This window comes from Nocardia jiangxiensis NBRC 101359, from assembly GCF_000308615.1.
In the GTDB taxonomy this organism is placed as follows: Bacteria; Actinomycetota; Actinomycetes; order Mycobacteriales; family Mycobacteriaceae; genus Nocardia; species Nocardia jiangxiensis.
On sequence record NZ_BAGB01000169.1, the window covers coordinates 1 to 56505 of the forward strand.

General features: G+C 65.9%; 57 protein-coding genes and 1 pseudogene (1 of these 58 only partly in view). 27 read left to right on the plus strand and 31 right to left on the minus strand.

Features of this window, described 5'->3' with window-relative positions; translation table 11 throughout:
• The 9 genes from ON40_RS52855 to ON40_RS42290 all read left to right on the plus strand — a co-directional run.
• On the plus strand, positions 1–122 hold a 122-nt coding region (locus ON40_RS52855; RefSeq protein ID WP_245568246.1), incomplete at its 5' end, for an enoyl-CoA hydratase-related protein.
• Between the two features lie 449 nt (positions 123–571).
• Positions 572–1309 (plus strand): tyrosine-protein phosphatase, encoded by a 738-nt coding sequence (locus tag ON40_RS42255; protein WP_040831351.1) that lies wholly within the window; start codon positions 572–574, stop codon positions 1307–1309.
• Between the two features lie 14 nt (positions 1310–1323).
• Positions 1324–2163: a metallophosphoesterase family protein gene (locus tag ON40_RS42260; protein ID WP_040831354.1), complete on the plus strand. Its 840-nt coding sequence runs from the start codon at positions 1324–1326 to the stop codon at positions 2161–2163.
• The gene (locus tag ON40_RS42265) at positions 2163–3281 is read left to right on the plus strand and encodes an ABC transporter ATP-binding protein (RefSeq protein ID WP_040831355.1); all 1119 of its coding nucleotides are present in this window, start codon (positions 2163–2165) and stop codon (positions 3279–3281) included. Before ON40_RS42260 ends, ON40_RS42265 begins: the two co-directional genes overlap by 1 nt.
• A gap of 11 nt (positions 3282–3292) precedes the next feature.
• A complete protein-coding gene (locus ON40_RS42270; RefSeq protein ID WP_040831356.1) occupies positions 3293–4669 on the plus strand; it encodes an ABC transporter substrate-binding protein in 1377 nt (458 codons plus the stop codon).
• Complete coding sequence (locus tag ON40_RS42275; RefSeq protein WP_040831357.1) at positions 4666–5652, plus strand: carbohydrate ABC transporter permease; 987 nt, start codon at positions 4666–4668, stop codon at positions 5650–5652. The genes ON40_RS42270 and ON40_RS42275 overlap by 4 nt, the downstream gene beginning before the upstream one ends.
• Positions 5642–6490, plus strand: coding sequence for a carbohydrate ABC transporter permease (locus ON40_RS42280; protein ID WP_040831358.1), 849 nt, complete (start codon positions 5642–5644; stop codon positions 6488–6490). The genes ON40_RS42275 and ON40_RS42280 overlap by 11 nt, the downstream gene beginning before the upstream one ends.
• Positions 6487–7248: a GntR family transcriptional regulator gene (locus ON40_RS42285; protein WP_051194454.1), complete on the plus strand. Its 762-nt coding sequence runs from the start codon at positions 6487–6489 to the stop codon at positions 7246–7248. Before ON40_RS42280 ends, ON40_RS42285 begins: the two co-directional genes overlap by 4 nt.
• Before the next feature lie 300 nt (positions 7249–7548).
• A complete protein-coding gene (locus ON40_RS42290) occupies positions 7549–8268 on the plus strand; it encodes a DUF8020 domain-containing protein (RefSeq protein ID WP_040831359.1) in 720 nt (239 codons plus the stop codon).
• A gap of 259 nt (positions 8269–8527) precedes the next feature.
• On the opposite strand, the gene ON40_RS42295 is transcribed toward ON40_RS42290, so the two are convergent.
• Positions 8528–9499 carry an alpha/beta fold hydrolase gene (locus tag ON40_RS42295; protein WP_040831360.1) on the minus strand — a complete coding sequence of 324 codons (972 nt, stop codon included), beginning with the start codon at positions 9497–9499 and terminating at the stop codon, positions 8528–8530.
• 34 nt (positions 9500–9533) lie between these two features.
• Positions 9534–10544, minus strand: coding sequence for an amidohydrolase family protein (locus ON40_RS42300; protein WP_040831361.1), 1011 nt, complete (start codon positions 10542–10544; stop codon positions 9534–9536).
• Positions 10545–10759: 215 nt separating this feature from the next.
• On the opposite strand from ON40_RS42300, the gene ON40_RS42305 reads away from it, so the two are divergent.
• The gene (locus ON40_RS42305) at positions 10760–11560 is read left to right on the plus strand and encodes an IclR family transcriptional regulator (RefSeq protein WP_040831364.1); all 801 of its coding nucleotides are present in this window, start codon (positions 10760–10762) and stop codon (positions 11558–11560) included.
• Positions 11561–11609: 49 nt separating this feature from the next.
• On the opposite strand, the gene ON40_RS42310 is transcribed toward ON40_RS42305, so the two are convergent.
• On the minus strand, positions 11610–12674 hold the full coding sequence (locus ON40_RS42310; RefSeq protein ID WP_085997888.1) for a DODA-type extradiol aromatic ring-opening family dioxygenase: 1065 nt from the start codon (positions 12672–12674) through the stop codon (positions 11610–11612).
• The gene (locus ON40_RS42315; RefSeq protein WP_040831365.1) at positions 12671–12925 is read right to left on the minus strand and encodes a hypothetical protein; all 255 of its coding nucleotides are present in this window, start codon (positions 12923–12925) and stop codon (positions 12671–12673) included. The genes ON40_RS42310 and ON40_RS42315 overlap by 4 nt, the downstream gene beginning before the upstream one ends.
• 308 nt (positions 12926–13233) lie before the next feature.
• Here ON40_RS42315 and ON40_RS42320 point away from each other — a divergent pair, with 308 nt between their 5' ends.
• Genes ON40_RS42320 through ON40_RS42340 form a run of 5 tightly spaced genes read left to right on the plus strand, consistent with a single transcriptional unit; the run spans position 13234 to position 17453 of the window.
• Complete coding sequence (locus tag ON40_RS42320) at positions 13234–14550, plus strand: aromatic ring-hydroxylating oxygenase subunit alpha (RefSeq protein ID WP_040831367.1); 1317 nt, start codon at positions 13234–13236, stop codon at positions 14548–14550.
• Positions 14547–15068: an aromatic-ring-hydroxylating dioxygenase subunit beta gene (locus ON40_RS42325; protein WP_051194455.1), complete on the plus strand. Its 522-nt coding sequence runs from the start codon at positions 14547–14549 to the stop codon at positions 15066–15068. The genes ON40_RS42320 and ON40_RS42325 overlap by 4 nt, the downstream gene beginning before the upstream one ends.
• 35 nt (positions 15069–15103) lie before the next feature.
• Positions 15104–15448: a non-heme iron oxygenase ferredoxin subunit gene (locus ON40_RS42330; protein ID WP_040831368.1), complete on the plus strand. Its 345-nt coding sequence runs from the start codon at positions 15104–15106 to the stop codon at positions 15446–15448.
• Complete coding sequence (locus ON40_RS42335; protein ID WP_040831370.1) at positions 15445–16233, plus strand: SDR family oxidoreductase; 789 nt, start codon at positions 15445–15447, stop codon at positions 16231–16233. The genes ON40_RS42330 and ON40_RS42335 overlap by 4 nt, the downstream gene beginning before the upstream one ends.
• Positions 16230–17453 carry an NAD(P)/FAD-dependent oxidoreductase gene (locus ON40_RS42340; RefSeq protein ID WP_083896359.1) on the plus strand — a complete coding sequence of 408 codons (1224 nt, stop codon included), beginning with the start codon at positions 16230–16232 and terminating at the stop codon, positions 17451–17453. The genes ON40_RS42335 and ON40_RS42340 overlap by 4 nt, the downstream gene beginning before the upstream one ends.
• 57 nt (positions 17454–17510) lie before the next feature.
• On the opposite strand, the gene ON40_RS42345 is transcribed toward ON40_RS42340, so the two are convergent.
• Positions 17511–18767, minus strand: a complete 1257-nt coding sequence (locus tag ON40_RS42345; RefSeq protein ID WP_040831371.1) for an NAD(P)/FAD-dependent oxidoreductase — start codon at positions 18765–18767, stop codon at positions 17511–17513.
• Positions 18764–19180, minus strand: a complete 417-nt coding sequence (locus tag ON40_RS42350; protein WP_040831372.1) for a DUF2834 domain-containing protein — start codon at positions 19178–19180, stop codon at positions 18764–18766. Before ON40_RS42350 ends, ON40_RS42345 begins: the two co-directional genes overlap by 4 nt.
• Positions 19181–19637: 457 nt before the next feature.
• On the opposite strand from ON40_RS42350, the gene ON40_RS48965 reads away from it, so the two are divergent.
• From ON40_RS48965 to ON40_RS42380, 4 genes and pseudogenes are all read left to right on the plus strand, one after another.
• Positions 19638–20009 (plus strand): response regulator transcription factor, encoded by a 372-nt coding sequence (locus ON40_RS48965; RefSeq protein WP_051194456.1) that lies wholly within the window; start codon positions 19638–19640, stop codon positions 20007–20009.
• Positions 20010–20110: 101 nt separating this feature from the next.
• A complete protein-coding gene (locus ON40_RS42365; protein ID WP_157186786.1) occupies positions 20111–21097 on the plus strand; it encodes a helix-turn-helix transcriptional regulator in 987 nt (328 codons plus the stop codon).
• Between the two features lie 90 nt (positions 21098–21187).
• Positions 21188–21892 (plus strand): annotated as a pseudogene (locus ON40_RS42370) (SDR family NAD(P)-dependent oxidoreductase); the annotation flags it as partial.
• 827 nt (positions 21893–22719) lie between these two features.
• Positions 22720–23961, plus strand: coding sequence for a C40 family peptidase (locus ON40_RS42380; RefSeq protein WP_245568240.1), 1242 nt, complete (start codon positions 22720–22722; stop codon positions 23959–23961).
• 377 nt (positions 23962–24338) lie between these two features.
• Here the strand turns inward: ON40_RS42380 and ON40_RS55845 are convergent, their stop codons facing one another.
• The gene (locus tag ON40_RS55845; protein ID WP_083896362.1) at positions 24339–24935 is read right to left on the minus strand and encodes an esterase/lipase family protein; all 597 of its coding nucleotides are present in this window, start codon (positions 24933–24935) and stop codon (positions 24339–24341) included.
• Positions 24936–25059: 124 nt separating this feature from the next.
• Here ON40_RS55845 and ON40_RS54135 point away from each other — a divergent pair, with 124 nt between their 5' ends.
• The 4 genes from ON40_RS54135 to ON40_RS42410 are packed head-to-tail and all read left to right on the plus strand — an operon-like array spanning position 25060 to position 28135.
• Positions 25060–25266, plus strand: a complete 207-nt coding sequence (locus ON40_RS54135; protein WP_040831380.1) for a hypothetical protein — start codon at positions 25060–25062, stop codon at positions 25264–25266.
• Entirely contained in the window at positions 25266–26060 is a 795-nt protein-coding gene (locus tag ON40_RS42400) for an enoyl-CoA hydratase-related protein (RefSeq protein ID WP_040831382.1), read from the plus strand. Before ON40_RS54135 ends, ON40_RS42400 begins: the two co-directional genes overlap by 1 nt.
• A gap of 1 nt (position 26061) precedes the next feature.
• A complete protein-coding gene (locus ON40_RS42405; protein WP_040831384.1) occupies positions 26062–27198 on the plus strand; it encodes an acyl-CoA dehydrogenase family protein in 1137 nt (378 codons plus the stop codon).
• A 37-nt stretch (positions 27199–27235) separates the two neighbouring features.
• Positions 27236–28135: an SDR family oxidoreductase gene (locus ON40_RS42410; protein WP_040831385.1), complete on the plus strand. Its 900-nt coding sequence runs from the start codon at positions 27236–27238 to the stop codon at positions 28133–28135.
• A gap of 121 nt (positions 28136–28256) precedes the next feature.
• On the opposite strand, the gene ON40_RS42415 is transcribed toward ON40_RS42410, so the two are convergent.
• From ON40_RS42415 to ON40_RS42435, 5 genes are read right to left on the minus strand one after another with little or no spacing between them, the layout of a single operon-like run.
• A complete protein-coding gene (locus ON40_RS42415) occupies positions 28257–29279 on the minus strand; it encodes an Rv3169 family protein (protein ID WP_040831387.1) in 1023 nt (340 codons plus the stop codon).
• A 43-nt stretch (positions 29280–29322) separates the two neighbouring features.
• On the minus strand, positions 29323–30369 hold the full coding sequence (locus ON40_RS42420) for a phosphotransferase family protein (protein WP_040831389.1): 1047 nt from the start codon (positions 30367–30369) through the stop codon (positions 29323–29325).
• 7 nt (positions 30370–30376) lie between these two features.
• Positions 30377–31186: an enoyl-CoA hydratase/isomerase family protein gene (locus ON40_RS42425; protein ID WP_040831390.1), complete on the minus strand. Its 810-nt coding sequence runs from the start codon at positions 31184–31186 to the stop codon at positions 30377–30379.
• 33 nt (positions 31187–31219) lie between these two features.
• Positions 31220–32029: an enoyl-CoA hydratase/isomerase family protein gene (locus ON40_RS42430; protein WP_040831392.1), complete on the minus strand. Its 810-nt coding sequence runs from the start codon at positions 32027–32029 to the stop codon at positions 31220–31222.
• Positions 32030–32075: 46 nt separating this feature from the next.
• Entirely contained in the window at positions 32076–32858 is a 783-nt protein-coding gene (locus ON40_RS42435; protein WP_040831394.1) for an enoyl-CoA hydratase/isomerase family protein, read from the minus strand.
• A gap of 258 nt (positions 32859–33116) precedes the next feature.
• On the opposite strand from ON40_RS42435, the gene ON40_RS42440 reads away from it, so the two are divergent.
• The gene (locus tag ON40_RS42440; RefSeq protein ID WP_040831495.1) at positions 33117–33833 is read left to right on the plus strand and encodes a FadR/GntR family transcriptional regulator; all 717 of its coding nucleotides are present in this window, start codon (positions 33117–33119) and stop codon (positions 33831–33833) included.
• Positions 33834–33843: 10 nt separating this feature from the next.
• On the opposite strand, the gene ON40_RS42445 is transcribed toward ON40_RS42440, so the two are convergent.
• The 10 genes from ON40_RS42445 to ON40_RS42490 form a co-directional block, all read right to left on the minus strand.
• Positions 33844–34893, minus strand: a complete 1050-nt coding sequence (locus ON40_RS42445; RefSeq protein ID WP_040831396.1) for an LLM class flavin-dependent oxidoreductase — start codon at positions 34891–34893, stop codon at positions 33844–33846.
• Positions 34894–34913: 20 nt separating this feature from the next.
• The gene (menB, locus tag ON40_RS42450; RefSeq protein ID WP_040831398.1) at positions 34914–35756 is read right to left on the minus strand and encodes a 1,4-dihydroxy-2-naphthoyl-CoA synthase; all 843 of its coding nucleotides are present in this window, start codon (positions 35754–35756) and stop codon (positions 34914–34916) included.
• A 7-nt stretch (positions 35757–35763) separates the two neighbouring features.
• Positions 35764–36522, minus strand: coding sequence for an SDR family NAD(P)-dependent oxidoreductase (locus ON40_RS42455; RefSeq protein ID WP_040831399.1), 759 nt, complete (start codon positions 36520–36522; stop codon positions 35764–35766).
• Positions 36523–36561: 39 nt separating this feature from the next.
• On the minus strand, positions 36562–37791 hold the full coding sequence (locus ON40_RS42460) for an acetyl-CoA hydrolase/transferase family protein (RefSeq protein WP_040831401.1): 1230 nt from the start codon (positions 37789–37791) through the stop codon (positions 36562–36564).
• Positions 37791–38990, minus strand: a complete 1200-nt coding sequence (locus ON40_RS42465; RefSeq protein ID WP_040831403.1) for a thiolase family protein — start codon at positions 38988–38990, stop codon at positions 37791–37793. The genes ON40_RS42460 and ON40_RS42465 overlap by 1 nt, the downstream gene beginning before the upstream one ends.
• Position 38991: 1 nt before the next feature.
• On the minus strand, positions 38992–39783 hold the full coding sequence (locus ON40_RS42470) for an SDR family NAD(P)-dependent oxidoreductase (RefSeq protein WP_040831405.1): 792 nt from the start codon (positions 39781–39783) through the stop codon (positions 38992–38994).
• Positions 39783–40949 (minus strand): acyl-CoA dehydrogenase family protein, encoded by a 1167-nt coding sequence (locus tag ON40_RS42475; RefSeq protein ID WP_040831406.1) that lies wholly within the window; start codon positions 40947–40949, stop codon positions 39783–39785. The genes ON40_RS42470 and ON40_RS42475 overlap by 1 nt, the downstream gene beginning before the upstream one ends.
• A gap of 64 nt (positions 40950–41013) precedes the next feature.
• Positions 41014–42081, minus strand: a complete 1068-nt coding sequence (locus ON40_RS42480; protein ID WP_040831407.1) for an acyl-CoA dehydrogenase family protein — start codon at positions 42079–42081, stop codon at positions 41014–41016.
• Between the two features lie 9 nt (positions 42082–42090).
• Positions 42091–44037 carry an AMP-binding protein gene (locus ON40_RS42485; RefSeq protein WP_040831408.1) on the minus strand — a complete coding sequence of 649 codons (1947 nt, stop codon included), beginning with the start codon at positions 44035–44037 and terminating at the stop codon, positions 42091–42093.
• A gap of 13 nt (positions 44038–44050) precedes the next feature.
• A complete protein-coding gene (locus ON40_RS42490; RefSeq protein ID WP_040831496.1) occupies positions 44051–45238 on the minus strand; it encodes an acyl-CoA dehydrogenase family protein in 1188 nt (395 codons plus the stop codon).
• A gap of 67 nt (positions 45239–45305) precedes the next feature.
• Between ON40_RS42490 and ON40_RS42495 the strand changes: the two genes are divergently transcribed.
• Positions 45306–45767: an FAS1-like dehydratase domain-containing protein gene (locus tag ON40_RS42495; protein ID WP_040831497.1), complete on the plus strand. Its 462-nt coding sequence runs from the start codon at positions 45306–45308 to the stop codon at positions 45765–45767.
• Complete coding sequence (locus ON40_RS42500) at positions 45767–46183, plus strand: MaoC/PaaZ C-terminal domain-containing protein (protein ID WP_040831409.1); 417 nt, start codon at positions 45767–45769, stop codon at positions 46181–46183. Before ON40_RS42495 ends, ON40_RS42500 begins: the two co-directional genes overlap by 1 nt.
• A gap of 92 nt (positions 46184–46275) precedes the next feature.
• On the opposite strand, the gene ON40_RS42505 is transcribed toward ON40_RS42500, so the two are convergent.
• Genes ON40_RS42505 through ON40_RS42515 form a run of 3 tightly spaced genes read right to left on the minus strand, consistent with a single transcriptional unit; the run spans position 46276 to position 49744 of the window.
• Positions 46276–47238 carry a zinc-binding dehydrogenase gene (locus ON40_RS42505; RefSeq protein WP_373282075.1) on the minus strand — a complete coding sequence of 321 codons (963 nt, stop codon included), beginning with the start codon at positions 47236–47238 and terminating at the stop codon, positions 46276–46278.
• Positions 47239–47249: 11 nt separating this feature from the next.
• Positions 47250–48053: a PaaI family thioesterase gene (locus tag ON40_RS42510; RefSeq protein WP_040831411.1), complete on the minus strand. Its 804-nt coding sequence runs from the start codon at positions 48051–48053 to the stop codon at positions 47250–47252.
• Positions 48050–49744: an AMP-binding protein gene (locus ON40_RS42515; protein WP_040831412.1), complete on the minus strand. Its 1695-nt coding sequence runs from the start codon at positions 49742–49744 to the stop codon at positions 48050–48052. Before ON40_RS42515 ends, ON40_RS42510 begins: the two co-directional genes overlap by 4 nt.
• 280 nt (positions 49745–50024) lie before the next feature.
• On the opposite strand from ON40_RS42515, the gene ON40_RS42520 reads away from it, so the two are divergent.
• A complete protein-coding gene (locus ON40_RS42520; RefSeq protein WP_040831414.1) occupies positions 50025–51479 on the plus strand; it encodes an aldehyde dehydrogenase in 1455 nt (484 codons plus the stop codon).
• A 150-nt stretch (positions 51480–51629) separates the two neighbouring features.
• Here ON40_RS42520 and ON40_RS42525 read toward each other — a convergent pair whose 3' ends face one another.
• The 6 genes from ON40_RS42525 to ON40_RS42550 form a co-directional block, all read right to left on the minus strand.
• A complete protein-coding gene (locus tag ON40_RS42525; protein ID WP_040831415.1) occupies positions 51630–52508 on the minus strand; it encodes an HpcH/HpaI aldolase/citrate lyase family protein in 879 nt (292 codons plus the stop codon).
• Positions 52505–52957: a MaoC family dehydratase gene (locus ON40_RS42530; RefSeq protein ID WP_040831416.1), complete on the minus strand. Its 453-nt coding sequence runs from the start codon at positions 52955–52957 to the stop codon at positions 52505–52507. The genes ON40_RS42525 and ON40_RS42530 overlap by 4 nt, the downstream gene beginning before the upstream one ends.
• A 110-nt stretch (positions 52958–53067) precedes the next feature.
• The gene (locus tag ON40_RS42535) at positions 53068–53784 is read right to left on the minus strand and encodes a tyrosine-protein phosphatase (protein WP_051194458.1); all 717 of its coding nucleotides are present in this window, start codon (positions 53782–53784) and stop codon (positions 53068–53070) included.
• 226 nt (positions 53785–54010) lie between these two features.
• On the minus strand, positions 54011–54553 hold the full coding sequence (locus tag ON40_RS42540; protein ID WP_040831418.1) for a hypothetical protein: 543 nt from the start codon (positions 54551–54553) through the stop codon (positions 54011–54013).
• 9 nt (positions 54554–54562) lie between these two features.
• On the minus strand, positions 54563–55717 hold the full coding sequence (locus ON40_RS42545; protein ID WP_157186788.1) for a phosphotransferase family protein: 1155 nt from the start codon (positions 55715–55717) through the stop codon (positions 54563–54565).
• A 28-nt stretch (positions 55718–55745) separates the two neighbouring features.
• Positions 55746–56505, minus strand: the 3' portion of a protein-coding gene (locus tag ON40_RS42550; protein WP_051194473.1) for an NAD(P)-dependent alcohol dehydrogenase. 383 nt of this gene lie beyond the right edge of the window; only the last 760 of its 1143 coding nucleotides appear in the window; the start codon falls outside the window, past its right edge — the gene reads right to left on this strand; the stop codon is at positions 55746–55748.

Genomic DNA, 56505 nt, shown 5'->3' on the forward strand with positions numbered 1-56505 from the left:
CCCTCGGTGAGGGCCTGCGATTCGAGCGGCGGGTGTTCCACTCGCTGTTCGCGACCGAAGATCAGACCGAAGGTATGACCGCCTTCGTCGAGAAGCGGGCCCCGGACTTCACCAACCGCTGACCCGGGTCTGGCACACAATGCCAATAGCCCTCCGCCGGGCTGAAAGCCAGTGCTGAGCATCCGCTACCCCTCTCCAAGGCTGCGGAGCTCGCACTGGCCTGCCCTGTTCAGCACCGCTCGCCCCCTCGGCTTTGCCAATCGAGACGACCGCGGTGACGCCGACGGGCAGGCACCGAGACCGATCACCGCAGCAAACCATCGACCGAGTGTGAAGCTTGCCGACCGTGCCTTCGCCCTTCGAGCGGGCCAGACCGGATTACCGAGAGCCTTCTGCGCCGTCAGCCCGCATCGGCCGGGCGGTCCACCTTCCCCCCTCGGTAATAAGACCAGTTCAGATCGGGTTTCCAGCTCTCAGGACGCCTCCCCATCGCGCCGCGGCCGAGTCTTTCGACATCTCGATGTCGGTGATCATTCACTCATTCAGCTCCCATTCCGACACTTTCATCTAGATGAATAGGGGCGTGACGCAATCAGCTCCGTGTCGTCGGCTATCCGTCGGCAACACATATAACCTTCGTGATATCGGCGACTACCAGGTGGCGGATGGTGCCCGGACCGGTTGGGGCCGCCTCTTCCGCTCCGACGCCGCCTGGTTCACCTCAGGTGCCGAACTCGCCGATCTGAGCCTGCGAACAGTGATCGATTTGCGCGACGACGCGGAGGCGGCGGCGCTGCCCACCGGTCTCGACGCGTTCGTCCCGAATGTCCTGCGCCGACCACTGGACCCTCGACCGCTGATGTCTACGGTGTCCGCGAACTCACCGGACCCGCTCGGTGAGCTCTACACAGCACTCATCCACGAGCGGGGCGCCGAACTCGCGACGATCGTCGCCGACCTGGCTCGCCCGGGTGCGCTGCCCGCTCTCGTGCACTGCGCTGCGGGTAAGGACCGCACAGGTGTGGTGATCGCACTGGTGCTCTCCGCCATCGGCGTGCCGGACGATGTCGTCACCACCGACTACGCGCTCACCGCCGACTATCTCACCGCCGAATTCTTTGCCGCGCTGCCCACCGAGTCCGGTGCCGCGGACCCTGCCGACGAGGCATTCCGTGGTGCCCGGCCCGAGTCCATGGCAGCGATGCTGCGCGTGCTCTCCGCCGAGTACGGCAGTGCCCGCGGCTTCCTCACCGGCTACGGCCTGCCGAACGAGGCCATTGACCATCTCCACTCCGCTCTCACCCACTGAACCGAGGATTCGCCATGAAGATCGTGCAGATTTCCGATACCCACCTGACCGCGTCGGGCGGTCCCACCACCGATGCATTCCGCCTTCTGGCGCAGCATCTCAACGAGGAGGTCCGACCCGACCTGGTGGTGCACTCCGGCGATATTCAGGTCCTGCATCCGGACGACGCCGCCGACCGCGCCCACGCGCGGGAGCTGCTCGACCTGATCAGCGCCCCACTCCTGGTGGTCCCGGGCAACCACGACATCGGCATGCCCGGTCTCAATGCGTGGGCCGGTCTCAGCGTGACCGATGACCGCGTTGCCGCGCACGAGACCGCGTTCGGCCCCGGCCACTGGCGCCACGACACCGAGGAGGCGATCCTGCTCGGCATAAACAGCGAGTTGCTGAGTTCCGGTCTGCAGCTCGAGGCCGACCAGTGGCGTTGGTGCGAGCGCACCCTGGAAAGCCTTCCCGCGGGTCGCCCGGTGCTGCTGTTCCTGCACAAGCCGCTGTGGTCGGTGACCGACGAGCCGGTCGATCATCAGGTCGACGTCGGGCCCGTCGCACGCGACCGGCTCCTCGGTCTGCTGCAGCGGATCGATCTGCGAGCGGTCGGATGCGGGCATCTGCACCGCTACCGAAAGGTGCAGCGGGGCAACACGATCGAAGTATGGGCACCCGCCACCGCATTCCTCGCTCCCGGCGAGGACAACCTTCCGGAAGCCCGTGAGGAGCTGGGCTACGTCGAGTACACCGTCGCCGGCAGCGAGGTCGGCGCCGAGTTCCGACTGGTTCCGGGGATGCCGCAGATCACCACCGATGACGTTCCCGCGATCGCCCAGGCGATCGAGGCCATGACGGCAGCGGTCTGATGGCCACCCTCGAACTCGACGGGATCGTCCGCCGTTTCGGCGACACCACCGCGGTCGCCGACGTCTCGCTGGCCACCGAGCGCAACGAGTTCCTCGTGCTGCTCGGCCCCAGTGGCTGCGGCAAGACCACCCTGCTGCGCATGATCGCCGGACTCCTCCCACCCAGCGAGGGCCGCATCCTGGTCGACGGGCGCGATGTCACCGCGCTGCCACCGCGGGAGCGCGATCTGGCGATGGTCTTCCAGAACTACGCCCTCTACCCGCACCTGACAGTCGAGCGGAACCTCGGCTTCGGGCTGAGCGTGCGAAAGACCGGCAAACAGGAGATCCGCCGGCGCGTCGACGAGGTCGCCGAGCTGCTCGACCTCGGCCATCTGCTGCGGCGGCGCCCGAAGGAACTGTCCGGCGGGCAGCGACAGCGGGTGGCGCTGGGGCGCGCAATGGTGCGCGAGCCGATGGCATTCCTGATGGACGAGCCGCTTTCCAACCTGGACGCGAAACTGCGGTCGAGCACCCGGACCCGGCTCATCTCGCTGCACCGCAGGCTGGACACCACCTTCGTCTACGTCACCCACGACCAGGTCGACGCGATGACCATGGCCACCAAAGTCGCCGTGCTGCACCAGGGGCGAGTCGAACAGGTCGGCACCCCTGTGGAGATCTACGACGAACCCGCGTCGTCGTTCGTGGCCGGGTTCATGGGTGCGCCGCCCATGAATCTGCTGCCCGCAGAACTCGGTACAGGGCCCGACCACCGGATCGTCCTGCGCGCCTCCGGGATCGAAGTCGAGTTGCCGTATCGCGCCGCGGCCGAACCTGGCGTGCGCGAGGTGCTACTGGGTGTGCGCCCCGAGCACCTGGTGCCCGTACCCGACGACCACGTCGGCCCTGTCCTGCGCGGGCGAGTCGATATCGTCGAGAACCTCGGCAACGAGGAGATCGCCCAGGTCGAGATCGGGGACCTGCGGGTGAGCGTCCGTGGCGCCAGACCGATTCATCTCGCGCCCGGAGAACTCACCGCCCTGACGATGCGTCCCGAGCACATCCACCTCTTCGCGCGGCAGAGCGGCCTGCGCCTGACTTGGGAGCCCGAACCGGCCCCCGCCCTCGCCTCCTGAAAGGGATCTCCATGAAGTTCCTTCGCGTCCTTCCCGTACTGACGGCCGCACTCGCTGTCACACTCTCCGGCTGTGCCGCAGTCCCCACCACCTCCGGCCAGGGGCCCGGCGCGGCAACCGCGGTCATCCCCGAATTGGCTCCCGGACAGAAGGTTTCGATCCGCTGGGAGAGTTACAACCTCTCGAGCGCCGGTATCTTCGGCGATACCACACGCAATCTGGTTGCCGAATTCGAGCGCCTGCACCCGAATATCCACGTCGACGCCGTGCCACCGCAGGGCGGGACGAACGAGATCGCGCAGAGTGTGCAGCGACAGGTCGTCGCCGGTCATCCGCCGGATGTCGCGCAGCTGACCTTCGCCGACCTCCGGTACACCGCCAGCGACCTCGGCGCGCAGCCGATCGACAAGCTCGTGGGTCGCGACGAGGTCCGGAAACTGTTCAACGACGGGCCGCACCCCTATGCGCCCCGGACCGCGGTGCTCGGCGACGTCAACGGCACCACGTACGGAATCCCGTACGTCTTCTCCACCCCCATGCTGTTCATCAACGACGACCTGTTCCGCAAGGCCGGCCTCGATCCGGCCAACCCGCCCAAGACCTGGGACGAGGTCGCCACGGACGCTGCCGCCATCGCGAAGGTCCCGGGCACCAGCGGCGGGTCCTACCTGGCCTGTCTCGACGGCCCCTCCGGTGGCGACTGGTGCCTGACCGGTATCGTCCGCTCCGCGGGCGGTCGGTTGCTCTCGCAGGACGGCAAGACCCTCCCTTGGACCGACCCCGAGACCGTGCAGGCGTTCGCCGGCGTGCAGAAGATCGCCCAAGCCGCGCCGAACGCACTGCCGAATCTGTCCGGCAACGACGCGCAAGACGCCTTCCTGCGCGGCAACCTCGGCATGCTGCTCACCTCAGCGGCCCTGCAGAACGCGATCCTCAAATCCTCCGCTGGCAAATGGCAGGCGTCGGCCGCACCCATGCCGGGCTTCGGCGCCACACCGGCCGTGCCTACCAACTCCGGATCGGCCCTGTTCATCATGACCGGGGACCCCGCCAAGCAACGCGCCGCCTGGGAGCTGATCAAGTTCCTGACCAGCGCCGAGAGCGAGACGACGATCACCTCGAACATCGGCTACGTTCCCTTGCGCGCCTCGCTGATCAACGACCCCGCCTACCTCCAAGGCTTCGCCGACGAGCACCCCGGCTTCGTCCGGCCCAACGTCGCGCAACTCGACCGGCTCGAGCCCTGGGTGTCCTATCCCGGACCGAACTATCAGCAGATCCGTACCCTGTTGAACAAGGCCACCGAGGAGATCGTGTTCCGCGGCGCGGACCCGAAGACGACCCTGTCCGCAGCGCAGACCAGCGCCCAAGCCCTCATGCCGAAATGACCGCCCTTCTCGACCGGCCGGCCCCTGGGCGCTTTGTGGAACCGGTTCCGGCGCCGCCGCGAGACAGCCCGCGTCCAGTTGCCCGCAGGCCGCTGCTGCGCCGGCTCACCAGCGGCGCGACGCCCTACCTGTACCTGGTGCCGGCCCTGGCCGGGTTGGTGGTATGGGTGTACTCGCCGCTCGTCCAGACCATCGAATTGTCGTTCTACGACTGGAATCTCGTGCCCACCTCGCCGGCCCGCCCGGCAGGCTGGTCGAACTACACCGAGGCATTCAACCTCCCGCAGCTGGGCCGCGCGACGGTGAACACGCTGGTGTACCTACTTGCGTTGCTGCCCTTCACCATCGTGATCCCGGTGGTGGTCGTACTCCTCTCACAACGCGTGCACGGCCGGGCCCGCGCCTTCTACCGGACGGCGATCTTCGCGCCGTATCTCATCGCGCCGGTGGTCACCGCCATCGTGTGGCGCTGGCTGCTCGACCCGAACGGCGGACTCGTCAACCAGATACTCGGACTGTTCGGGATCACACCGATCTCGTTCCTGCGCGACCCGAAATGGGCGATGTGGTCGATCGTGGTGATCGTCGGCTGGCAGCTGCTCGGCTTCGCCGTACTCGTCGTCTCCGCGGGCTTGTCCGGTATCTCCGACGACTACGCCGCCGCGGCCCGCACCGACGGAGCGACCGAACGCCAGATCACCCGGCGGATCACGCTACCGCTGCTGTCGCCGACGCTGCTGTTCATGGCCACCCTGACCGTCCTGGCCGCCGCGCAACTGATGTTCCCGATGATCCAAACCCTCACCCAGGGCGGGCCCGGCGACTCCACCACCAACCTCTACTACCTCCTCTACGACACCGCATTCGGCTCGTTCGACGTCGGCCTCGCCTCCGCCGCCAGCGTGCTGTTCTTCCTCGGCTTCGGGCTCATCGCCTGGGGCGCGGTGTGGCTGATGGACCGCTGGAGCTTCCATGACGACTGATCCGACCACCCAGCCCGCCACCGGGTTCCGCACCCGCCGATTCGAAGCGTTCGGCGGTCACCTGGTCCTGGCCGCGATCGCGGTGTTCGGTCTCGTGCCGATCATCTGGATGTACCTGACCGCACTGCGCCCGCGCGACGATGTGCTGGGGCAGACTGTGCTGCCCACCGGGATCAGCCTGGACAATCTGCGGGCCGCCGCCCATCTGCTGCCACTCGGCAGCCTGATCGGCAACACCGCACTCATGGCAGCCGGAGTCGCAGCCTGCCAGCTGTTCACCGCACTACTCGCCTCATACGCGTTCGGGCGCTGGCACTTTCGCGGCCAACGGGTACTGTTCCTGATCTTCGTGGCGACCTGGCTGGTCCCGTTCCAGGTCACCATGCTGCCCAACTACGTGCTGTTGTCGGACCTGGGCTGGCTGAACACCCTTACCGGTGTGATCGTTCCGCAGATCACCGCGCCGTTCGCGGTACTGCTGCTGCGTCAGCACATGCGCTCCTTCCCACGCGAGCTGCTCGACGCCGCCCGCATGGACGGTCGCTCCCACTGGAACACGCTCTGGACCGTGGTCGTGCCCTCGCTGCGCGGACCGCTTGCCGCACTGGCGATCCTGTTGTTCGTCACAGCGTGGAACGAGTATTTCTGGCCGTTGCTCGTGCTCTCCAAGCCGGACTCTGTCGTCCAGATCGGGCTCCGCAGTCTGATCACCGAAACCGGAACCGACTATGGTGCAATGATGGCCGCCGCCGGGGCTCTGTGCCTGCCCATCCTCGCCGTCTACATCCTGCTGCAGCGTCAAGTGGTCAACGCCTTCGTCCGGTCCGGGCTGAAATGACCGGCACGCGCAACGGCCGAGGGGGCCGTATCCCGGTCTACCGCCAGGTCGAAACCGAACTGCTCCGCCGAATCCGCGACCGCGAACTCCTGCCCGGCGAGCGGCTCCCGACCGAACCCGAACTCGCCGCGGAATGGGGAGTCAACCGCCTCACCATTCGACAGGCCGTCGCCGAGCTCGCTCGCGCCGGATACGTCACCGTGCGGCAAGGATCGGGCACCTATGTGGCCGAGCCGCCGATGGTGATCGACCTCGCCCTGCCCTCGATGCCGTCCACAGACGCCGACGCCGGCAGTACCGCAGCGATCGCCGAGACGGTCCAGCAGAACCAGACCGAGACCCTGATCGATCTCACTGACCGGGATACCGCGGGTGACGCCGCCGAAGCACTCGACGCAGACGGACCCTTCACCCGGATCGACACTCTGATCCACAACGGCAATCAGCCGTTCATGGTGGCCAGTTACTGGATCGAGACACGCCGGGTCCCGGGCTTCACCGCACAGGTCGCCGAGCGGGTTCCGATGTTCCAGATTCTGCAGCAGCGCTACGACCTCCGACTCCGGCACTCCTGGCGTTCACTCACCGCGACCGTCGCGAGCACCGAGGACGCGGCATTGCTGCAAGTACCTCCGGGTAGTCCGGTGATGCTCCGCTGCGGTGTGAATGTCGATGCTGATCGCGTGCCCACCATGTACCTGCGTCGCAGGCTTCGCGGCGACCGAATCCGATTCATGATGCGTTACAACACCGACTGACCCGCGAAGCGGCCAGCCCTTCACTTTCCCGCAGCACTCCCATCGGTCGGCGTACCGACCCTTATGGGTTCGGACCGGGGACCGCGGTGCATCCCGTAGCGCAGCGCCTGAATAGTCCGCTCGTATACCGGCGCTCCGATTGGTGCGCGCGAACGCACAGCCGGAACGAAGCCAGGAAACGGTTCGGCAGGAAGTTCTTCTGGCTCTGGTCTTCTCGCCCAAAAATGGCCGAGAAAGTTAAGAAAAGCAAGGTGAGGAACCATGAAATCAGCATCAGTGATCGCGAGTAGCAGCGACCGGATGTCCAAGTCGACGAAAGGAGCCCGAATTGCGGCGACCACGGTCCTGATATCGGCCGCTCTCGGCGTCACCGCCGCGACCGCCGGCGCCACGCCAGCGCCCAGCGGTACGGTCGACTACCGCGCCACGACGAATGCTCGATCCACGATCATCTCGACCGACGCGGGCTCCATGACGGCGGACAACGGGGTTTTCAAGATCAAAGCGGCGAACGGAACAGTTCTGGCCGGTACCGACCTGTCGTTCCGGGTGGATGACTTCGTGTTCCCGATTGCCGCACAGATCCACGACCACACTGCCACGCTGACACCCCAGTTCGACCTGGCACACGCAACATACAAACCCGTGGATCTGCCATACCAGGACTCCGCGCCTTGGAAAACTCTGTACGACCGTGAACAAGCCGCCTGGAATCGTATGGCCTCGACAGTGACAACGGGGGCTACAGTCGGCACCCTGGTCGGCGGGCTCACCGGTGGCGCGGTCGGATGCCTGCTCGGCGGGATCGCCGGCGCGACCGTCGCTGCCGCGACAATCGTCGGAATGTTCGGCCCGTTCATTCCGGCCGCCGCTGTCGGATGCCTGGGTGGAATCATCGCCGTGGGAGCGCTGGGCACTCTCGCGGGACAGCTTTTGGTGACCGCCCCGTTGGCGATCATGGGCGCAATCCAGTACTTCACGACCATCAACGCACCAATGCCCACCTCACCAGCGAAGTAACCCGCACACACCGGTCAACAGAGGCTGACGAACAACGGTCTCGCCCAAGCCGGTCGGTGAGGCCCGACGGGAGTGCGGACACACTCACCTCAGGCCACCGACCGGCCCCGGGGCAGTCGACAACCACCATAACCCAACTGTGCAGCATGCATACCGCTGTGACCTGAAAGGAACTGGGTGCAGGCCGCATCGAGCACCCGCCGCGCCGCCCGTTCGATCCTGTTGCCGCGCGAGGCCATTCCTCTTCGATATGCCGCGGCTAACCGCGCTTGACCAACGGCAGTTCGGGGCGCCGAGCGGACACTCCGGCCGCGTCGGCAAGCTCTCCGGAGATCGCCCCCGTGCCGAAGAATTCCGCGAAGATCGGGTTGAAGATGTCCGGCCGATCCGTTTGGCCTTGATGCCCGCAGTCATCGGGGTAGAAGAACTGCACATTCGGCAGGTGATCTTCCTGCAGATATCCCCATTCGACAGGCGTGAGAATGTCCTGACGCCCGTAGAGATAGATACCGGGTATATCGATCCGGTCCAGACGTCCCTTGGTGGCCAGGCGCGCCGCCCGATTCTGGTCCGACCATGGAACGATGTGACGGTACTGCAGCAGGGTCGGCCAGAACTGCGCATGCGCCTCCAGGCGCTCACTCGCCGACAGATAACGCATCTCGACCAGATCCGCGCTGACGGCGGTCTTGCGGTGGATGATGGCCTCCATCATCGAACGCATACCTTCGCGAGTCCCGTCGTAGGCGGTCATGTGGAACTGCCCCTTCGGCGGCGCGATGTCCTCCGGCACGACATCGCCCACGTCCCCGGCGATCAGCGCGAAGCTGATCACCCGGTCGGGCCGCGAGACCATGTAGTTGACGGTATTCATGCAACCCATGGAATTGCCCGCCAGATGGAATCGGTCCAGGCACAGGGCGTCGACGAACTGGCCGATGAAGTCGACGAAACTCTCCATTCCCTTCGGCCAGTACTCCTTTCGCACATCGGAGAGGCCGAACGCGGGCATGTCGGGGCAGTAGACCCGGAAGCCCAGCTCGGCGAGGTACGGCGCCATGAAGCGCCACCCGGCCAACCCGGATGATCCGGGTAGTCCACCGTGCAGCAGAACCACCGCGGGGCCGGTATCGCCGGATGTCATGTAGTGGGCGCGAGATCCGTCGGCCAGCCGAACCCAGCGACTCGCCATTCCGGGCACGTCGATCAAGTTCTCGTCGGTTAGAGGCACAAGACTCTCCTTCGGGTCGTGTTGTGTTGACATTTCAGAAATCACCGGCAATACCCAGGAACTCCAGGGCGTTGCGGACGAGGACGTCGGAGGCGACATCGCCTGGGAGAATTCCGGATTCGGTCGCGTTGTCGATGCTGCGCATCGACTTGTGCATCTGGTCCCGGAAGAAGGGGGCGTCACTTCCGAGCAGCAACCGATCCGGCCCGAATCGATGCAGCAGAAGCCGCAGATGCTCGTCATCGAAGACCAGTGTGTCGGCATAGAGCCGCCGCACGAGCGTGTCCGACACCGCCGGATCACCGGAGCCGAAAATGCTTGCGGCAGAACGCAAACGCGGATACACCCACGGGAATGCCCCGCATCCGTGCGCGAATGCCACGCGGATCCGTGGATACCGTTCCAGCACACCCCCGAACACGAGCGCTCCCGCGGCGATGGCGGTGTCGGTGAGCATCCCCAACCCGAGGTCGAAGGGCTGGCCGGCACGGCGAACAACGCCCTTTCCGCCGTGTACCGGATGCACGAATACCGCCGCCCCGGTGGTATCGCAGGCTTCCCACAGAGCGTCGAGTTCGGGTGCGTCCAGGTCACGATCCCCCACTCGCGTCCCGATCTCGATCCCGCGCAGCCCCAGGTCCAGGCATCGGCCGAGTTCCTCGACCGCGACGGACACATCGGCCAATGGCAGACACCCCAGCCCGATCAGCCGCCCGTCGGACCGGCCGCACACCGCCGCGATCGACTCGTTCACCCGGCCTGCATAGCGTGGATCCGCTCCCTCGGCGCATGCGTACTCCATCATGACGGGGACCGGTGAGATCACCTGGTGTGACAGGCCGGCGTCGTCCATCGCCCGCAGTCGCTCCGCAACGTCCCAGAGTTCGCTCGTGACTTCGCGAAACACAGTGTTACCGAGCATTATTCGGCCATGTTCGGCACTGTCGACAACCAGCGCCGGAGCGAGCGCATCAGGTCCGGAGCTCTGCGGCAGATCGACTCCGAAGTAGTGCGCATGGACGTCGATGGCCGTGGCGGGGCACATAGATTTTCCTCCGATCGGAGAGACGTCGGGCGAGGTCGCCGCTTCGGTGATGGACGCTAATTGCGGCTCGTTCTCGATGTGCGGACGGTTTCAGTGGCCGGAACTGGCACACTGGAGGTCCCACACCGCCCTGTGCGGTGCATCACAGCTCGATTGCTGATGTGACGTGTTTAGCTGTTCGTGCACGAGCAGCCCGGAGATGCTGGTGAATCGCGATGTATGAACAACTTTCCGATACCGATGAGCGTCCTACCTCGATCTTGTCGAAGGCCTTCGACGTCCTCGCGGTCTTCAATGCCGATCAGCGGGTGCTGACGCTCACCGAGATCGCACGTGCCAGTGGTCTGCCGAAATCGACGACCCATCGACTGCTGCGGCGGCTCATCTCCCTGGGTGTGCTCGAGCCGCACGGGGCCGGTTTCAAGATCGGGTTGTCGATGCGCCGGCTGGGCTCGGCCATGCCGATCGAGAGTCTGCGCGAGTCCGCGCTCCCGCATCTCGGTTCCCTGCACCGCTGGTCGCAGCGCCATGTGCATCTGGGGGGTCTGCGCGGTGATCGGGTGATCTTCGTGGAACGGTTCCTGGTTCCGGGGCGGGAACTGCCTTCGGCGAGCCCGGGCACGGACATACCGGCCCACGCCACCGCCCTGGGAAAGGCGATGCTGGCCTTCCTCACCCAGGACGAGCTGGACACCGTGCTAGCCAAGCCGATGACGCCGGTGACTGCGAAAACAGTGACCGATGCACGCGCGTTGTGTGCGGAACTGCACGACATTCGCTCACAGCGGTTCGCCGTGGCCATCGGCGAATCGCACTCGGACGTGAGCTGCGTGGCAGCGCCGATCCTGATCAAAGGCCGTGCTGTCAGCGCGATCTCGGTATCGATGACGGCCCAGGAGGGGGGCGTCGACCGCGCTCTCATCGACGCGGTCCGGGTCACCGCTGACCGGATCAGCCGCGACAATCAGCAAGTCCTCGCACAAGGACACGAGAGCTGGTTCCCGGCCATCGATTGACACCGGCAATGCCGGCGGTATCGAGCCCTGGCACCCGGGAAGATACCGCTCAGCCGCCGAACAGCGCGAACGGCTTGTTGGAGTTGAAGACATCCGTCGTGACCATCGTCGACCAGGTCCGCGCGAGCCCCAGCTCCTGCACCGCGCCGATCAAACAGAACCAGTTCAATATCTCGTGCTGCCCCGCCTCGACCACCGCACGACTCGTCGTCGCGGCCAGCTCGTCGTAACGCTCCTGCACCAGCAGCTGATAGAGGTGCTCGTCCGCGGCCGTATCGGGCCGGATGTGCCACAGCGAGTCGGCCAGAAACGCATGTGACCAGCTCGACGACGCAACGAACGCGACCTTGGAGTTCCCGTTCCTGAAATGCCGCGCTATAGCGCGACCTACCGCCACGCAGCGCGCCGGAGTGGGCCCCGACGGATCGAGTTGCTCGTCCCGGATGTCGGCGAAACGCGCCAACCCGCCTCGGCGCGCGATCGCGTGCCGGCCGTAGCAGTTCACTGTGATCGGCAGCAGCCGATACGGAAACTTCGCCCCCGCGTTGTCGTAGTCGAGGAACAGCTGCGTATTCAGAATCGCGTGCGGAAAATGGGCGCCCGCCCGTTTGCGATAGGAGTACGCCATGTCCACGCCGTCGTTGATGAGGCCGTCCGCGAGTTCGCGCGCCTGGGCCGCATCGCCGCGCAGGGTGATCTCGAAGTCGTCGGGTAAACCCCAGACATTCGGGCTCCCACGCTCGTTCATCACCTCGAACGCCGGTACCTGCAGATCGTCGTAGGCCAGTACGCAGAACGGCGGAATCACCTCTTCGCGGAAGTTCTCGTACTGGTCATCACCCCAGACCACGACGATGTCCGGGTCGAACGCATCCAGAGCCGCGCGGCATCTGCGCAGACCTTCGACAAGACCGGCCCGGTGTCCGGCTGCGGCGGCACGCCCCTGGTCCCGGCCCCACTCGGCGCGCATGGCCTCCGGCCAGTTCGCGGGATCTTTCTCGGTGTCCGGAATATCGGGATCGGTCAGGGTCCATCGGAGCAGCCCCGCCATATGCTCGTCAGTGCCTGCGAGCAGCGGATAGTGGGTCATGCCGACGCCGAGGAATTGGTTCACCGCAACAGCTTTCCGTGAGTGGGTCCGTGGTCCGCATCGGATGGTGCGGGACTGACGACGACGTTCGAGGAGCCGATGTTCTCCCACCGGACCCCGTCGTCGTCGGGCTCGTGTGGGAGGACCTCGATCGTCGTGAACGGCGTCCCATCGGGGTGATGGGTACCGATGATGATGTTGACGTCACAACCGACTGACCGGATGTGAAGGATCTTGTCGGGCCCATCGGGCGTGAGGTGATCGACGATGCGCATCCGCACTCCATGACAATGAGCTATGCGACGACCGGCTCAGCCGGCCCGCATCGCAGGTGGACAGGTAAGAATCACCGACGCTAGCCGCGCATCCTCCCGATCGAGTCGGTCGTTCCGCTGCCTGGAACCCACCCGAACGCCGCCGTCGCGCCCCAGTTCCATCCGCTGGAACCACACCCCCACAACCCTTTCCGGACTCATACCGTCGAGACACCGCTTGCTTGGCGCGTCTGAGCCGCACGGCCCGCAATCCTCAACGCACGGACCGCACATGCTGCCCGTCCCTCCCAACGAAGGGAGTCGCAATTGTGACCACACCGTATGTAATCGACGACCGGGACAAATCACTGTTCCAGGTCCACCGAGAAGTCTTCACCTCCGGGGAAGTGTTCGAGAAGGAGCGCGAACTGATCTTCGCCGACGCGTGGCTCTACGTGGGCCATGAATCGGAATTGCCCGGCAAGAACGACTTCCGAACCCGAGATGTCGGCGGCCGATCGGTGATCTTCAACCGCGACAGGCACGGAGATATTCGTGTCCTGCTCAACACCTGTCTGCACCGCGGTGCGTCGGTGTGCCGCCATCCGCGGGGAAACCAGAAGATATTCACCTGCTTCTACCACGGCTGGGCGTACCGCAACTCCGGCGAACTGGTCAACGTACCGGCCGGCGACGACTACCGCACCGCACCCGCCGAGACCTATGGCGGCCTGCACTCCCCCAGAATCGAGTCCTACCGCGGATTCTGGTTCCTCAACTTCTCCGACGACGCGCCCGATCTGCGCACCTGGCTGGGGACCTCGTCATATCTTCTCGATCTCGCCGTCGACCAGTCCGAAGACGGAATCGAAATTCTCGAGGGCACGCACAGCTACACCCTCAACGCGAATTGGAAACTGCTGATCGAAAACAGCGTCGACGGTTACCACGCGAAATCGGTGCACCACACGTACTTCGAGATGATGATGGAACTCGGCCAGACACCGCCCATGCTCGGTGACGGAACGGTCAACGGCGTTCCGCCGGCTGGTATCGGCACCGAGTTCGGCAATGGGCACGCAACTCTTATCTACCCGGGCAACGGGCTGCCGCTCGCGAACGACAATGTCGCGCGCTCTCTGGCGGAATTGCGCGAAAAAGCAATCGCCAACCATGGCGACTCGTATGCGTCGGCCGTATTCGACCTGGCACGCAACTCGATCTTCTTCCCGAACTTCGTGCTGATCGATCTCAATTTCGGCATGATCCTGCGGACGATCATGCCCCTGGGACCGGACCGGACACAGGTGACCAGCTGGCAGATCGCACCGCGCGGCCTGGACCAGGAATCGTTGCAGTACCGGATCGACAACGCGCTCACCTTCTGGGGTCCGGCCGGCCTGGCGACCCCGGACGACGTCGAAGCTCTCGAACAGGCACAACGCGGGTTCAGCACGAGGCGCGAGGTCCCGCTGTCCGATATTTCCAAAGGTATGGGCAAGCAGCAGCCCGCCGCCAACGACGAACTGCAGATGCGGGCCTGGTGGCGGCAATGGAACTACGTCATCACCGGCGAGCGGCTTCCCGCTGAGGTCGCGGAGTTCATCCCGTTCGAGGCCCGCGAGCAGCAGGAGGCCGGCGCATGACCAGAACCACCACCCCCGCCTCAGCGACGCGTCCGGTCGGCGACATCACCCGTGCCGAGGTCGAGGACTTCCTGTACTTCGAAGCCATGCTGCTCGACGACTGGCGGCTCGAGGAGTGGGTCGAACTCTTCACGATCGACTGCACGTACGAAGTTCCCGCGACGGACGCACCGAACTCCGACCCCGGCCTGACCTGGTCGCTCATTCATGATCGCCGGACCATGCTCGAGCAGCGGATCATCCGGCTGAAAAAGCCGGAGGCGCACGCGGAGTTCCCGCATTCCCAGACCAGCCGGATCATCGGAAACGTCCGGATCACCGAACGTTCCGAGCAATGTCTGCTGGTTCAGGCCAATTTCATCGTCTCACGCATGAAGGCGGGTAAATTCGACCAATTCGTGGGCCGGCACTATTACGAGCTCGTACCCACCGGGTCGTCTTTCTCGATCCGGCGCAAGAAAAGCGTCCTGGCACATGATCGGCTCGATCCACAAGGAAAGATCTCCTTCGTCCTGTGACGTACCGACTCCACCAGTGACACAGAGAGAATACGATGGGAAACAATACTTCCTCGACCGAGCGGGTATTCGCCTGCGAGGTCGACGATCTCGAGGACGGCGACAGCATGTCCGTCCGGGCCGATGGCGAACCGGTGGCGGTCTATCGCATCGGAGACGACTTCTACGCGACTTCCGACACCTGCACCCACGAACAGTGGTCACTGGGCGAGGAAGGCGATCTGGACGGATTCGAAATCACGTGCACTTTGCACAACGCCCGCTTCGACGTCCGTAGCGGAAAGGCGCTGTGCTTTCCGGCCACCGTGGACCTCGTGCGATATTCGACAATTGTCGAGGGCGGCAAGGTGTACGTCGCAGCGGTGGAGCGGGCGGCATGAACCTGCAACGTTTCGCCGACCGGGTGGCCGTGGTCACCGGCGGCGCCAGCCCGATCGGGTTCGGCATCGCCGAACGCCTCGCGGCCGAGGGCGCGCACGTGGTGCTCGGTGATTTCGACTCCGACCGACTGGCCGCGGCGGGCGAGAAACTCGAGGCCACCGCACCCGGACGAGTTGACACGGTCCTGGGAGATCTGAGCCGGCAATCCGATGCCGCCGCGCTGATCGACGCGGCGGCCGGTCGCCGTGGGCGACTCGATGTGCTGATCAACTGTGCGGGCGGCGGCGTCATCCGGGCGACTCCGGAGCACACCGAACAGACACTGCGGGCGACCATCGACCGCAATCTGTGGACAACGGTGTACTGCTCCCTGGCGGCGCTTCCGGTCATGGCCGAGGCGGGATACGGCCGGATCGTCAACATCGGCGCCGAATCGGTCCGCAACGGCCTGTATCGACACGCGATCTACAACGCCGCCAAGGGCGGCGTGCACGCGCTGGCCACCGGCTTGGCGCGTGAGTACGCGGGGCACGGCATCACCGTCAATGTCGTCGCCCCGGCGTGGATCACCACTGCGGAAGCCGAGGCGCGCCTGGCCGTCGCGTCCGAAGCCGAACGCGCGGACTGGGATTCGTTCACTACACAGATGCGTTCGACCATCCCGATGAGCCGGCCGGGCACCGTACCGGAGGTTGCTGCCACCGTCGCCTTCGTCGCCTCCGACGAGGCGTCCTACATCACCGGCCAGACGATCAGCGTCAACGGCGGAAGCTCGATGCTGTGACCCCGATACGCACGGTCACTGTGGCCGGTGGCGGGCTGGCGGGACTGACGGTTGCCCGGGAACTGCGCTCGCGCGGATTCGACGGCACGGTACGGATCGTCGACCCCGAGGGGCTGCCCTATGATCGGCCGCCACTGTCCAAGGCATATCTCGCCGGTACGACCGATCGCGCCGGGCTCCAGCTCGCACCCCCGGATTGGTTCACCGACAACGATATTCGGATCATCGACGATTCGGTGACCAAGCTCGACCCCGGCCGGGGGTCGGTCCTGCTGGCGTCCGGTTCGGAGCTGATCAGCGACGCGGTCGTGTTGGCGACCGGCGGACGGGCCCGGAGGCTTCCAGTGCCCGGAAGCGAACAGTCCGGTGTCCTGCAGCTGCGTACCCGCGCCGACGCCGATCATCTGCGCGACCGGCTGTTCCCCGGCTGTCGGCTGGTCGTCGTCGGAGCCGGCCTGATCGCCGCCGAAGTCGCCTCCACGGCAACCGGTCTCGGTGCACACGTCACGCTGATCGACCCGGTGCCGGTTCCGCTGGTACCGGCCGTCGGCGAGGAGCTGGCCCGGGTGCTGCACGACATGCACCCGGCGCACGGCGTGCAGATCATGACCGGGAGACCCACCCGGATCGCGGCGGACGGCGGGACGCTGCAGGTCGACGTCGAACTGCCCCACGGTGCGGACCGGCTCGCCGCCGATCTGGTCCTGGTCGCGATCGGCATCGAGCCGGATACCTCCCTGGCCGATACCGCCGACCTGAGCAGCGAGAACGGCATCGAGGTGACAGCCACGGGCGCCACCTCGAACCCTGCGATACGGGCCGCGGGCGACGGGATCCGGATCCGCACGGCACAGGGCACTCTGCTCCCCCGCAGCGAACACTGGGAGGCCGCGATCCTCAGCGGCACCGCCGTCGCGTGCGGCCTGCTCGGGGAGCAGGCGCCACAGCGCCCGCCGGCCTGGTTCTGGAGCGACCGCTACGGAGTCCATGTCGAGGCGGTCGGATCGATGACCGCGTCCGGTTCCACAGTGCTACGGAACCCCGGCACCGACCGGCTCATCGCCTTCCGGCTCGACACCGACGGTGTTCTGGTCGGCTGTGCCGCGATCAATGGGGGAAAGGTTCTGCGAGCGGCGAAACGACTGATCATGCGAAGGGCCCGAGTCGGTCTCGACGATCTCGCCGATCCGGCAGTGGATCTGCGCAAGATCGACCGGTAATCGATGCGCGCGAGTCCTGCGACCGGATATCCGGTCGCAGGACTCGCGCGTATTCGCTCAGCCGCCGATCGCCGGGCTGGTGGCGAGAACATCGCGAAGCGAGACCCTCGGGTCCGCCAACGCGACCGGATCGACCGGGACGCGCGAAGCGATCAGTTTCTTCCCGCCCATGAAATCCTTCGGGCTGTTCGCAGTCTCCACCGCGCACACGGTTCCATCGGTTCGGAGGTGGAACAACGCGAAAGCGGCGGATGAGTCACCCAGCCGCGCTACGGTGGTGCTCCCCTCCTCCAGCAGACCGGCGATCTTCAGCTTCAGGTCGAACTGATCCGACCAGAACCACGGCGTCTCATGCGATCCCGGATCACCCCGGCCGATCACCGCTGCGGCGTGCTTGGCCTGCTCGACGGCGCTCGGAATGGATTCCAGACGATAGCGCCCATCGAGTGCGTCGTGCCGCCTGCGGGTGACATCACCGATGGCCAGGACGCCGGGCACATTCGTGCGCCCGACCCGATCCACGAGGATGCCGCCGTCGCAGGCCACGCCGCATTGCTGTGCCAGTTCGACATTCGGCACAGCACCGACACCGACCAGGGCGAAGTCGCAGGGCACCACCGTTCCGTCCGTGGCCTCGACCGCGGTGACGTCCCCCTCCGCGGTCCGGAAGCCTGCCACGCCGAAATCGGTGATGACGTGAGTGCCCTTCGAACGGTGATACTCGGTGAGCCACTCGGACAGTTGAGCACTGGCGACACGGGACAGAATGCGGCCTTCGCGTTCGATCACGACAACCGCGATACCTGTCGACCGGGCGACTGCCGCGACTTCCATGCCCACATATCCGCCTCCGATCACCGCCAGCGAATGCGCGCGTTCGAAAGCGTTGCCGAGCGCCTGCGCATCGGCGATCGTGCGCAGACTCATCACGCCGGCGGCATCACCCCCGGGCACCATCAGCTTGCGTGGCGTCGCGCCGGTCGCGATGACGACGGTCCCGTACCGGCGATACTCCCCGTTGTCGAGGTGCACCCGGCGCCCATCGGGATCGATCCTGATGGCGCGCACTCCCAGGAGCAGTTCGATGTCGTTGGCCGCGTAGAAGTCCGGCGGTTTGAGCCACTGGATCATCGAGTCGTCGGTGAACTTCTTCGACAGCGGCGGCCGGTGATACGGCGGATCGGGTTCCTCACCGACGACCGTGATCGCTCCGTCGAACTGTTGCTGCCGAAGCAGTGCGGCCAGCGTGCCGCCCGCATGCCCGGCGCCGACGATGACCACCGCGTCCGGCTGTCCCGCAGCGGAATTCGTCACTGTGCCACCTCCTCCGGGAGCGCCGAGTCATCCATGTGCGTGCCTCGGCGGGCCAGGTAACGCTCTCGCGTGATGAGGTACACCGGAAATGCCATCGAGACACCGATGTACGACAGGACCAGGAAAAGAATTCCCACCCTGTACCCCATACCGATTCGTTTCGAATCGGTGACCACCCAGACCATGTACACGGCCCAGGCGATCAGCATGTCGATGCTCAGAAACGCGGCCGTGCCCCCCGCGTCGATCGCGTCGCCGAAGAATGCCCCCGGATTCAGGATGTTTCCGCCGGCGCGCATCCAGTCGAACGCCTGTGGCCAGGTCAACAGGAGCGCGGCGATACCTGCGACCAGGTAGGCGGCATGGCGGATATTCGTCCACGTCCAATAGTGCGACGATCGATAATTCGCCATGACATCACCGGCTGTCGGCCACGCGAACGTGGATCTCGCGGTCGTCGTCACCGACGACGAGTTGACAGGAGAGGCGAGACTCCCCGGTCGCACCCTCGAGATATTCGATGAGCTCGAGCTCTTCCTCGGTCGGTTCGGCGAAGCTGCCACCGTACTCCGCAGACAGGTAGACATGGCAGGTTGCGCAGGCGCAGCTGCCCCCGCACTCGGCGACAATGCCACACCAACTTCGTGGAGGACTCAGGCACTTGCCGGTGCGCCTGACCTTCTCCTGACTTGCTGCGGTGCGTCGTGACGATTGTCGCGGCGCACCGTTTTTCCCTCGCACAGAAAGAAATACCGACGATGCCCACAGTCACGTATCACCTGCCGGACGGATCCTCCTCTCGGGTCGAGGTCAACCGAGGACAAAGCATCATGAGCGCCTCCGTCGACAACAATCTTCCTTAGCGCACTGTTGCAGCAGCGTATCGAGCAGCAACTCCGGCGCGCCACGGACACGTACGCGCAGGTGGTAGCCCTGCTCGGCCAGGTCGAGACGGTAGCGGCCGAGACCGGGCAATCCATCCCCCAGCCCCTCCGACCGCGGGGCATCGAACAGCGCACCCTCTCAGGAGCTGCGGCCCTGACATCCCGGGAACGCGAAGTTCTGGCTCATCTGTCGACGGGTGCGACGAATGTGCAGATCGCACGCAACCTGGTCGTCTCCGAGGCCACCGTCAAATCGCACCTCAAGCAGATCTCGAGGAAACTCGGCACCTCGAGTCGCGCCGCCGCCGTCGCGGCGTACGCACGAATGACCCAGGGAAATCTCGGATTTGCACCGTGAGTCCGAACTCGGCACGCGAGGCCATCGACACCCTTGTCCGACTCGATCATCATCTCCGCCGCAACCTCCAGCTCGAAGTACAACCGCCACAGGTGGTCACAGTGTCCGAGGCACTGCTCATGACGGAACGGACCGTCGCCTCGGCGCTCGCGGCGGGCCCTGCGCACTCGGACGTGGTAGCCGTCGAGCGAGCGCAAATCATTACTGAAGTTCTTGCCGCACAGTCGGATACGCGCAGCCTGATGCTGCGGACCCGATCGAGCCGAGCGGTTGCGGTCGGACCGTCGATCATCCGTCTACGCGCCACGACCTCGGTCGACGCCTTGATTCGCCAGCTGTGCACCGAGCTGACCTCCGCTCTCGAATTCCGGTGCGCGAGTTACTCCATTATTGATTTCGAGAGGTGCACGACGCATTGGCTGCATCCGCACGCCGACCGCGCGGCAGCACCGACCGCCACCGCGCGGCCACTGTCCGACGAGGAGATCCGGTGCGTCCGCGAGCGACGCTCGACCGTCATCGAGGCTGGCCCCGGCGGACGCGACGAGCCGATGGCGACACTGCTCGGTGCATCCAATTTCGTTGTGACGCCGATCATCATCCGTTCGGAGGTGCACGCACTGATCCACGCGGCGCGCGATCTCCCCTGGACGGCCGATACCGCCGACGCACAACTGCTCGACGTGGTGGCTTCGGCATTCGCTGTCATCCACCAACGCGAGACGCTGGCCGATCGCATGCAGCGTCAGCAACACGCGATCTACGCCGCGGCGCAGCAATTGGTCGCCGACGCCGAGACACTCACGGACGGAGGATATCCCGATCTGGGCATCCAAGGCGGCACGCGACCTCAACCACACCAGACGGCCCGGTCCGACCGGGCGCTGACCGAACTGCTGACTCCGCGTGAATCCGACGTACTGGAACTCATCGTCGCCGGAGCGTCCAACACCGAGATCGCCGAGCAATTGGTCATCACGGTCGAAACCGTGAAGTCGCACGTCAAGCGGGTGCTACGCAAGCTCGGTGCGGTCAACCGCTCCGAGGTGATCTCGCTCTACCTCGCCCAACGCAGGCCTCCGTCGTAGCGGAGCCGATCCTCATCCCCGGATGCCGAAGGTTGGCGCGCGAGGTTACGGACATGCCCCCACATATGGACTAATGTTACTATAGGTAGGACCATAAGAAATATCATCTCCCACGGTGTCCCGCGCATCGTCATCGTCGGACGCAACGAACAACGCGGCGAACACGCCAAGTCGCTCATCGAGCAGCACGGCGCGAAAGTCGCGTTCGTCCAGGGGAATGCGATCGATCCGGACGCGGCACAAGATATCGCCACACAGGCCGAGGGCCTGCTGGACAGCATCGATATCCTCGTGTGCTCGACCGCGGCCGATGTCACACCCGAACTCTTCGCCAAGATTCCCACCGAGGACATCGCAACCATCTACAACCACATCGCGCTGCCATCGATGCACATGGCCAGCACAGTGCTACCGGCGATGCGGCGGCAACGCCGCGGCGTCGTGGTCGATCTCGCCTCCGACGCGGGGAAGACCGCCACCCCGGGAGAGGCCGTCATCGGCGCCGCGAAGGCCGGGATCACGATGTTCACCAGGACGATCGCGATCGAGGGCAAACGGAGCGGGATCCGCGCCAACGTGCTGACGCCTGCGCTGGTGAACGAAACCGGCTCGACCGAACGCATCACCGGTGACGGTTTCGGTGCGAAGTTGTTCGCCAAGGCCGCACAGCAAGCGCACCTCGGAGTGCCGGTCGCCGACGACATCGCCGCACTCGCGGTGTTCCTGTGCCGTCCCGAGGCCGCGCGCATCACCGGTCAGGCCATCAGCGTGAACGGTGGTATCTCCGCAGCCTGACCTCGCGGAACTCGCAGGGCTCGCACGGTCCACGGTTCTCCGGAAGTCACCTCTGGGTGAGTACCGGATTACGCCGAAGGGGGGACGTGCAGACCGGCACGTGGTCGCACAATCGAGTGGGCAACAGAGGAGACCAGGATGATGCAGTGCCGCGTCACGTCAGGTGATACCAGTGCACGGTCGACGGGTGCACTTCGCACTCGCAGTCGGACTGCCGCGCTCGTTTGCGTCCGTCCGAAGCCAACACCGGGGCCCGCGGGCGAGGCGCCGAGCAAGTAATGGATACGAAGTGGATTCCGCTCGACGGCGATGTGCATTTGCGGATTTGGCTGGCCGACACACCGCTGGACTACGCGACAACTGCGACCGCTGCCCGTCACTTCGTCGACGACTGCGAACGTCGACACTGGTACACATTGGAGCTGGTCGATTCTACGGTCGCGAAATGCCGGCTGCTACCCCGACTTCCCTGCGAACGACTGTTCGACGGCCCCTGATCGCATGCAGCGCCGCAACACCTTCTCATCCTTCACGGAAGATGTTGCAGCAGAGGCTATTCGAAATAAACCAATGCCCCCTGCGACGGCCGGTCCCGGCCGGCCGGCCGCCACCCGCGAGGGGTAGGAACACCACTCGTCCGGGTGATGCGAATTTCACAGCAGTTCATGAGAATATCTCTCGTATGAGTGACATCCATGAATTGCGAAGAAATAATCGCAATGCAGGAGGGGCAACCAACGATGCCGGACCCATTTTCTGTGATCGCCACTATAGTATCGACTACTACGGGCGCCGTCGATAATTCGAATCTGCCGCCCGATATCAAAATGTCAGCCCGGGACACGATCACCTCGGGTGGCGATATCGCCACCTCGTTCAGCATCCAGTTGAACAATGGTGTTTCCCGACTGCCGGACCCGGCGCGTCGAACCGTACAGGACGGCATCGACCGGGCATCCGAACAGTTCGCGCGCCTGGTACCGCCGGGCACCGAGCAGGCTGCGGATTCGCGTGCTTCCCGCAATCCCGGCCCACGCGCGGGCACTCCGATGACGCCGATCGCACCGAGGGCCGAATCGGCACCCGCGCCGTCCCCGGCCGACAACGGTCCTGCGGCGGATTATGCGTCGATTCCGCCGATGGACGCTGCCGCTATCCCATACGTGAGCAGTGAGGCAGACATCGCTGTGTTCGTCCCCTGGTTCCGAAAGGCCGGCGCTCTGTGCGCGGGGATCAAGGCCCCGACCCTGGCGGCACTGTACGCGGCGGAAAACGGATTCCGCTACGGACCGACGGCCCCCGTATCACCGGCGGGCGCCATGGGACCCGGACAATTCATGCCCGCCACCTGGGCGCGATACGGCAAGGATGTGCACGGCGACGGCACACCTGACGTCTTCGACGTCGGCGACTCGGTCATGGCCTCCGGTCATCTGCTGTGTGACACCTATCAACAGATCGAGCAGTGGAAACTGCACGGTGCGGTACGGGGCGACACCCTTTCGCTCGTCCTCGCCGCTTACAACGCCGGTGCCGGTGCCGTGCTGCGATCGGGCGGAATGCCCACCGGTAGCCCGGATTACGAGCATCAGACCACGCCGTACGTATCCCGGATCCTTGCTACCCAGGGACGATACGACTGGATCTCCTCCGATGACTATCTGTTGCCTGCGGCCGCGAACCCCAGTGTCACCGACCTCGGTCTCCGTATCGTGGACGAAGCCTCGAGGTACCTCGGCCTGCCTTATGTGTGGGGCGGCGGCGGGAGCGATGGGCCCACCATGGGCGGATTCGACTGTTCCGGTCTGACCTCCTTCGCGGTGCACGCCGCGACGGGCGGGCGGATCACGCTGCCCCGGACTTCGCAACTTCAATGGCGAATCGGCCGTGAGGTCGCCCTGTCCGCAGCCGCACCGGGCGATCTGCTGTTCGGCAACTGGGGCCCGGACGGCCCCGGACATGTCGCGATCTACCTCGGAAACGGCATGATGGTCCAGGCACCCACCACTGGCGATGTCGTCCGTATCAGCCCAGTGACGCCAGGCATGCGCGCTCGCCACGCACTCTGAATCCATTGCGGCGCAAACCAACCCCGAGAACAGGTGCAGCACACTTCTCACCGACCGGCAGTCGACCCACGCCGATTGCCGGTCACCGCTCAGGCCGCGAGCCGGTGACGCGGATGCGGCTCGCTACTGATACCGCGCCGCATAAGACGGCAGCGGCGCCTCGGCGGCATTCCAGTTCGCCGGGTTCAGCAACCCGGCCGACACTGCTGTCAGAGTCGCCTGAAACCCGGTCGCACCCGACCAATCCACCTGAGGCAGTGCGAGTTGTGAACACAGCGAGCGATCGACACGGTCCGCGTCGGCCGGACCCCGGTGCGCTAGCGCATCCAGCACCAATCCGTATGCGGCCGAATCGGTCACGAGCAACCCATGACCGGCTATCCGGCCAGGGCGGTACCACCGAGCGGTGCAGCCAATCCGATCACGTCGGACGCGACGTCGGCGACCTGCGGCCAGAACTTCGCGATCCGGAAGGCCATGACGCCGCCCTGACTGTGCCCGAGGACCGCGATCGGCCGGCCGGACACCCGGTGGGCATACAGCGCCGCATATGCGGCATATTCCGCCGACGTCGCAAAAGAGCCGAGGGCGCGGTCCGGCAGTGCCACGGTACAGACTCCGTAGCCCGCCGATGGAAGCGCTCTTGCGTAGTTCCATGACCACACCTCTGCAGGTGTGCCGCCGGTACCGGGGATGAGCAGCACGGTCGGCCGTCCCGATCGAGCGCCGTTGTCGCATTGCACGGCGCGTGCCAACTGCTCGGCAGGCACAGTGAAACCAGGCTCCGGCCCATCGGCCAGAACAGCCTGGGCCCACCCCAGCTCACCACGAGCCCCGCGGCGACGGCGCCAATCAAGAGACGAACCATTCGCATTCGGCACTCCATGAACATCTTCGGGAAGATCACGCTTGGTCAGCGACCGGCGCGACGCAGCTGGGTCCTCACGATTCGGCTCCTGCGTGATGCATATCACTGATTTGACATACTATATTTATGGTCCGACCTTATAGTCTCCGCCGCAGGAGGCCGATATCCCCACGGCGCCGGTCCGCTCCTTGCGGGAGGTCATCGATGACCCCGTCCTGCGTGACCGTGGAATGATCACCGAGATCACCGAGATCGGCGAATCGGACCGAGCGTGCACCGTGCTCGGCAGCCCATTGCTCGGATCGACGAACGCCATACGCGCCCCCGATCACCCTTGCGTGCAGGACTCGGCTAACGTTACTGTTGTGCAAATGGTCAGTCCTAATGACCAGAACCCTGCACACCTGATCATCGAACGGAAGGACACCGGAGTCTGATGACCGAATTCACCGACATCACCTACGAGGTGGACAACGGACTGGCGTGGATCACCATCAACCGCCCGGAGCGCTACAACGCCTTCCGCGCGCAGACGGTCGACGAGTTGGTCATGGCATTCAAGCGTGCCTGGGCGAGCAGTGACGTCGGTGTCATCGCCCTGACCGGTGCCGGCGACAAGGCGTTCTGCGCGGGTGGCGATCAGAAACAGCGCATGGAAACCGGCGACTACGGTCCGTCCGCCAGCGGGCTGTTCGAGGTCGAGGCTCTGCACCGCGTCATCCGTGACGCCCCCAAGCCCGTCGTCGCGGCGGTCAACGGCCTCGCGATCGGCGGTGGCCACGTGCTGCACGTGCTGTGCGACCTGACGATCGCCGCCGACACCGCGCAGTTCGGCCAGAACGGTCCTCGCGTCGGTTCCTTCGACGCCGGCCTGGGCTCGGGCTATCTGGCGCGCGTCGTCGGGGAGAAGCGGGCGCGGGAGATCTGGTTCATGCTCCGCCGGTTGTCGGCGCAGGAGGCCCTGGAGTGGGGGCTGGTCAACAAGGTCGTTCCCGCCGCCGACCTCAAGGCCGAGGTGCGCGCCTGGGCCGACCAGATGCTCGACTTCTCGCCCACCGCGCTGAAGGTGCTCAAGCAGTCGATGAACACCGACACCGAGCACTTCGTCAGCATCGGCACAATGGCCTACTCCACATTGGCGATGTTCGGTGAGACACCGGAAGCACAGGAAGGCATCAACGCCTTCAACGAGAAGCGCAAGCCCGACTTCACGCCGTACCGGGGCAAGTAAGGTGCAGTTCTCGACAGAACAGCGCGAGTTCGCGGCGGCGGTCACCGAGTACTGCCGCCGCCACCTCGCGACAGTCGCGCAACGTGACGCGGTCACCGAGGGCGGAAGCCTGTCCAACAGCCCCCAGGTCCTGGCCGATATGGCCCGGAACGGGTGGCTGGGGGTTTCGCTCCCCGCGCAATTCGGCGGCGGCGGAGCAGGATTCGTCGACGAGTGCATCTTCCTCGAGGAGTCCGCTCGCGGCCTGGCGCCGATCACGGGTTACTCGACCGGTCTGACCGCGGCGCAGACGTATATGCGCTGGGGCACCGACGAGCAGAAGAAGACGATCGTCGGCAATCTCACCGCAGGCCGCCTCGAGGCCATCGCGCTCAGCGAGCCCGGCGCGGGATCGGACCTGGCCGGGCTGCGGGTCAGCGCCCGCCTCGACGGGGACCGCTACCTGATCAACGGCCAGAAGACGTGGATCTCCGCGGCACATGTGGCAGAACACATCCTGGTCCTGACCCGCGAGGACAACTCCGGCAGCAAACATCAGGGCATGACCTTGTTGATGGTGCCGACCGACGCGCCGGGCCTGACCATCCGCGGTATCCAGACCATGGAAGCGCACACCTGCAACGACGTGTTCTTCAGTGACGTCTCGGTGCCGGTCTCCGCGGTCGTGGGCGAACCGCGCAACGCGTGGAAACAACTCATGCGCGGTCTGTCGATCGAACGGCTGATCATCGCCGCGATGAGCATCGGGGGCGCGCGCCGGGCTCTCGACGACGCGGTCGCCTATGCCCGGGAGCGCGAGCAGTTCGGCCGGACCCTGGCCAGCTTCCAGGCGCTGCGGCATCGCCTAGCGGACCTCGCCACCGACATCGAGCTGGCTCGCACGTTCGTCTACGACGTGGCGACCAAGATCGATGCCGGACTCGAGGACGACCTCGCACGCGAGAGCGCGATGGCCAAGATGCGGTGCACCGAGGTCGCGAAACACGCGACCCTGGAGGCGATGCAGATGATGGGCGGCTACGGCTACGCCCGCGAGTACGGCATGGAGGGTCAGGTCCGCAGGGCGCTGGCACCTCCGATCTACGGCGGTACCAACGAAATTCAGCGCGAGATCATCGCCAAACACATCGGTTTGTGACCCGAACGCCGGCACGAACCATCGAGTTACGAGGTACATGATGACCGAGACGCTATTCTCGCCGACGTTGTTGTCCGGGAAGCGAATCCTGATCACCGGTGGTGGCACCGGACTCGGCCGCGGCGTGGCGCGGCATCTGGTGGAGCACGGGGCCGAGGTTCATCTGTGGGGACGGCGTGCCGCGGTCCTTGCCGAGGCGGCGGAGGAGGCATCGGTCTCCCGGCCCGGGTCGGTGCATTACCACACCGTCGACGTCCGGGACTACGAGAACGTCGATGCGACGATGGACCGGATCTGGTCCGAGCACGGTGCGTTGACGGGTGTGCTGAACAACGCGGCCGCCAACTTCATCGCGCAGACGAAGGACTTGAGCCCCCGCGCTTTCCAGGCCATCACGAGCACGGTGATGAACGGTTCCTTCCACACCACCCACGCCGCGGGCAAGCGGTGGATCGCCGACGGCCTGCCCGGCTCGGTCCTGTCGACGCTCACCACGTGGGTGTGGACGGGATCGGCCTTCGTGGTCCCGTCCGCCATGGCCAAGGCCGCGGTGCATTCGATGACGATGTCCCTGGCCGTGGAGTGGGCCAAGTACGGCATTCGCGTGAATGCCCTTGCCCCCGGCCCGATTCCGACCGACTACGCCTGGGAGATGCTCAATCCGACCGACAAGTCCTCGGTCGGTGCCACCCAGGCGGATCAGATCCCGGCCGGGCGCACCGGGACGATCGAGGAGCTGGCCAACCTGACGATGTTCCTGTTCTCGGATGCGTGTGACTACCTGACCGGGCAGACCATCGCCATGGACGGCGGGCAGATGCTGGCCGGCCCCGGCACATTCGCGGGCCTGACGAGCCTGACCGATGCCGACTGGCAGCAGATCAAGGAAACCAGCAAGGCCGCCTCGGAGTCCAGCAAGGCGCAGCGAAGCGTGTGAGCCGATCGGTTCGCAAAACGAGAAAGGGTGCGCATCCACAAGATGCGCACCCTTTCCCGTTCCCCGCCTCGATCGGATCGGACCGTGGGTTCCCCCGACAGCATGGGGGAACCCACGGCGGTCAGAGCGACGGCCGATACCGGTACTTGCTGCTGCGGGTCGAGGCGAATTCGAAGATCCCCGAACCGCGTACGTCGCCGAGCGTGAACGTGCACAGCCGGTCGGTCAGCGCCGAATCGAGCGAGCGCGGCGACACCGAACCGTCCAACGCGTAACGATCCGATTCGATGTGATCGACCCCTGCCGAAACACCATGGTGGCCACCGTAACCGGCGCCCGCCATGTAGCCTCCGCGCGCGCGACCGTCGGCATGCACGACGTACCGCTCCCCCGCCGCGGTCTCGACCGCGACATCCCCCTCGACCAGATCGAGATCGGGGGTGAAGACCAGGGCGTGGCGGACATCGGTGATCGGATCCAGCACACCGCTCTCGTGCATCACGGCCCCCTCGAGCAGAATCCTTTCCTGCGCACGGGTTTCCACGAGCAGGAAGCCGATCGAGAAGTCCGGGAACTGGGCTTGATACCAGATGTGCAGTCCCTGGCCCCCGGACATCGTGCGCACGCCTCGGGAGCGGTCCCGCTGCCCGTACCAGTTGTCCACGTCGTATCGCCGGTCCCCGACGCGCAACGTGCCCTCGTATCGGCCGGACTGGAACAGGTGATCGAACGAGGTGCGTTCGGAGGAGGTGTTCGTCACCGCCACCTCACCGAACCACGCGGGCGTGCGCGCGTGCCAGGTCAGATCGAATTCGGCGTCGATCTCGTTGGGGCCCAAGTGAAGCCGCCACAGTTCGTTCGGCTTAACCACCTCGAACCGGAACGGACCGGCGCCGTCCCGGTTCGTGGCGCTCAGCAGTGTGGAGAAGCGCAGATTCCGCTGCTCGCTCTCACCGCTGACCACCACGAACCCGTCCGCGGTGTCCTTGGCCGGGTAGATCCCGAAGCCCATGATCACCGAGGGCGCGAGGGCATCGGCCGGATGCAGGTTGAACATCAGCCGATCGAAGAAACCGCTCGGCAGATCGGACACCTCGGGCCCGACCAGCGGATCGTGAAAGGTGCGGCCAGATGTACTTGCCATCGAAACTCCTTGTGGGTCGGGCGCGATGCGCCGAATCGCACGGCTACTGCCGGGTGACGGCCTCGGCGCTCGCCAATCCCGCGGCGTGGCGCGCGTCTTCGAGGAAGCTGCGCACCAGGGCGGGATCGGAGTAGTAGGGGTCGCCGATCCCGTCGAGTACACGGCGTCGGCTGTATTCGTACAGGACAGCCAGTTTCCACAGCGCGAGTGTCGTATACCAGGTGAGATTGCCGAGGTCTCGTCCCGTCCGATCGCGGTACCGTTGCACGAGTTCGGCTTTCGAGGGATACCCGTCCTCGAGCATCGCGGCGCCGAGTTCGGCGGTCGGATTCATCGACCGGCCCGGTTCGGGGACCGTGGCCAGCAGGTAACCGACGTCGAGCAGCGGATCACCGATCGTCGCGAGTTCCCAATCGAGCACCGCCTGAATCCGGCCCGGGTTATCCGGTGCGAGTACGACATTGCCGATCCGGAAATCGCAGTGGATGAGCGCCGCATCCGATTCCGGCGGCGTATTCGCAGCCAGCCACGCATCGACATCGGCGAAATCGGGCGGTGGATTGCCGTCCTCGTCCGCGACGAGACGGCGCATCCGTTGCAGGTGCCGGGCATTGAAACCCTCGGGGCGGCCGAGCCGTTCGAGTCCTACCGCGCGCCAATCCACCTCGTGTAGATCCGCGAGCGTATCGATCATGCTGTAGCCGACCGATCGCCGTTGATCGGGCGTGTCCAGCGGCGCGGGGGTACGCACGGTGACCACCGGGCCCGGGGCGAAGCTCATCACATAGAAGGGCACATCCAGCACCTCGCCCTCCTGGGCAACAGCCAGGACCTCCGGTACGGGAACAGCGGTGGAGTGCATCGCGGTCAGCAGTTTCGCTTCCCTGAGCATGTCGTTGGCGCCCGGGGGAATCGGCGGCGGCGGCGGACGGCGCACGACCACGCTGGTGTCGCCGCCGGTGACCAGGAAGGTCAGGTTCGAATGCCCGTCCCCGATGCCCCTGGTCGTGATCGGCCCCGACAGGATCTCGTGGCCGATCAGGAACTCCTGCAGCGCGTGACGAGTTTCAGGGGTCCAGTCCCAGCTCATCCTCGGCTCACCGACCGGTGAACTGTGGGCTGCGCTTCTCCTTGAAGGCGGCCAGAGCTTCGGGCATGTCCTCGGTTCTGGTCAGCAGGGCCTGACCGCGGTTCTCGAGTTCGAGAGCCGCCTCGTAGGAGCCGATTTCGGTGTTGCGCTGGATGGCGCGCTTGGACATCCGCACGCCGCCGGGTGAGTTCTGCGCGATCTGCCGCGCCATGGCCAGCGCCTCGTCCAGCAGTTGTTCCGAGGGCACCACGCGGTTGACCAGGCCGATCCGCTGTGCCTCGTCCGCCTCGACAATGCGTGCGGTGTAACCGATTTCTGCGGCGCGGGCCGGGCCGACCAGACGCGCGAGGTTGAACGATGTACCGAGTTCACCGATCGACAGCCCGACCTTGACGAACGCGGCGCTCATCTTGAGAGTCGGTGCGGCGAGGCGGATATCGGCGGCCAGCGCCAGCGCCATGCCGCCACCGGTGGCCGGGCCGTGAATGGCGGCGATCACCGGAAACGGCAGGTGCCGGAGCGACTGGATACCGCCGGTCGCGGTCTCCTGGAACTTGAGGAATTCCCGGACGCCCATTTCGGTGATCACATGGATCTCGTCGAGGTCGAATCCGGCGCAGAAGGCACGCTCGCCCGCCCCGGTCACGACCAGCGCGCGCAATCCGCTGTCCCGCAACGCCCGCCCCGCGGCCAGGTACTCGTGGAACATCCTGACGGTCTGCGAGTTCAACCGGTCGGGTCGGTTGATGCGCAGGACACCGAGGTCCGGCTCGACCTCCTCGAAGGTCAGCGTCTCCAGAACGGGAAAATCAATCATGTCTCGGCCTCACGTCGTGTGTGTTCAGCTGTGCTAGTTGCCCACGAAGACGGGCTTGCGCTTCTCTTTGAATGCGGTCAGCGCCTCGGCCATGTCGAGAGTCCGGGTCAGCAGCGCCTGACCTCGGTTCTCGAGCTCGATCGCGGCGGCATACGAGCCGACCTCGAGGTTGGCCTGCAACGCACGCTTCGACAACTGCACCCCACCTGGCGAATTCGCGACGATCTGGTCTGCGAGCGCGAGTGCGTCGGAGACGACATCGCCCTCGCCGACCGAGTTGACGATGCCCATTTCCGCCGCCTCGGTGGCGTCCACGATCCTTCCGGTGAAGCAGATCTCGCTGGTCTTGGCCGGCCCGATCAGGCGGGTCAGCAGCCAGGAAGTGCCCAGATCGCCCGCGGACAGGCCGATTCGCACGAAGGCTGCGTTGAACTTCGCCGCAGGACCGGCCAGGCGGATGTCGGCGGCGAGCGCCAAGGCCAGGCCGCCGCCCGCCGCCGGGCCGTTCACCGCGGCGATGACCGGCACCCGCAGTGAACGAATCGCGCTGAGCGCCCGCGCGGCGCGCTCCTGCTGATCGAGCATGCCCAGTGCGCCCAGGCTCGGCAGCGCATCGGCGTCGGCGAGGTCGTAGCCGGAGCAGAACGCCTTGCCCGCGCCGGTCACGATGACGACGCGGCAATCGTCCTCGGTCTCCAGCCCCCAGGCGAGCCGCTCGAGTTCGACGAACATGGTGTTGGTCATCGCGTTGTAGCGGTCGGGCCGGTTCAGCGTGACCACGACGACCCCAGGCCGGACCTGCTCGGCGAGCAGGGTTTCGAAACGTTCTTCCAGGGTTTTCATCCGGGCTCCTAACGAAGTGGACCAGGTGGGAACTAGCAGATCGCGACTAGCGGAACTGCGGCTTGCGCTTCTCGACGAACGCGGTGATGCCTTCGGCCGCCTCGCCGTCCTCGAACAGCGCCTGGATCTGATCGACCTCGTACCGTGCGCCCTGCGCGAGCGGCAGGTCGAACGCTGCGTCCACGGTGCGCACCACTGCCAGCTGGGCCGGCAGCGACGGGCCGAGCAGGCCGCGGGCCCACGCCAACGCGGCCTCGGTGGCGGGGCCGTCGGTCAACCGATCCACCAGGCCGATCCGGAATGCCTCCTCGGCCTCCACCTGCCGGGCGGTCAGCATGATGTCCAGAGCTCGGCCCCGGCCCACGAGCCTCGGGAGACGCTGAGTACCACCGGCACCGGGGATCAGCCCGAGTTTGACCTCCGGCAACCCGAATCTGCCACCGGGACCTGCGACGCGGAGTGTGCAGGCCATGGCGAGCTCGAGGCCGCCGCCCAGCGCCACCCCGTCGACTGCGGCGATGGAGATCCACGGCGCCGCCGCGAGTCGATCATTGACCTCGCGCATCCGGTCGCCATACGCGGTGAAGGTCTCGGCGTCGATCGTGGACAGATGCTTGATGTCGGCGCCCGCGGCGAAGAATCCGGGCAGGGCGGAGCCGATCACCATGACCTTCACACCCCCTGCCTTCTCGGCGGCATCCATCGCGAGGTGCAGGCCGTCCAGCAGCGGGATACCCAATGCGTTCGCCGGTGGCCGCTGCAGGGTCACCACCGTGATTCCCGGTTCGACCGTCTCCCAGGTGACCACGTCCTGTGCCAGCTCTGCCACGTCGTCCTCGCATTTCAGCTTGTTGTCGACACCGCTGCGGCCGACTCCTTCCCCTCGGAAACTAGCTATTCCGACAGGTCTAAGTCAACCATTATTTTGGTATGACCAAAATACCTCCGGCCCCCGAGAACTGCAAACTCGCATGGCAGGACTCTTTGCTGATAGATTAGGTACGACCAAATACACAGAAAGCAGGTAACGATGCCCGACTCGCCCTCGACGAGCACGGTTGCGCGGCACCCTGTTCAGCTGCAGCCGATGCAGGTACCCAAGGCATCGGATGTCCTCGCCAACGACCTCCGCGAGCGCATCCTGCGTGGCGAATTCCCGTCCGGTACCGCATTGCCACCCGAACGCGAACTGGTTTCTCAGACGCAGATGAGCCGAACAACGGTCCGCGAAGCGCTCCGGATCCTCGAGGTTCAGGGCCTCGTGGTCATCAAGACCGGGCGATCCGGTGGTGCGTTCGTCCAGCAGCCCGGCGGCGACGCCGTGGCCTCCTCGGTCAGTCTGCTCATCCGCGGTCAGCAGTTGCGGCTGACCGCACTGCTGGAGACCCGCGAAGCGATCGAGCCCGCCTGTGCCGCCCTGGCCGCGAAGTACCGCACCGACGACGACCTCGCTGCCCTGGATGCGGCCAACACTCTGCTGGGCGATCTGGAAATCCCGCTCGAACAGTTTCTGCAGGCCAACGTGGACTGGCATCTCGCAGTGGCGACCGCGAGCCACAACGAGCTGCTCACCGGCTTCATGACCGCACTGTCGAATGCCATCTACAGCTCGACGGAGAACACCGCCTTCGTCGACGACGAGGTGCGCAAGACCACCTACAAGGCGCACAAGACGATCACCGACGCCATCCGCGCGGGCGACCCTGCGGTCGCCACGCGACGGATGACCAAGCACGTCCACGGTTACGCCGAAGCCGTGGTCCAGGTCGAGCAGCGTACCGAGATCGAGCTGCGCGAAGGCTGAACGCCTGGCTTCACACGGCTACCGGGTTCGCGAAGTGGACCCGCAAGCCGGCCAGGATCTCGGCGTTGATCGCCCGGGTCTCCTGATCGCTCAGCCCCCACGGGGGCGCGATCAGGTCGAGGTGATCGAAGCCGTCCGGGATCCGGGCCAGAGCCTCCGGAAACTCGGCAGGCCGGCAGGCGATCGCGATCGTGTCGATCATGTCGTCCGTGACCGCATCGATGAGCGCCTCGGCGTCACGGTCGCGAGCTGCCTGGCGAATCTTCTTCTGCTCGGCGCTCCAGCCGTGGAGCTCGAACAAATGATCGTAGACACGAGACGCGGCGTACTGACCGATCGCATATGCCGCCTGACGGCGTGCGAGATCCACATCCTCGTTGATCGCGCACATCCGAATGCCCATGATGGCGACCTCGGCCGGATCGCGGCCGGAAACCGCTGCGCCCGTGGCAATTTCGTCCGCTACGGGCCCGCGAACGTAGTCGGCGGTGAACATCGGATGACCCACCAGCCCATCGGCCCGTTCACCCGCTGTGCGGAGCATCAGCTTGTTCACCCCGGCGATCCAGATCGGAATCTCGGGCCTGATCGGTTGCGGCACATCCGATGTGGGCGAGATGTGCACATGGTAGAAGCGGCCGTCGTGATGCACCGGCCCCTCGTGCAGCCGCCACAGCGCCTTGAGCACGGTGAGCAGTTCGGCCATCCGGGCCGCCGGCGCCTCGCCCGAGACACCGTGCCAGGCTTCCATCATCTTCGGCGTCCCGTTGCCGAGACCGAGAATGATTCGGCCGTTCGACAACTCGTCGAGATCACGGGCCTCCGCCGCCCACATCAGGGGGCTGCGGCCCACGCCGTAGGCGATATTCGTGCCGATGCCGATCGTGCTCGTGCCCGCGGCGAGCGCTGCCATCGGCACGGTGGCCGAGCGGCTGTACAGCTCGCTCGTCCACACCGCCGCGCAGCCGATCTCCTCGGCCTCCCGGGCCAACTCGGTCATCGCCTCGAACCGCTCGGGGCCGCGACCGACCCCGAATGCGTTGACCCCGAACGTCGTCATCGCCGGATCCTTCCGTTGTTTCAGGCTCGACGGGGAAACCGGTCGAACTCCGGACGCCGCTTGGCCTTGAATGCCTCGCGGCCTTCTTTCGCTTCTTCGGTGGCGTAGAACAGAAGATTCGTGTCGTGTGCGAGTTGCTGAATCCCTGCCAGGCCGTCCTCGGCCGCGTGGAAGCTCGCCTTCATCAGGCGCAAGGCCATGGGTGAGAGTTCCATCATCCGCCGACACCACGCGAGCGTCTCGGACTCCAGATCCGCCAGCGGGACAACGGTATTCACCAGTCCCATGTCCAACGCCTCGGCGGCGTCGTACTGGCGGCACAGGAACCAGATCTCCTTGGCCTTGCGTACTCCGACCATGTCGGCCAGCAACCCGGCGCCGAAGCCGCCGTCGAACGAACCGACCCTCGGCCCGACCTGTCCGAGCCGGGCGTTGTCCGCCGCGATCGTCAGATCGCAGACGATCTGCAGCACATGCCCGCCGCCGATGGCGTACCCGGCGACCATCGCCACGACCGGCTTGGGCAGTCGGCGAATCTGCACCTGTAGATCGGTGACATGGAACCGGCCGACCGCATCGGGCCGGTCGGGATCGGTGAGGTAGCCGGTGTCGCCGCGCACGCGCTGGTCGCCGCCGGAACAGAAGGCGCGATCACCCTCACCGGTCAGCACGATGACCCCGATCGAGGGATCTTCCCGGGCGTGGGTGAGGGCGTCGGAGATCTCGACCAGCGTCTGCGGCCGGAAGGCGTTGTGCACCTCCGGCCGGCAGATGGTGATCTTGGCGATTCCGTCGGAGGTACGCGAGTAGTCGACGTCGTCGTACCGGCGAACGGTCGACCATTCCTTGTTGTTGTCGGTCACCGCGCGCCTAGGCCATCGTCAATCCGCCGCTGACCGACAGCGTCTGGCCGGTGATGTAGCTGGTCTCGTCGGAGGCGAAGAACGCCACGGCCGCAGCGATATCCGACGGCTGAGCCAGCCGCTTCATCGGCACCGCGCGGGTCATGCCGCCCAGCACCTTGTCCGCATCCTGTCCGGAGTTGTTCGCGAACTTGCGCAGCGCGGGGGTGTCGGTGGGACCGGGGCACACCGAGTTGACGGTCACGCCCTTGGTCGCGACCTCGCGGGCGAGGGTCTTGGTGAAGGCGATGATGCCGCCCTTGGCGCCGGAGTACACCGCTTCCAGCGACGACCCGACACGACCGGCATCGGAACCGATATTGATGACCCGGCCGAAACCGCGCTCGATCATGCCCGGCACGACGGTGTGGTTCACCCGCAGGGCGCCCTTGAAGTTGATGTCCAGGATCTTGTCCCAGAACGCCTCGTCGGTGTCGAGGAATTTCATGAAATCGTCCCAGCCGGCGTTGTTCACCGCGATCTCCACCGGGCCCAGGCTTTCGGTGATCTGCGCGACTGCCGCCTGCACCGAAGCGGTGTCGGTGACATCGATCGGCACGGCGATCGCCTGCCCGCCGGCCGCGGTGATCTCCTTGGCGGTCTGCTCGGCGACCTCGAGATTCAAGTCGGCCACGGCGACCCGGAAGCCGGCCTCGCCCAGCTTGCGCGAGATACCCGCACCGATGCCCTGGGCTCCACCGGTGACGAGCGCTACCCGATTACTCATGATTGTCGATTCCTTTCGATGACAGTTGTGGCGGTTGTGTCAGGAGGCGAGCCGTACCGCGCTCGCGAGTTCGTCCCGGAATTCCGGCGCCGCGATACCGATCAAACGGCGACGGCGTTCAGCGAGGGGCTGGCCACGCAGATGCGCGACACCGTGCTCGGTGACGACGCAGTCGACGTCGGCGCGTGCGGTGGTGACGACCCCCTCATCGAGGCCGAATTTGATCGACGAGCGTCCGCGCATGGTGGAACGCAGGGCGATGACCGACCGTTTCCCGGTGAGCGCGGCAGCGCGGGCGAAGTCGACCTGGCCGCCGACCGCACCGAGATACGTCCCTCGGCTCATCTCGGCGCCGACCTGTCCGGTCAGGTCCACCTCGATCGCGAAATTGATCGCGACGAGCGTCGAGAGCTGGGAAAGCACCTGCGGCGCATGGGTGTAACTCGTCGGACGGAACAGGATGGGCAGCTCGGCGACGCGCGTATACAGGTCCGCCGACCCCAATGCGGTTCCGGCTACCGAGAATCCGCGATCGAGTTGCTTCCATCCGCCGGTGATCACGCCCTCGTCGATCAGACGCAGGACGCCGTCGGTGATCATGCCCGTGTGCACACCGAGATTTCGGTGGCCGCTCAGCGCGTCGAAGACGGCCGTACCGATGGAGCCGATGCCGACCTGCAGCGTGTCACCGTCATCCACCAGAGCGGCGATATGGGAGGCGATGGCGCGATCGACGTCTCCGACGGGACGGCGGTCTTCCTGCTGGAGCGGTCGATCGGTCTCGAGCACGGCGGCGAAGCGGCTCAACGGAATGCGCGGAGAGCCGGGGATGACCGGCATCTGACGGTTGATCTCCGCGAACAACAGTGGCGTATGCGCGATCGCATCGGCCATGTAGTCGACGCCGATTCCCAGCGAACACATGCCGTCGCGATCGGGCGGCGACACCTGCAGTAGCCCGGCATCACACGGCAATCTGCGCTCGGCGAACATCCGCGGCAGCGCCGAGTAGTGACACGGCACGACCTCGAGGCGGTCCGTGACCCCCAGTTCCCGCAGGGCGCCCAGGCCGCCGTAGGACACCATCGTGTCGGTAGGCGACATCGAGTGCGCCAGTTGGTCGTTCCAGCTCAGACCGGTGAAGAGGCGAAGCGGCCCGGAGGAGGGCGCCTGGGCGAGCAGTTCGTCCACGAGCGGGCGTGGTTCGGCGGCGGCCTGGCCCCACCAGACCCCCATTCCGGGACGCAACTGCCCGCCGAAATCGACCATCAGCCGACCCGCTCGATCAGCGTGCCGGTACCGAGCCCGCCTCCGCAGCACATGGTCACCAGGCCCAGGTCGGAGTCGCGCCGTTCCATCTCGGACAGAATCGTCGCGATCAACCGGGCGCCGGTGGCGCCCACCGCATGTCCCAGGGCAATCGCTCCGCCGTTCACGTTGACCCGATCCATATCGGGCTTCAGCTCACGCTGCCAGGCCAGCACGACCGAGGAGAACGCCTCGTTCACCTCGAACAGGTCGATGTCCGCGACCGCCAATCCGTTGCGCTCCAACAGTTTGCGGGTCGCCGGGATCGGTCCGGTGAGCATGATGATCGGGTCGACCCCGACGGTCGTCTGGTCGGCGATCCGGGCACGGATCCGCAGCCCGTGGCGTTCGGCCGCCTCCCGGGTGCACAGCAGAACCGCGGCCGCGCTGTCGCAGATCGGGCTGGAGGTGCCCGCGGTGATCCGGCCGTTCTCGGCGCGAAAGACGGTGCGCAGCTTGGCGAGTGCGTCGAGGGAGGTACCCGGCCGCACGGTCTGATCGCCGGTGCGCACCTCGCCGTCGAGTTCCATCTTCACCATCTCGGCGGTGAATCGGCCCTCGGCGATCGCGTCGGCGGCCAGGGCATGCGAGCGCACCGCGAACTCGTCCATCTCGGTTCGCGAGATGTTCCAGCGCTCGGCGATCAGCTCGGCGCTCTCGCCCTGAGTGACGAAGTCGTAGCGCTCGCGCAGCGCCGCGGGCCACGGCTCGCCGTACAGTTCGCTGATCTTGGCCGGGGAGTTCATCGGGACATGCCCCATATGCTCCACGCCACCGGCGATCACGATGTCGTGTACACCCGAAGCCACCAGCGCCGCAGCGAAATTCACGGCAGTCTGGGCCGAACCGCAGCGCCGGTCCAGTGTGGTCGCCGGGACCTCCGCCGGGTATCCGGCCTGCAGCCAGGCGTTGCGGCCGATATTGCGGGACTGCTCGCCGAACGGCGCGGTGCACCCGATGACGAGGTCCTCCACGATCGCGGGATCGATTTCCGTGCGGGTGATCAGGTCCTGGTAGCAGGAGGCCAGCATCGCGTTCGGGTGGATGTCCCGGAACCAGCCCTTCTCGGGATGTGACTTACCGATCGGAGTCCGGACCGCCTCGGCGATGACGACCTCGCGGCCCGAAGCGGTGAACGGGCCGTTGACTTTCGCAGCCACCTCAGATCACCGTCCCGCCGTCGACCGGCAGAATCTGCCCGGTGATGTAGCCTGCGGCGCCCGAGGCCAGGAATACGAAGGTCGGGGCGATCTCGTCCGGATAAGCCCAGCGGCCCAACGGAATTCGCGCCAGCGTCTTGGCCGCGAGCTTTTCGTTGCTGCGGATGTTCTCGGTCATGGCCGTGGCGGCCAGCGGCGCCACCGCGTTCACGGTGATCGACCGCTTCGCCAGCTCGCGGGCCAGGGATTTGGTCAGCCCGATGATGGCGGCCTTGGCGGCGCCGTAGTTCGCCTGGCCGATCGTGCCGGTCAGGCCCGCTGCGGAAGTGACGTTGATGATCCGGCCGGTGCCGTCCTCGGGCAGATACTCGAGCGCGGCATGGCTGCAGTGGTAACTACCCATCAGGTGGGTGTCGAGCACCTTGCGGAAGCGCTCCTCGTCCATCTTCGGGAACATCGCCGGAGCGATCACCCCGGCGTTGTTCACCAGGATGTTGAGTGTCCCGTTGCCCAGGGCCGCGGCGGCGGCCACCGCGTCACGGGCGTTGGCGGCGTCGCAGACGTCCAGCACGAACGGCTCCGCGACGCCACCGGCCGCGGTGATTCGCTGGCTCACCGCGCTCGCCGCGTCCTTGTTGATATCGGTCACCAGCACCGCGGCACCGGCCGCGGCGAACGCCTCGGCGATCGCCGCGCCGACACCACCACCGGCGCCGGTGACCAGCGCGGTGCGGCCTTCGAGTCCGAACACCCGGATGCCCGCGGGTGCGGTGTTCGTTGTCGAATCGGTCATCAGTAGCTCCTGGGGAGGCCGAGCACGTGCGAGCCGAGGTAGTTGAGGATCATTTCCTGGCTGATCGGTGCGATGCGGGTCAAACGGGCTTCGCGGAAGTACCGGGACACGTTGTACTCCTCGGAGTAGCCCATGCCGCCGTGCGTCTGGAGCGCGCGGTCCGCGGCGTCGAAGCCGGCGTCGGCGCACAGGTACTTGGCCGTGTTCGCCTCACGCCCGCACGGCTTTCCGTTGTCGTAGAGCCAGGTCGCCTTGCGCAGCATCAGTTCCGCGGCATCGAGGCGGGCCAGCGAATCCGCAAGCGGGAACTGGATTCCCTGGTTCTTGCCGATCGGGCGGCCGAAGACCTCGCGGTCGTTGCCGTACCGGACACCGGCGCGCATCGCCGCGCGGCCGATGCCCAGCGCCTCGGCGGCCACCAGCATCCGCTCCGGATTGAGGCCGTCGAGAATGTACTTGAAGCCCTTGCCTTCTTCACCGACGCGGTCGTCGACCGGGATCTCCAGGTTGTCGATGAACAGTTCGTTGGAGGTGACGGCGTTGCGGCCCATCTTCTTGATGGGGCGGATGTCGACCTTGTCGCGATCGAGGTCGGTGAGGAACAGCGTCAGGCCGTCGGTCTTGCGCGGCGAATCCTCGAAACGCTGCGTCCGGGTCAGCAGCAGGATCTTCTCGGACTCGACCGCTTTGGAGATCCAGACCTTGCGCCCGTTGACGATGTACTTGTCGCCCTCGCGCTTGGCGAAGGTGGTGATCTTGGTGGTGTCCAGGCCGGCGCCCGGTTCGGTGACACCGAAGCACACGTGTAGATCACCATTGACGATGCGCGGCAGCGTGCGCTGTTTGAGCTCTTCGCTGCCGTGCACGATGACCGGGTGCATGCCGAAGATGGACAGGTGCATCGAGCTGGCGCCGTTCATCCCGGCGCCCGATGCCGCCACCTGCTCGAGCAGGATCGAGGCCTCGGTGATGCCGTAGCCGTGTCCGCCGTACTCCTCGGGGGTGGTGATGCCCAGCCACCCGCCCGCAGCGAACGCGTTGTAGAACTCCGTGGGGAATTCGTGACTCGCGTCTTTTTCCTGCCAGTACTGATCGTCGTACTTGGCCGCCAGCTCCGCGACCGCGTCACGGATCGTGACCTGGTCCTCTGTCAGTTCGAAATCCACGCCCGTACTCCATCCGTCAACTCGAGCAACTATATCAATGGACTGACCAAAAACGGAACAGGGGTCAGCCTACCTGCGCCGGGTAATCCAGCAATGCCGCAGCAATCTGTTCGTTCCACACCCGAGGCGGGCCGAAGAGAGTGCGGTCGAGCTTCGCGCGCTTGTAGAACAGGTGCAGATCGTGCTCCCACGTGTACCCGATCGCACCGTGCACAGTGAGCGCCGATTCCGCCAGTTCCGCGACCTTCCCGGTCACCTGGGCCTTCGCCACCGCGGCGATCGTCGGCGCATCGCCGAGCTCGGCATCGATCGCGGCCGCGGCGTACAACGCCGTCGAATAGGACGCCTCGACGGTGACCAGCATCTGCGCGGCGGCATGTTTGACCGCCTGGAACGATCCGATGAACTGCCCGAACTGCTTGCGCTGCTTGCTGTATTCGACAGCGAGCTCGAGCATCCGCTCCGCGCTGCCCAGCGCGTCGGCGGAGGTCAGCACACCGGCCAGCGCGGCCGTGGCGGACAGGGAGGTTTCCGGTGCCGCGTGCACCTCGATGATCTGCGCTTTGTCGAATTCCACCCGCCCGGCGATCCGAGAGCGATCGAGCAGATCCTCCCGTTCGACAGCGGCGTCGGACGCGGACACCCGCGCCAGCCCGGGGCCATCCGGCCCCGTCACCGGCACGAGGAACACATCGGTTTCGAGAGCTCCCAGTACATGGCGCAGCACACCGGTCAACCGGCCGTCGGTGACCGACAGCGGCGCCCAGGCCGGCAGCCGGTCCGCGGCGATCGCCGCGGTGAACCGCTGCTCACCGGCCAGCTGCTCGGCCAGTTCCGGTTCGGTCAGCAGCGGCGCGGCCAGGGCAGCGGCGAGCCATCGCGAATCGGGCACGGCCGCGCGACCGAACTCGCGAGCGGCCAGCGCAAGCTCGAGAACACCGCCGCCCTGCCCGGACACCTCCTCCGAATAGCCCACGCCCCACCAGCCATCGCGGATCAGGGCCTCGGCGAACAGATTCGCCTCGCCGGAGGTCTGCAGCTTGCGCACCGCCTCGGTCGGGAATTTGGCGGCGATCCACTCCCGCAGGGATGCGGCGAACATCTCCTGCTCGTCGGACAGCTCCCAATGCATCGCTTCTCCTCAGCTAGTACTCGGGCGGTGGACAAGATCGCGAATGGCGCCCACGGCCTCGGGATTCTCCGCGCCCGACAGATCGCCGGGGTCGCCATCGATGGCGGCGGCACGCACCGCGCGCCGCAGGATCTTGGCCGAGCGGGTCTTGGGCAGGGCCTCGACCATCCACACCTTCGACGGCGCGAACGGCTTCCCGACGCCGGTCGCGACCAGCTGACGCAGTTCCTCGGACACTCCCTCGGTGTCGGTGCCCCTGCGCGGCACCCAGAAGGCCCAGACGGTCTCGCCCTTACGGGGATCCGGAATGCCGACGGCCGCGGACTCGGCGACCGCCGGATGCGTCGCGAGAACGGCTTCCACCTCGGCGGGAGCCAGTCGCTTACCCGCCACGTTCATCACATCGTCGGACCGGCCGAGGATGTACCACTGCCCGTCCTCGTCGGCACGGGCATAGTCACCGTGACACCAGATCCCGGGGAAGGTGGACCAGTAGGACTCCAGGTAGCGCTCCGGGTCGTGCCATACGCCCCGGGTCATCGCGGGCCACGGTTGCCGGCACACGAGCTCACCGATGGTCCCGCGCAGCGACTGCCCTTCGTCGTCGACCACGTCGACGTCCATCCCCAGCGACGGGCCGCCCAGCGAACAGCTCGGGATCGGCTCCACCGGATAGGGCGCCAGGAACGACCCGCCCACCTCGGTGCCGCCGGAGAAATTGATCACCGGAACCCGGCCGCCGAAGACCTCCTCGGCGAGCCAGTCGTAGGAATCGGGATCCCAGGGCTCACCGGTGGATCCGAGAGTATGCACCGAACTCAGATCCCGTTCGGCGATCTCGGCCGCCGGTGTGGACCGCAGCGCGCGGATGAGTGTCGGTGAGACGCCGAGCATCGTAATGCTGTGCCGCGCAACCAGATCCCACAGCCGACAGGTATCCGGCACGTCGGGGGAACCCTCGTAGAGCACCAGGGTCGCGCCGTTGGCGTGAGTGCCGAAGGCAGCAAGCGGGCCCATGACCCAGCCCATATCGGTGATCCAGCAGAAGGTGTCGCCCTCGTTGATATCGAAGGAGTACGCCACCTCGGTGGCCACCTTGACGGTGAATCCGGCGTGAGTGTGCACCGCACCCTTGGGCTTGCCGGTCGTCCCGGAGGTGTAGCCGAGCATCAGCGTCTGCATCGCCAGGAAGGGCCGGAACTGATATGGCTCGGCGTCCACCAGCACGTCCCACGGCGTCACGGTGACGTCGGCATCGCCGAAATCCATTGTGCCACCGATGTTTTCCACCGTGATCACCGAGCGCACCGAGGGCGTCCGGGTCAGCGCCTTGGCCAGCTCACCGGCCATCGCGACCTTGCGGCCGCGGCGCATCGTCCCGTCCGCGACGATCACGGCCTTGACCTGCGCGTCGTTCAATCGCGAGGCGATGGCGGGAGCGGCGAATCCGGAGAACAGCGGCACGATGATCGCGCCGATTCCGGCCGCGGCGTAGCACGCGACGATCGCCTCGGAGATCATCGGCAGGTAGATGGCGACCGCATCGCCCTCACCCACGCCCAGATCGGTCAGCCCGGTCGCGACCCGGCTGACCTGTTCGGCGAGCTCACCGTAGGTGAGGGTGTACACGGAGCCGTCCTCCGCCTCGTGTACGACCGCCGCCCGATCGGGGCTGTCGGTGAGCCAGCGGGTGATGCAAGCGTCGACCGCGTTGAAGGTTCCGCCGACGAACCAGTCGGGGAATTCGACGCCATTGGACAGGTCCAGGACCGAGTCGTAGGGCGTCGCGAACGGGATGCCCAGATCAGTGATCGCCGCGTCCCAGTACCAGGACACATCCGCGGTCGACCGCCGCCGAAGCTCGCCGATCGAGTCGATCCCGTGCGCCCGCGCCAATCGCGTGACGTTCGCGTTCTCGATGTATTCGGGTGTCGGATTCCACACATAGGTGCTCATCACGCCGCCTTTCTCAGCTGCGGGGCATTCCGAGCACTCGCTCGGCAGCGATGTTGCGTTGGATGAAGGTCGAGCCGCCGGCGATGGCGGTTCCGCGGGCCTGATAGGCCAGGCGCAGCCACCGCTGCTGATCGCGGTCGGCCGAGTCGGGGTCGTCCGCGAGGCCGAACTGTCCGCCGAATTCGGCGATTTCGAGACCGAAGTCCGCGATGTCCTCGACCAGCGGGCAGAAGTAGAGCTTGCCGATGGAGGTGACCGGCCCCGGGGGCTCGCCGGACGCGGCGCCGGTGATGACCCGCTGACCGATCAGGTAGTGGGTCAGCGCGCGGCCGTACAGATCCGCGATGCGCTGGCGCACATCGGATTTGGCGCTGAGCACCTCGCCCTGATCGTCGGTCTTCTGCTTGACCTGTGCGATGAGATCGCCGACCGCGCGAGTGGTGTTCACCCGACCGGTCGCGATGCCGACCCGCTCGAAGGCCAGCGTGCCCATCGCGACTTTCCATCCGCCGTCGACCGCACCCACGACCGCCTCGTCGGGCAGGAAGACGTCGTCGAGGAACACCTCGTTGAACTCGGCTTCGCCGAGCATGTGCGCCAGCGGACGTACCGTCACACCCTGCGACGACATCGGCAGCAGGAAGTAGGTGATGCCCTTGTGGCGATCACCACCGCCGGTGCGCGCCAACAGGATCGCGTTGTCGGCGATCTGCGCGCGTGAAGTCCAGATCTTCTGACCCTGGATCTTCCAGCCGCCCTCGACCTTGGTTGCCTTGGTGCGCAGCGAGGCGAGATCCGAGCCCGACTCCGGTTCGGAGAACAGCTGGCACCAGATTTCCTCGCCTGTGAGGATCGGCTTCAGATATCGCTGTTTCTGCGCATCGTCACCGAAGGCCACGATGGTGGGGCCCGCGAAGTCCTCGCCGATGATGTTGAGTCGTTCGGGCGCGCCGGCCCGATCCATCTCTTCGTTGAAGATCGCTTTGATCTTCGCGTTCGCACCGGCGCCGCCGAATTCGGCAGGCCACGACAGGCCCGCGAAACCCACATCGAACAGCGTGCGCTGCCACACCGACCAGAACTCGCGCTTGTCCTCGAGCCGCGTCGGTTCGGGCCAAGGCAACGTCGGCAGGGTCTCGGTCAGCCAGTCACGAATGCGGGTTCGGAACCGCGCTTCGTCCGGCGAATCGCTCGGATCCATCTCCACCTCCACATGTTTACGGACCAACGTTACAATAGGTCAGACCAAAAAACCAAGGGAGGTGACCGTGACAAGCTCCACGGTTCGGGAGTTATCCGTCGGCAGCGTCCTGGACGTCGTGTCGTTCGAGGTGGAAGCCGGGAAAGTGCGGGAGTTCGCCAAGGCGACCCATAGCGTCGACCCGGCCCATACCGACAAGGAGGCCGCTGCCGCAGCGGGGTATTCGAATGTCCTCGCGACCCCGACACATGTGGTGGTGGCCGGCCATCATCGCGACCAGAAGCAGTTCACCCGAGCACTCGGACTGGCGATCGAGCGGGTGGTCGTGGGATCGGTGGAGTGGCGCTACGCCCGTCCGCTGGTCGCCGGCGACCGGTTGACCGGCACGCGGCGCATCGCGGAGGACACCACCCGCGAAGGCAAACGCGGCGGCACCATGCGACTGGTCACCCTGGAGACCCAGTGGGTCGACGAATCGGGCGAGACCGCGGTCACCCAGCGTGAAGTCCTGATCGAGAGAGGCGCATGATGACGCGACCACCGACAACGCTTAGCCTCGGCCAGCAGCTCGAGACCAAGCGGATCGGGCCGATAACCCAGACCGATATCGTCCGATTCGCCGGTGCGGGTGGGGATTTCAATCCGCTGCACCACGATCACGACTACGCCGTGCGGGCCGGACTGCCGGGCGTCATCTCGATGGGCCAGATGCAGGCGGGCATGCTCGCGGCATGGGTCGCCGACCTGGTCCACGTCGAGCATCTGCTGACCTACTCGGTCCGGTTCGCCTCGCCGCTGAGCATCGGCGAGATACTCGAACTCGGGGGAACGGTGGAGGCGATCGACTCCACCACCTCCACCGCGACGCTCGCACTGCATGCCAAATCCGGCGACCGAGTGGTGATCACCGGCGGCGCGCAGGTGCGAATCATGTTGCCCCAGTAGGGTTCCGCGACGTCAACGAACGAGTGATGCGGGAGAGGCGGCGTGCCGGCGGCACGCCGCCTCTCCCATGATGTGATGACCGGCTCGCCTCGCTAGGGAACGAGCACGATCTTGCCGAAGAGGCCACCCGATTCGAGCCGTCGATGCGCCTCGGCGGCATCGCTCAGGGGGTAGGTCGCGGCGATGGCCGGTGGTGCGACCGTCCCGGTCGCGACGAGGTCGAGCAACCCCCGGAAGTCCTGCGGCGAGCCCATCGTGGTGCCCAGCAGGCTGTACTGACCGAAGTAGAACCCGCGCACATCCATATCGGCCCGTTCGGCGACATTGGCGCCCAGGACCACGATCCGTCCACCCGGGCGCAGAGCCTGCACCGAACGTTCCCACAGCCCCACCGGATCGAGGATCACATCGAAACCGTCGCCCTCCGGAGCAAGGGCCTTCGCCTGCATCGGCCAATCGTCATCGCTGTGCAGCACTCCCCCGGCCGCGCCGTTGTCACGCGCTCGGGCCAGCTTCTCCGGCGAGGACGCGGTCACGAACGCCTGCGCGCCCAGAGCGGTCGCCAGTGCCAGCGCCATCGTGGCGATACCGCCGCCCGCCCCGATGATGAGCAGCGATTCGCCCGCACGCAGCCCCGCCCGGGTGACCAGCGCACGGTACGACGTGACACCGACCAGCGGCAACGCCGCCGACTCCGCCCACGAATAACCGAAAGGCTTGGGAGCCAGGCATTCCTCCGGCACGCAGACCCGCTGCGCATATGTTCCCGGAATGCGGTCGCCCAGAATTTCGAACTCCGGCGACGGAGCAGTCGAACGCTCACCCCAGAACAGCGACGGCAGCACGACCACCTCCTGCCCGGTGTCGGTGCGAATCCCCGCACCGTCCGCGCCGGGGGTGTGCGGCAGGGGCGACCGGTATCGCCCGCGACGCACGAGCACGTCATGCCAATTCAACGCACTCGCGCGCAGGTCGACCGTCACCCAACCGGGCCGCGGAGCCGGCTCATCGACCTCACCCGGTGAAAGTTCCTCCGGGCCACCGTAATTCGACATCACGATCGCTTTCACGAGCTCACCCGCTGCACCGTCACGGTCCCGATCGCACATGCCTTGCCCGTGGCGGCCGTGGCGACCACGCGAACCACGGCCAGAGATCGACCGGTGTGCATCACCTCGGTGCGGAACGTCGTCGTCTCGTCCGCGCTGCCCGGCCGGACGAACGCCATATCGATGCTCGTACTGCGCAGATCACCGTCCGCTCCCAGGGCAGACATCGCCGCGAACTCCGCCCCGCAGATGAGAATGCCACCATGCACGTTACCGATCCCGTTGGCCGACAACACCGTACCGGGCATTTCGACAACTCCCCGGGAGGGCTCACGGATGCCCAGCGCGTCACGTATACACACCCCGTCCGGTGGAGCGTCGAACGCCACCACAGGAGCGGTCGGCGGCCCCTCCACCGGCACCAGATGCGATCTCTGAGTGATCAACGCGATGACCGCCCCGGTGCTGTCGACGACTGTTCCTCGCGTCGTGCCGCCGCGGTCGTCGCGCGCGACCAACTCGCCGGTCACAACCAGTTGCGAACCATCGACCGGCGGGTCCGCGACCAGGTCGATTCGAATCCCGAGGCTGACCGGCCAGCTGTCCCGGGGCGAGCCGGCCGCGACGATATAGCCGGTGACGTCGTCGAGTGGCACCGCCAGGGCTCCCCGGGCGAACCCCGCCGCCGGATCCCGGAGCCAGGGGCCCGACTCGACGATGAGCTCCCCCCATTCCGCCGAGACATCGACCGGCTGCACCCGGACCAGAGCCTCGGCTCCGTTGATCAGAAAGTCCAGGGTGGCGTGCGGTGTGTGGCTCAATGCGCACCCGCCGCCGTCGGCTGGTTCAGTTCCGCGGCGATCTGCATACGCAAGATGTGTTTCTGGATCTTCCCGGTCGCCGTCATCGGCAGCTGATCGACAACGATGACGCGCTCCGGTGTCTTCTGGATGGCAACGCCCCGCTCGGTCAGGTAGGCACGCAGGTCCTCGACGGTGGGCGCATTGTGCCCGGGCTTGGCGACCACGAAGCAACACACCTTCTCGCCGAGCCGCTCGTCGGGCATACCCACCACGGCGAGCTCCACCAGGTCCGGATGATCAGCGAGCTTGTCCTCGACTTCGCGCACACTGATGTTCATACCACCGCGAATCACGATGTCCTTGGTACGGCCGGTCACTCGAACGTATCCGGTCGCGTCCATGACCCCGAGATCCCCGGAGCGAGAGAATCCGTCCGGCGTGAAGAGATCGGCGGTCTCGTCCGGGCGGTTGAGGTATTCGATCATGTGCGACGGCCCGCGGTAGGCGATATCCCCCTCGGCGCCACGCGGCACCTCGATTCCGTCCGGGCCCACGACCTTCACCTCGGCTCCCGGCAATGCCGCGCCATCCGAAGTGATAGCCCGCAGGGGGTCTCCCTGGATGCGGCAGGTGGTTGTCGTGAGGTTCTCGCTGCGTCCGTACAGCGACAGCACATTGGTGGTCGGCAGTTCGGCCTTGGCGTGCTCGACGACGGCAGCCGGGATGGGGGCCCCCGCACATGTCCACACCCGCAACGACGAGAGATCCGCTTCGGGATCGTCCTCGGCTGCCGTGATCAGGGTCTGCAGGAACGTCGTCGCGGTGACCGCGGCAGTACATCCGAACTTCTGGATGTCGGATAGCCCCTTGGCCGGGCTCCATTCGGCCATCAAATGCGATGACGCTCCCGCGATCAGCGGCATCAGCACGCTCGTGACCAGGCCCGTGGTGTGGGTGATAGGCGATGGACCGAACTGCACGTCGGACTCGGTATGCCCGAACGCGATCACCAACGCTCGCGCACCGGACGCATACGTGTTGAACGTGTGCACGCACCCCTTCGGCCGAGAAGTCGTCCCGGAGGTGTAGACGATGACGAACGGATCGTCGGGATGAACCCGGATGTCGAGCGTCGTATCGATGTCCGCGGCATCGGCGTCTTCGATGATCAAGTCTTCGAGCACCGCGATTTCCCGCTCGGCCAAGGATTCGCGCTGGTCTCCGCGAGCTCGCACCGCGACGATCCCACGAAGGGTGTCCGAGTTCCGTCGAATCTCCTCGTACAGGGACAAGTAGTCGAAGCCCTTGAACTCGGCCGGCGCGATCGCCATCCGGATCGAGGCATCCGACACCACGTGCGAGACTTCGTCTTTGCGATAGATCGGCATGACCGGAACCATCACCGCGCCGATCCGCGACAACGCCGCCGCGACCACGACGAAGGCGGCCCAGTTGGGCAGTTGGACGGCCACGCGGTCACCAGCGCTCAAACCGTACCGATGCAGTCCCAGAGCAAGCCGCTGAGACGAGTCGTACAGCTCGGCGAAGGTGAGCGTGTGGCTGCCGTCGGTCAAGAACACCTTGTCCGGGTTCCCCTCGGCGCGTGAACGCAGCAGTTCGGTGAAGTTGACGTCGGCCCACTGTCCGCTTGCGTAGAACTGCTCGATCTGCGCCGGGGTGTATCTGCCGAAGTTTCGCTCGCTGGTCATGGTGCCCGTCCTCTACCGTGTGCAACACACTTCGTCCAAAGATTAGAATGGTTAGACCTAATAGCGCAACCATTTCCGGGATCCACATCACACGCGCATGTCGATCGAGCAACCCGATCGGCGCGCTCCGATCCGAACCTCCCCCTCCGGGCGAGGCTATCACTATTTGGCCCGACCAAACATACCATTGCAATCCTCGTCTATTTGAACCATTCTTTGAGGTGATGCCATTCACAGTCGGCCGATGCCCCGCGGGCCGGCGAAACCAGCAAGGAGTGCGATGACGACCATCGATTACCGCGAGCTCTACATCGATGGAGGGTGGCGCAGCCCGGCGACCGAAGACGTCATCACGGTGAACTCCCCCACCACCGAGCAGGTGATCGGCAGCGTTCCCGCCGCTTCCGCGCGCGATGTCGATGCCGCTGTGGCAGCTGCCCGCGGGGCCTTCGACGCCCCGGAAGGCTGGTCGAGCTGGTCGCCCGAACAGCGCGGAGAAGTACTCGAGCGCTTCGCATCCGAACTCGAAGCTCGCGCCGCCGAGACGGCCCGGCGCGTGTCATTGCAGAACGGGATGCCGATCTGGCTTGCCGAGCAATTCGAGGGAGGGTTCCCGGCCGTCCTGGTCCGCTACTTCAGCAAGATGATGATCGATGCGCCGACGGTGGACGAGCGTGCCGGAATGCTCGGTGGCACCGCCCGGGTCAGCCGTCATCCGATCGGCGTGGTGGCCGCGGTCGTACCTTGGAACGTCCCGCAGGCAATCTCGTTCCTCAAGCTCGCCCCCGCGCTTGCGGCAGGTTGCACGGTCGTGCTGAAGCCCGCCGAGGAAACCGTGCTGGACGCGTTCCTGATGAGTGAAGCCGCAGCCGCGGCGGGCCTGCCTCCCGGCGTCCTCAACGTGGTGCCCGGTGGTCGCGAGGTCGGCGCCTATCTGGTCGAGCATCCGGGGATCGACAAGGTGTCCTTCACCGGCTCCACCGCTGCCGGCAGCAAGATCGCCGAAACGTGCGGAAGGCTGCTGCGCCCGGTCACCTTGGAACTGGGCGGCAAGTCGGCCGCGATTCTGCTGGACGACGTCGACCTGAACGCCTCTCTCGAGTCGCTCTTCGGGGTGACGTTCCTGAACAACGGTCAGATCTGCTGGCTCAACACCCGCGTTCTCGCGCCCAGATCGCGGTACGGCGAAATCGTCGACACCCTGACCGATCTGGCCCGATCCCTGCAGATCGGCGATCCGCTGGACCCCGGAACCAAGATCGGCCCGCTGGTCTCGGCCCGGCAACGCGAACGGGTCGAGGGCTACATCGCGAAGGGCAAGAGCGAAGGCGCGCGGCTCACCACCGGCGGCGGCCGACCCGCCGGAATCGAATCCGGATTCTTCGTGGAGCCAACGATTTTCGCGGATCTGGACAACACGGCGACCATCGCTCGCGAAGAGATCTTCGGTCCCGTGCTCAGCGTGATCCCGTTCTCCGACGAGACCGAGGCACTCGCGATCGCGAACGACAGCGAATACGGGCTCGGCGGGTCGGTCTGGTCCTCGGACGTGGAGCGCGCCGCCGGGATCGCCGCGAAGGTCAAGTCCGGCACGGTGGGCGTCAACCACTACTCCAACGACCCCGTCGCACCGTTCGGCGGGATCAAGAACAGCGGCCTGGGGCGCGAGCTCGGCCCCGAGGGTCTGCACACGTTCCAGCAGCTGCACACGGTCTACCTCCCGCCGGCCGGCTGACTCGGGACGAACTCGGCACCGGTTACCGGCTGCGCTGATCGGCGCCGAAACCGATCAGCGCCCCTTCCCGAATCGGGAAGGGGCGCTGATCCGTTCGCGACGGCAGGAGTTTCGCGCCGCGGCGATCGCCCGGGCACGCGTTTGCCCGGATTACTCTCGACCCACCAGCGCCAGGACCCGCCGGGCCTGCTTCAAGTGCGGCAGATCCAGCATCTTTCCGTCCAGCGCAACAGTTCCCACATCGGCCGAGAACGCCTCGACCACTCGCCGGGCGAACTCCACCTCCTCGGGCGTCGGGGTGAAGGCGGCGTTGATCGTGTCGACCTGCCCGGGATGGATGGCGATACGCCCGCTGAATCCCTCGGCGCGCGCCTGGCGCGAGGACTCCGCCAGGCCGCGATCGTCCCGGATGTCGACGTACAGCGTCTCCACGGCCTCGACGTCCGCGGCGCGCGCGCCCATCAGTGCCAGCGAGCGAACCAGCCGGTAGGTGGCGGCCCACTCCCCGGTCCGGTCGAGATTCGTCGACGCACCCAGGGCCGCACTGAGATCCTCTGCGCCCCAAGTCAATCCGTACAGCCGGGAGATTCCGGCATCGGCGAAATCGCCCAGCCGGAACGGCGCGCGAGCCGTTTCGGTGGCGACGGGAAGAACGCGGATACCTCCGGGCGTGAGCCCGTGCGCGGACTCCAGCGCCTCGAGATAGTGGTGCACGCGCAACACATCCGCAGGACCGTCGATCTTGGGAATCATCACGCCCGCGGGCCCCGAGGCGACCACGGCCGCCAGATCCGCGAGCGCGTACTCGGTGTCGATCGGATTCATCCGCACCCACAACTGCGGACCGGCTGCACCGGATTCGGCGGCGATGAATTCCGCCACCATCTGCCGGGCGATCGGCTTGCGGCCCGCGCTGACCGCATCCTCGAGGTCCAGGATCACCGCATCTGCCGAGGAGCCGCCGATCTTGCCGATCTTCTTCTCACTGTCGCCCGGCACGAACAGGAACGAGCGGATCGGCGCGGTCACTGCGGCTTCCTGCGCTGCAGGCCCGACCGCTTGCACGAGGCGACGAGTTCATCGCGCTGATTGAACGCCTGGTGCAGGAATACCACGATGCCCTGGTCCGGTCGCGACTTGGAGTCCCGCAGTTCGAGGACCTCGGTGACGACATGCAGGGTGTCGCCATGGAACACCGGCTTGGGGAAGCGCACCTCGTCCCAGCCCAGGTTCGCCACGGCCGTCCCGAGGGTGGTGTCACCGACGGAGATCCCGACCATCAGGCCGAGGGTGAACGCACTGTTCACGATGCGCTGCCCGAACGCCGAGTCCTTCATGTACTCCTCGTCGAGGTGCAGCAGCGCCGGGTTGTGCGTCATCGCCGTGAACAGCACGTTGTCCGTCTCGGTGACCGTCCGCCGAATCGGGTGTTCGAACCTCTGCCCCACCGTGAGCTCGTCGAACCACACACCAGCCATATTTGCCCACCTCCGAGTCGACTTAAATTATCGTATGGTCAGACCAAATGATTGCACAGGTCGAACCACGGATCAACTCGACTACACCCGCGGGAAAGCGATCGAACCGCTTATGCGGCGGCGTCGCCCGTGAACAACGTCACCCAGCGTGCGAGGCGCTGCACGTCCCCACCGTTCTTCTCGACCCACGCCCACGCGCCGTCGGAACCTCCACCCACGTGGTCGATCACCAGCTCAACCGCTTCGCGCGGGGTACGGAAAACCGGGTCGGTGACGGCAGCACCCGCAGGCAGTCGCCCACGCGACTGCATTCGCGCGAATATCTCGGCGATCGCGTTGCCGGTCCGCTGATAGTCGGCGATGATCGCGTCGGTTTCGACGCCCGCCAGCAGAAGCGCGATCGCGATGACGACGCCGGTCCGATCTTTACCGGCAGCGCAATGAACCAGCGTCGAACCACCGTTGTCGAACTGGTTGAGCGCACCCACCAGCCGGGAGGCCGACCCTCGCACCATGTCGGCATACAGGTCCACCACATTCGCTTGAATCAGACGATCCATACGCGCGCCCGAGAACACCGGATTGCCGACCCAGCGCACGGTATCGGGCCACGCCACGAGCAGGCGTCCCGCCTCGGCACTGTCACGCAGGTCCACCACCGTCGACGGAGGCCAGGTCAGGCCGGTCGGAGGACTGTCACCGACATACGGCGCATCGCTGCGGAGCAGTACGCCGCACCGCGTTTCACCACCGGCCGCCAACGGCAGTCGCCCGAGGTCTCGCGCGTTGACCACGGTTGTCGGATCGGAACCGGCTTCGGCATCCACATGCTCTCCCTATCTCCTTGGGCGATCATTACCCAAAATGGTCGTACCATATACATACCAGCTCACCGGCTACAGCACTGGAAACGAGCCCTGCACAGCAGCCTGCCGACGGGCGAACTCTGCGGTCGCAGCCCCCGCTGTGCCGCGTCGCTCTGCTCGGCACGCCGGTCGAACAGCTGTCGGAGATATGGTCGGCGTCGACACTCAGCCGGGTCCGGTGTATCGATCAGCTCGCCGAGGTGGCCGCCCCCGGCGGTGGATCGGCCTGCTGACGATCGAGCACGTGCGCGACGCTCTCGTCGGCTCCACGCGGGAATCCGGTCTTGCGGCACCACGCGAGTTCGCGTTCGCACTGCCTTCCGGCCGCTGCCGCCATCACCTGCCGGGCGCGCTGCGCCAGCTCGGGCTCGGCGTCGGCCAGAATCCCGTACCGACGATCGGCCATTTCCTTGAGGGCACGCGTCTGCTCGCGCAGTCGCTCGAGGTCCACGGGCGGCTCTGCCGCGGCGCTGAGAAACGCTCGCTCCTCCTCGGCGTCCCGCGTCGGCGCGAGGTCGATCAGACGCGCGAGCAGGGCTCGATAATCGGAATGCTCGACGCGCTCGTATCGATATTCGGATGTGTGCACATCGAGGGTCCAGTCCAGGCATGCGAGCACGAGGCCGGCTTGCTCGGCGGCGAACGAATCGTTCGGATCCAACGCCGGGAGAACATTTTTCGCGATCGTCGTCCGTACGGCGCTGATCTGCTGAGCAACAGTGGGAATCATCGAAATCTCCTATGCCTTGCCGACAACGGCGAGCAGTTGGTCCAGATAGAACGCCCCGAGACCACCGAGATAGGTCTGCATCGCGTCGAGATGGGTCATGCGTTCGGCAGCATTCCGCGGCCCGGACCCGGTCAATGCGACTGCGGCCCAGTACATGTTGAGAACCGTGTAGTACTCGAGCCGCTCGCTGTCGACCGACAGTCCGGACACCGACTCGTATTCGGCGATCATCTGCTCCCGAGTGACCAGAGCCGAGCAATAGAATTCACCGGTCACGGGATCTGTTTCGCCCCAGCCGTCCATCATGGCGTAGGCCAGATCGTGGTGTCGGTCGCCGAGGTAGGTCAGCTCCCAATCGAGCAGTGCGGTAATGGTTCCGCGCTCCTCGTCGAACAGGAAATTGCCGTTGCGGTAGTCACCGTGCACAACCGATACGTGATCGACCACGGGACGACGTTCCCACAGCCACTGCTGGGTCAGTGCGATCACCGGGTGCGATTCGAACGCGTCCTCCTGCCACGCGCGGTCCCATGACGCGAGCCGCCAGTCCACGGCATCGGTCGAGCCGGGTCGTGGGCGTTGGAACGAGTCCAGTGGATACGTCGTCCAGTCGAACCGATGCAGTTCGGCGAGATACCGGACGAACTGCGGGCCGAGCGTGCGGCGCAGTGCAGCACCATAGGTCGTCCCGAGGCCGGACGCGGTCTTCACAGCGTCCTTCGCAGTCGCCGTTCCGCCGACATATCCGCAGATCATCGACGGTGCACCCAATTCGTCCGGGTCCTCGGTCATCCAGAACACCCGAGGTACCGGCAAGGCACCGTGCAACATGTCCAGCGCCTCGAATTCACGGCGGCGAGGCGTTTCGACCATCGAGGCCGGAGGGTCCATCCGCAGCACCATACGATCGCGCCGTTGTTGCCCATCGGACTGCCAGTCGAGGTCGAAGACGAATTGTTCCTTCGAGGCGCCACCACCCAGGCGCGAGAGGCCCTCGATCTCGAAGGTGCCCTGGATCCGCTGAGACAACATGGTGCGCAACCTGTCTCGCACCGTTTCCAGGTGAGGTGGTTCGTGAATCACCACACCCCGGCGCTCCAGCTTTCGGCGCAGCACCGCGTCGATGGCCGGTTCGACTCGCACGGCGGATCGGGGTGTGGTCATTGCGGACTCCTGTCGTACGGTCACCATCTCAGGCTCCTGTCGATCCGGTGGACGACGGCGCGCCGTGGACGAGGACGACTTTCGCGACCTCGCCACGCGCCTGGGCAGCCACGGCAGCGTTGATATCGCTGAAGGGGAAGGTCCCGATCAGCTTGTCGAAGGGAAACTTTCCGCAACGGAACAACTCGAGCAGGTACGGGATGAGGGTGCTCGGATCGCTGTCGCCCTCGGTGATTCCGCGCACCGTGACACCGGAAACCATTGCGGGCACCAGCGGCACCGCCATCGTCGCTGTCACATCGTGTGGCACTCCGACGAATCCGAGAGTCCCCCGAGGTGCGAGGACGGCGAAAGCCTCCTCGAGGATCGACGGAATTCCGGTCGTGTCGAACGCATAGTCGACACCACGGCCGCTCACCGCACGGACCTTTCCTTCGAGTGGCCCGGTGGCCGGGTCGATGGTGGTGTCCGCACCCAACTCCAAGGCCAGTGCGCGACGGCGCGGATCCGGATCGGAGACGATGATCGGAGTGCACCCACGGACTTTCGCCGCCATAACCGCGGCGAGCCCGACCGGACCGGCCCCCAGGACCGACAGGGACTGCCCCGCCTGGCAATCCAAGCTGTTGAATACGGCACCGGCGCCGGTCTGGATACCGCATCCCAGCGGGCCGACGAGTTCGATCGGAATGTCGGTTCCGACCTTCACCACGTTGCGTTCGGTCGCCAGAGCATGGGTCGCGAACGACGATTGCCCGAAGAAGGCTGCGGTCACGAGTTGCCCGTCC

What these genes read in the sequence shown, in the direction of transcription:
- ON40_RS42540 (WP_040831418.1), bottom strand. Translation starts at nt 54,553, where the DNA reads ATGATTCCCACTGTTGCTCAGCAGATCAGCGCCGTACGGACGACGATC.
- ON40_RS42330 (WP_040831368.1), top strand. Translation starts at nt 15,104, where the DNA reads ATGGGAAACAATACTTCCTCGACCGAGCGGGTATTCGCCTGCGAGGTC.
- ON40_RS42350 (WP_040831372.1), bottom strand. Translation starts at nt 19,180, where the DNA reads ATGGCGAATTATCGATCGTCGCACTATTGGACGTGGACGAATATCCGC.
- ON40_RS42505 (WP_373282075.1), bottom strand. Translation starts at nt 47,238, where the DNA reads ATGTCGAATTACGGTGGCCCGGAGGAACTTTCACCGGGTGAGGTCGAT.
- ON40_RS42425 (WP_040831390.1), bottom strand. Translation starts at nt 31,186, where the DNA reads ATGATTGATTTTCCCGTTCTGGAGACGCTGACCTTCGAGGAGGTCGAG.
- ON40_RS42455 (WP_040831399.1), bottom strand. Translation starts at nt 36,522, where the DNA reads ATGAGTAATCGGGTAGCGCTCGTCACCGGTGGAGCCCAGGGCATCGGT.
- ON40_RS42485 (WP_040831408.1), bottom strand. Translation starts at nt 44,037, where the DNA reads ATGAGCACCTATGTGTGGAATCCGACACCCGAATACATCGAGAACGCG.
- ON40_RS42440 (WP_040831495.1), top strand. Translation starts at nt 33,117, where the DNA reads ATGCAGGTACCCAAGGCATCGGATGTCCTCGCCAACGACCTCCGCGAG.
- ON40_RS42445 (WP_040831396.1), bottom strand. Translation starts at nt 34,893, where the DNA reads ATGACGACGTTCGGGGTCAACGCATTCGGGGTCGGTCGCGGCCCCGAG.
- ON40_RS42315 (WP_040831365.1), bottom strand. Translation starts at nt 12,925, where the DNA reads ATGCGCATCGTCGATCACCTCACGCCCGATGGGCCCGACAAGATCCTT.
- ON40_RS42490 (WP_040831496.1), bottom strand. Translation starts at nt 45,238, where the DNA reads ATGGATCCGAGCGATTCGCCGGACGAAGCGCGGTTCCGAACCCGCATT.
- ON40_RS42520 (WP_040831414.1), top strand. Translation starts at nt 50,025, where the DNA reads ATGACGACCATCGATTACCGCGAGCTCTACATCGATGGAGGGTGGCGC.
- ON40_RS42275 (WP_040831357.1), top strand. Translation starts at nt 4,666, where the DNA reads ATGACCGCCCTTCTCGACCGGCCGGCCCCTGGGCGCTTTGTGGAACCG.
- ON40_RS42530 (WP_040831416.1), bottom strand. Translation starts at nt 52,957, where the DNA reads ATGGCTGGTGTGTGGTTCGACGAGCTCACGGTGGGGCAGAGGTTCGAA.
- ON40_RS42380 (WP_245568240.1), top strand. Translation starts at nt 22,720, where the DNA reads ATGTCAGCCCGGGACACGATCACCTCGGGTGGCGATATCGCCACCTCG.
- ON40_RS42285 (WP_051194454.1), top strand. Translation starts at nt 6,487, where the DNA reads ATGACCGGCACGCGCAACGGCCGAGGGGGCCGTATCCCGGTCTACCGC.
- ON40_RS42290 (WP_040831359.1), top strand. Translation starts at nt 7,549, where the DNA reads ATGTCCAAGTCGACGAAAGGAGCCCGAATTGCGGCGACCACGGTCCTG.
- ON40_RS42300 (WP_040831361.1), bottom strand. Translation starts at nt 10,544, where the DNA reads ATGTGCCCCGCCACGGCCATCGACGTCCATGCGCACTACTTCGGAGTC.
- ON40_RS42480 (WP_040831407.1), bottom strand. Translation starts at nt 42,081, where the DNA reads ATGCATTGGGAGCTGTCCGACGAGCAGGAGATGTTCGCCGCATCCCTG.
- ON40_RS42260 (WP_040831354.1), top strand. Translation starts at nt 1,324, where the DNA reads ATGAAGATCGTGCAGATTTCCGATACCCACCTGACCGCGTCGGGCGGT.
- ON40_RS42515 (WP_040831412.1), bottom strand. Translation starts at nt 49,744, where the DNA reads ATGACCAGCGAGCGAAACTTCGGCAGATACACCCCGGCGCAGATCGAG.
- ON40_RS42410 (WP_040831385.1), top strand. Translation starts at nt 27,236, where the DNA reads ATGATGACCGAGACGCTATTCTCGCCGACGTTGTTGTCCGGGAAGCGA.
- ON40_RS42430 (WP_040831392.1), bottom strand. Translation starts at nt 32,029, where the DNA reads ATGAAAACCCTGGAAGAACGTTTCGAAACCCTGCTCGCCGAGCAGGTC.
- ON40_RS42335 (WP_040831370.1), top strand. Translation starts at nt 15,445, where the DNA reads ATGAACCTGCAACGTTTCGCCGACCGGGTGGCCGTGGTCACCGGCGGC.
- ON40_RS42305 (WP_040831364.1), top strand. Translation starts at nt 10,760, where the DNA reads ATGTATGAACAACTTTCCGATACCGATGAGCGTCCTACCTCGATCTTG.
- ON40_RS42415 (WP_040831387.1), bottom strand. Translation starts at nt 29,279, where the DNA reads ATGGCAAGTACATCTGGCCGCACCTTTCACGATCCGCTGGTCGGGCCC.
- ON40_RS42545 (WP_157186788.1), bottom strand. Translation starts at nt 55,717, where the DNA reads ATGACCACACCCCGATCCGCCGTGCGAGTCGAACCGGCCATCGACGCG.
- ON40_RS42470 (WP_040831405.1), bottom strand. Translation starts at nt 39,783, where the DNA reads ATGACCGATTCGACAACGAACACCGCACCCGCGGGCATCCGGGTGTTC.
- ON40_RS42420 (WP_040831389.1), bottom strand. Translation starts at nt 30,369, where the DNA reads ATGAGCTGGGACTGGACCCCTGAAACTCGTCACGCGCTGCAGGAGTTC.
- ON40_RS42270 (WP_040831356.1), top strand. Translation starts at nt 3,293, where the DNA reads ATGAAGTTCCTTCGCGTCCTTCCCGTACTGACGGCCGCACTCGCTGTC.
- ON40_RS42325 (WP_051194455.1), top strand. Translation starts at nt 14,547, where the DNA reads ATGACCAGAACCACCACCCCCGCCTCAGCGACGCGTCCGGTCGGCGAC.
- ON40_RS42400 (WP_040831382.1), top strand. Translation starts at nt 25,266, where the DNA reads ATGACCGAATTCACCGACATCACCTACGAGGTGGACAACGGACTGGCG.
- ON40_RS42500 (WP_040831409.1), top strand. Translation starts at nt 45,767, where the DNA reads ATGACGCGACCACCGACAACGCTTAGCCTCGGCCAGCAGCTCGAGACC.
- ON40_RS54135 (WP_040831380.1), top strand. Translation starts at nt 25,060, where the DNA reads ATGATCACCGAGATCACCGAGATCGGCGAATCGGACCGAGCGTGCACC.
- ON40_RS42280 (WP_040831358.1), top strand. Translation starts at nt 5,642, where the DNA reads ATGACGACTGATCCGACCACCCAGCCCGCCACCGGGTTCCGCACCCGC.
- ON40_RS42255 (WP_040831351.1), top strand. Translation starts at nt 572, where the DNA reads ATGAATAGGGGCGTGACGCAATCAGCTCCGTGTCGTCGGCTATCCGTC.
- ON40_RS42265 (WP_040831355.1), top strand. Translation starts at nt 2,163, where the DNA reads ATGGCCACCCTCGAACTCGACGGGATCGTCCGCCGTTTCGGCGACACC.
- ON40_RS42460 (WP_040831401.1), bottom strand. Translation starts at nt 37,791, where the DNA reads ATGGTCGATTTCGGCGGGCAGTTGCGTCCCGGAATGGGGGTCTGGTGG.